This is a genomic window from Escherichia sp. MOD1-EC6021 (assembly GCF_002965245.1).
Taxonomy (GTDB): domain Bacteria; phylum Pseudomonadota; class Gammaproteobacteria; order Enterobacterales; family Enterobacteriaceae; genus Escherichia; species Escherichia coli_F.
The window spans coordinates 57,672-114,762 of the sequence record NZ_PTRU01000015.1 but is presented as its reverse complement, the minus strand read 5'-3'; the positions used below and the strand labels follow the sequence as shown (position 1 = coordinate 114,762).

General features: G+C 52.9%; 57 protein-coding genes, 2 pseudogenes and 1 CRISPR repeat array (2 of these 60 only partly in view). Of the genes and pseudogenes, 16 read left to right on the top strand and 43 right to left on the bottom strand.

What is annotated here, in order from left to right:
- Positions 1-317, top strand: the 3' end of a protein-coding gene (gene norW, locus BEB54_RS17650; protein WP_032184986.1) for an NADH:flavorubredoxin reductase NorW. Its footprint begins 817 nt before the window's first position; only the last 317 of its 1,134 coding nucleotides appear in the window; the start codon falls outside the window, past its left edge; its stop codon occupies positions 315-317.
- A 126-nt stretch (positions 318-443) separates the two neighbouring features.
- On the opposite strand, the gene hypF is transcribed toward norW, so the two are convergent.
- The 3 genes from hypF to ascG form a co-directional block, all read right to left on the bottom strand.
- Positions 444-2,696 (bottom strand): carbamoyltransferase HypF, encoded by a 2,253-nt coding sequence (hypF, locus tag BEB54_RS17645; RefSeq protein WP_032185106.1) that lies wholly within the window; start codon positions 2,694-2,696, stop codon positions 444-446.
- Between the two features lie 152 nt (positions 2,697-2,848).
- Positions 2,849-3,376, bottom strand: coding sequence for an electron transport protein HydN (gene hydN, locus BEB54_RS17640; protein WP_001078777.1), 528 nt, complete (start codon positions 3,374-3,376; stop codon positions 2,849-2,851).
- 148 nt (positions 3,377-3,524) lie between these two features.
- Positions 3,525-4,535: a DNA-binding transcriptional regulator AscG gene (gene ascG / locus BEB54_RS17635; protein WP_105276819.1), complete on the bottom strand. Its 1,011-nt coding sequence runs from the start codon at positions 4,533-4,535 to the stop codon at positions 3,525-3,527.
- A gap of 259 nt (positions 4,536-4,794) precedes the next feature.
- Between ascG and ascF the strand changes: the two are divergent.
- Positions 4,795-6,252, top strand: a pseudogene (gene ascF, locus BEB54_RS17630) (PTS cellobiose/arbutin/salicin transporter subunit IIBC).
- Positions 6,253-6,260: 8 nt separating this feature from the next.
- Positions 6,261-7,685, top strand: a complete 1,425-nt coding sequence (gene ascB, locus BEB54_RS17625; protein WP_105276820.1) for a 6-phospho-beta-glucosidase AscB — start codon at positions 6,261-6,263, stop codon at positions 7,683-7,685.
- 114 nt (positions 7,686-7,799) lie between these two features.
- On the opposite strand, the gene BEB54_RS17620 is transcribed toward ascB, so the two are convergent.
- From BEB54_RS17620 to hycA, 11 genes are all read right to left on the bottom strand, one after another.
- A complete protein-coding gene (locus BEB54_RS17620; RefSeq protein ID WP_000126291.1) occupies positions 7,800-8,219 on the bottom strand; it encodes a helix-turn-helix domain-containing protein in 420 nt (139 codons plus the stop codon).
- 70 nt (positions 8,220-8,289) lie between these two features.
- Positions 8,290-9,045 carry a hypothetical protein gene (locus BEB54_RS17615; RefSeq protein WP_105276642.1) on the bottom strand — a complete coding sequence of 252 codons (756 nt, stop codon included), beginning with the start codon at positions 9,043-9,045 and terminating at the stop codon, positions 8,290-8,292.
- A 42-nt stretch (positions 9,046-9,087) separates the two neighbouring features.
- Entirely contained in the window at positions 9,088-9,558 is a 471-nt protein-coding gene (gene hycI / locus BEB54_RS17610; protein WP_000132961.1) for a hydrogenase maturation peptidase HycI, read from the bottom strand.
- Positions 9,551-9,961 carry a formate hydrogenlyase assembly protein HycH gene (gene hycH, locus BEB54_RS17605; RefSeq protein ID WP_105276643.1) on the bottom strand — a complete coding sequence of 137 codons (411 nt, stop codon included), beginning with the start codon at positions 9,959-9,961 and terminating at the stop codon, positions 9,551-9,553. The genes hycI and hycH overlap by 8 nt, the downstream gene beginning before the upstream one ends.
- The gene (hycG, locus tag BEB54_RS17600) at positions 9,958-10,725 is read right to left on the bottom strand and encodes a formate hydrogenlyase subunit HycG (protein WP_000067390.1); all 768 of its coding nucleotides are present in this window, start codon (positions 10,723-10,725) and stop codon (positions 9,958-9,960) included. Before hycG ends, hycH begins: the two co-directional genes overlap by 4 nt.
- The gene (gene hycF / locus BEB54_RS17595) at positions 10,725-11,267 is read right to left on the bottom strand and encodes a formate hydrogenlyase subunit HycF (RefSeq protein WP_105276644.1); all 543 of its coding nucleotides are present in this window, start codon (positions 11,265-11,267) and stop codon (positions 10,725-10,727) included. The genes hycG and hycF overlap by 1 nt, the downstream gene beginning before the upstream one ends.
- Before the next feature lie 9 nt (positions 11,268-11,276).
- On the bottom strand, positions 11,277-12,986 hold the full coding sequence (gene hycE / locus BEB54_RS17590) for a formate hydrogenlyase subunit HycE (protein WP_105276645.1): 1,710 nt from the start codon (positions 12,984-12,986) through the stop codon (positions 11,277-11,279).
- Positions 12,987-13,003: 17 nt separating this feature from the next.
- Complete coding sequence (gene hycD / locus BEB54_RS17585) at positions 13,004-13,927, bottom strand: formate hydrogenlyase subunit HycD (RefSeq protein WP_000115224.1); 924 nt, start codon at positions 13,925-13,927, stop codon at positions 13,004-13,006.
- A gap of 2 nt (positions 13,928-13,929) precedes the next feature.
- Complete coding sequence (gene hycC, locus BEB54_RS17580; protein WP_001274427.1) at positions 13,930-15,756, bottom strand: formate hydrogenlyase subunit 3; 1,827 nt, start codon at positions 15,754-15,756, stop codon at positions 13,930-13,932.
- Complete coding sequence (gene hycB, locus BEB54_RS17575; RefSeq protein WP_001079186.1) at positions 15,753-16,364, bottom strand: formate hydrogenlyase subunit HycB; 612 nt, start codon at positions 16,362-16,364, stop codon at positions 15,753-15,755. The genes hycC and hycB overlap by 4 nt, the downstream gene beginning before the upstream one ends.
- A 124-nt stretch (positions 16,365-16,488) precedes the next feature.
- Complete coding sequence (gene hycA / locus BEB54_RS17570; RefSeq protein WP_000158081.1) at positions 16,489-16,950, bottom strand: formate hydrogenlyase regulator HycA; 462 nt, start codon at positions 16,948-16,950, stop codon at positions 16,489-16,491.
- 211 nt (positions 16,951-17,161) lie between these two features.
- On the opposite strand from hycA, the gene hypA reads away from it, so the two are divergent.
- From hypA to flhA, 6 genes are all read left to right on the top strand, one after another.
- Entirely contained in the window at positions 17,162-17,512 is a 351-nt protein-coding gene (gene hypA / locus BEB54_RS17565; RefSeq protein ID WP_001299100.1) for a hydrogenase maturation nickel metallochaperone HypA, read from the top strand.
- 3 nt (positions 17,513-17,515) lie between these two features.
- Positions 17,516-18,388, top strand: a complete 873-nt coding sequence (gene hypB / locus BEB54_RS17560; protein WP_000337678.1) for a hydrogenase nickel incorporation protein HypB — start codon at positions 17,516-17,518, stop codon at positions 18,386-18,388.
- A complete protein-coding gene (gene hypC, locus BEB54_RS17555; RefSeq protein ID WP_000334881.1) occupies positions 18,379-18,651 on the top strand; it encodes a hydrogenase 3 maturation protein HypC in 273 nt (90 codons plus the stop codon). The genes hypB and hypC overlap by 10 nt, the downstream gene beginning before the upstream one ends.
- The gene (gene hypD, locus BEB54_RS17550; protein WP_001212982.1) at positions 18,651-19,772 is read left to right on the top strand and encodes a hydrogenase formation protein HypD; all 1,122 of its coding nucleotides are present in this window, start codon (positions 18,651-18,653) and stop codon (positions 19,770-19,772) included. The genes hypC and hypD overlap by 1 nt, the downstream gene beginning before the upstream one ends.
- Positions 19,769-20,779: a hydrogenase maturation carbamoyl dehydratase HypE gene (gene hypE, locus BEB54_RS17545; protein ID WP_001059968.1), complete on the top strand. Its 1,011-nt coding sequence runs from the start codon at positions 19,769-19,771 to the stop codon at positions 20,777-20,779. The genes hypD and hypE overlap by 4 nt, the downstream gene beginning before the upstream one ends.
- Before the next feature lie 73 nt (positions 20,780-20,852).
- Positions 20,853-22,931, top strand: coding sequence for a formate hydrogenlyase transcriptional activator FlhA (gene flhA, locus BEB54_RS17540; RefSeq protein WP_105276646.1), 2,079 nt, complete (start codon positions 20,853-20,855; stop codon positions 22,929-22,931).
- 39 nt (positions 22,932-22,970) lie between these two features.
- On the opposite strand, the gene BEB54_RS17535 is transcribed toward flhA, so the two are convergent.
- Positions 22,971-23,324, bottom strand: a complete 354-nt coding sequence (locus BEB54_RS17535) for a nitrous oxide-stimulated promoter family protein (protein ID WP_105272169.1) — start codon at positions 23,322-23,324, stop codon at positions 22,971-22,973.
- 31 nt (positions 23,325-23,355) lie between these two features.
- Positions 23,356-23,535, bottom strand: coding sequence for a hypothetical protein (locus BEB54_RS17530; RefSeq protein ID WP_032303651.1), 180 nt, complete (start codon positions 23,533-23,535; stop codon positions 23,356-23,358).
- Between the two features lie 75 nt (positions 23,536-23,610).
- On the opposite strand from BEB54_RS17530, the gene mutS reads away from it, so the two are divergent.
- The 4 genes from mutS to pphB all read left to right on the top strand — a co-directional run bounded on the left by mutS (position 23,611) and on the right by pphB (position 27,813).
- Positions 23,611-26,172, top strand: coding sequence for a DNA mismatch repair protein MutS (gene mutS, locus BEB54_RS17525; protein ID WP_105276647.1), 2,562 nt, complete (start codon positions 23,611-23,613; stop codon positions 26,170-26,172).
- A gap of 108 nt (positions 26,173-26,280) precedes the next feature.
- Entirely contained in the window at positions 26,281-26,793 is a 513-nt protein-coding gene (locus tag BEB54_RS29380) for a tetratricopeptide repeat protein (RefSeq protein WP_236474844.1), read from the top strand.
- Positions 26,775-27,134: a tetratricopeptide repeat protein gene (locus tag BEB54_RS29795; RefSeq protein WP_335124170.1), complete on the top strand. Its 360-nt coding sequence runs from the start codon at positions 26,775-26,777 to the stop codon at positions 27,132-27,134. The genes BEB54_RS29380 and BEB54_RS29795 overlap by 19 nt, the downstream gene beginning before the upstream one ends.
- Positions 27,135-27,156: 22 nt before the next feature.
- Positions 27,157-27,813 (top strand): protein-serine/threonine phosphatase, encoded by a 657-nt coding sequence (gene pphB, locus BEB54_RS17515; RefSeq protein WP_105276648.1) that lies wholly within the window; start codon positions 27,157-27,159, stop codon positions 27,811-27,813.
- A 41-nt stretch (positions 27,814-27,854) separates the two neighbouring features.
- On the opposite strand, the gene BEB54_RS17510 is transcribed toward pphB, so the two are convergent.
- The 3 genes from BEB54_RS17510 to BEB54_RS17500 are packed head-to-tail and all read right to left on the bottom strand — an operon-like array spanning position 27,855 to position 30,122.
- Entirely contained in the window at positions 27,855-28,091 is a 237-nt protein-coding gene (locus BEB54_RS17510; protein ID WP_000562982.1) for a non-oxidative hydroxyarylic acid decarboxylases subunit D, read from the bottom strand.
- A gap of 10 nt (positions 28,092-28,101) precedes the next feature.
- The gene (locus tag BEB54_RS17505) at positions 28,102-29,529 is read right to left on the bottom strand and encodes a non-oxidative hydroxyarylic acid decarboxylases subunit C (protein ID WP_105276649.1); all 1,428 of its coding nucleotides are present in this window, start codon (positions 29,527-29,529) and stop codon (positions 28,102-28,104) included.
- Positions 29,529-30,122, bottom strand: coding sequence for a non-oxidative hydroxyarylic acid decarboxylases subunit B (locus tag BEB54_RS17500; RefSeq protein WP_000767723.1), 594 nt, complete (start codon positions 30,120-30,122; stop codon positions 29,529-29,531). The genes BEB54_RS17505 and BEB54_RS17500 overlap by 1 nt, the downstream gene beginning before the upstream one ends.
- Positions 30,123-30,268: 146 nt before the next feature.
- Between BEB54_RS17500 and BEB54_RS17495 the strand changes: the two genes are divergently transcribed.
- Entirely contained in the window at positions 30,269-30,676 is a 408-nt protein-coding gene (locus BEB54_RS17495; protein WP_001208080.1) for a MarR family winged helix-turn-helix transcriptional regulator, read from the top strand.
- A gap of 120 nt (positions 30,677-30,796) precedes the next feature.
- Here BEB54_RS17495 and rpoS read toward each other — a convergent pair whose 3' ends face one another.
- The 12 genes from rpoS to cysD all read right to left on the bottom strand — a co-directional run bounded on the left by rpoS (position 30,797) and on the right by cysD (position 40,567).
- Entirely contained in the window at positions 30,797-31,789 is a 993-nt protein-coding gene (gene rpoS, locus BEB54_RS17490; protein WP_000081550.1) for an RNA polymerase sigma factor RpoS, read from the bottom strand.
- Between the two features lie 62 nt (positions 31,790-31,851).
- Positions 31,852-32,946: a murein hydrolase activator NlpD gene (gene nlpD, locus BEB54_RS17485; RefSeq protein WP_311396150.1), complete on the bottom strand. Its 1,095-nt coding sequence runs from the start codon at positions 32,944-32,946 to the stop codon at positions 31,852-31,854.
- Positions 32,947-33,130: 184 nt separating this feature from the next.
- Positions 33,131-33,757, bottom strand: coding sequence for a protein-L-isoaspartate O-methyltransferase (pcm, locus tag BEB54_RS17480; protein WP_000254708.1), 627 nt, complete (start codon positions 33,755-33,757; stop codon positions 33,131-33,133).
- On the bottom strand, positions 33,751-34,512 hold the full coding sequence (gene surE, locus BEB54_RS17475; RefSeq protein WP_001295182.1) for a 5'/3'-nucleotidase SurE: 762 nt from the start codon (positions 34,510-34,512) through the stop codon (positions 33,751-33,753). Before surE ends, pcm begins: the two co-directional genes overlap by 7 nt.
- Complete coding sequence (gene truD, locus BEB54_RS17470) at positions 34,493-35,542, bottom strand: tRNA pseudouridine(13) synthase TruD (RefSeq protein WP_105276650.1); 1,050 nt, start codon at positions 35,540-35,542, stop codon at positions 34,493-34,495. The genes surE and truD overlap by 20 nt, the downstream gene beginning before the upstream one ends.
- Positions 35,539-36,018, bottom strand: coding sequence for a 2-C-methyl-D-erythritol 2,4-cyclodiphosphate synthase (gene ispF, locus BEB54_RS17465; RefSeq protein ID WP_001219246.1), 480 nt, complete (start codon positions 36,016-36,018; stop codon positions 35,539-35,541). Before ispF ends, truD begins: the two co-directional genes overlap by 4 nt.
- Positions 36,018-36,728, bottom strand: coding sequence for a 2-C-methyl-D-erythritol 4-phosphate cytidylyltransferase (ispD, locus tag BEB54_RS17460; RefSeq protein ID WP_032303660.1), 711 nt, complete (start codon positions 36,726-36,728; stop codon positions 36,018-36,020). Before ispD ends, ispF begins: the two co-directional genes overlap by 1 nt.
- Before the next feature lie 18 nt (positions 36,729-36,746).
- Positions 36,747-37,058 (bottom strand): cell division protein FtsB, encoded by a 312-nt coding sequence (gene ftsB / locus BEB54_RS17455; RefSeq protein WP_000517477.1) that lies wholly within the window; start codon positions 37,056-37,058, stop codon positions 36,747-36,749.
- A 193-nt stretch (positions 37,059-37,251) separates the two neighbouring features.
- Positions 37,252-37,575, bottom strand: coding sequence for a DUF3561 family protein (locus BEB54_RS17450; protein WP_001246111.1), 324 nt, complete (start codon positions 37,573-37,575; stop codon positions 37,252-37,254).
- A 49-nt stretch (positions 37,576-37,624) separates the two neighbouring features.
- Entirely contained in the window at positions 37,625-38,230 is a 606-nt protein-coding gene (gene cysC / locus BEB54_RS17445; protein ID WP_039021008.1) for an adenylyl-sulfate kinase, read from the bottom strand.
- On the bottom strand, positions 38,230-39,657 hold the full coding sequence (cysN, locus tag BEB54_RS17440) for a sulfate adenylyltransferase subunit CysN (protein WP_105276651.1): 1,428 nt from the start codon (positions 39,655-39,657) through the stop codon (positions 38,230-38,232). Before cysN ends, cysC begins: the two co-directional genes overlap by 1 nt.
- A 1-nt stretch (position 39,658) precedes the next feature.
- Positions 39,659-40,567: a sulfate adenylyltransferase subunit CysD gene (cysD, locus tag BEB54_RS17435; RefSeq protein WP_000372392.1), complete on the bottom strand. Its 909-nt coding sequence runs from the start codon at positions 40,565-40,567 to the stop codon at positions 39,659-39,661.
- 251 nt (positions 40,568-40,818) lie between these two features.
- On the opposite strand from cysD, the gene iap reads away from it, so the two are divergent.
- On the top strand, positions 40,819-41,856 hold the full coding sequence (gene iap, locus BEB54_RS17430) for an alkaline phosphatase isozyme conversion aminopeptidase (RefSeq protein WP_105276652.1): 1,038 nt from the start codon (positions 40,819-40,821) through the stop codon (positions 41,854-41,856).
- A gap of 82 nt (positions 41,857-41,938) precedes the next feature.
- Positions 41,939-42,882: a CRISPR direct-repeat array (repeat unit 29 nt; unit sequence CGGTTTATCCCCGCTGGCGCGGGGAACAC).
- Positions 42,883-42,978: 96 nt separating this feature from the next.
- Here the strand turns inward: iap and cas2e are convergent.
- The 12 genes and pseudogenes from cas2e to cysJ all read right to left on the bottom strand — a co-directional run bounded on the left by cas2e (position 42,979) and on the right by cysJ (position 56,541).
- Positions 42,979-43,272, bottom strand: coding sequence for a type I-E CRISPR-associated endoribonuclease Cas2e (cas2e, locus tag BEB54_RS17425; RefSeq protein WP_105276653.1), 294 nt, complete (start codon positions 43,270-43,272; stop codon positions 42,979-42,981).
- Positions 43,269-44,192 carry a type I-E CRISPR-associated endonuclease Cas1e gene (gene cas1e / locus BEB54_RS17420; RefSeq protein WP_105276654.1) on the bottom strand — a complete coding sequence of 308 codons (924 nt, stop codon included), beginning with the start codon at positions 44,190-44,192 and terminating at the stop codon, positions 43,269-43,271. Before cas1e ends, cas2e begins: the two co-directional genes overlap by 4 nt.
- Positions 44,189-44,839 (bottom strand): type I-E CRISPR-associated protein Cas6/Cse3/CasE, encoded by a 651-nt coding sequence (gene cas6e, locus BEB54_RS17415; protein ID WP_105276655.1) that lies wholly within the window; start codon positions 44,837-44,839, stop codon positions 44,189-44,191. The genes cas1e and cas6e overlap by 4 nt, the downstream gene beginning before the upstream one ends.
- Positions 44,821-45,567, bottom strand: coding sequence for a type I-E CRISPR-associated protein Cas5/CasD (cas5e, locus tag BEB54_RS17410; protein WP_105276656.1), 747 nt, complete (start codon positions 45,565-45,567; stop codon positions 44,821-44,823). Before cas5e ends, cas6e begins: the two co-directional genes overlap by 19 nt.
- Before the next feature lie 10 nt (positions 45,568-45,577).
- Positions 45,578-46,633 (bottom strand): type I-E CRISPR-associated protein Cas7/Cse4/CasC, encoded by a 1,056-nt coding sequence (gene cas7e / locus BEB54_RS17405; RefSeq protein ID WP_105282242.1) that lies wholly within the window; start codon positions 46,631-46,633, stop codon positions 45,578-45,580.
- 14 nt (positions 46,634-46,647) lie between these two features.
- Positions 46,648-47,184, bottom strand: coding sequence for a type I-E CRISPR-associated protein Cse2/CasB (gene casB / locus BEB54_RS17400; RefSeq protein WP_000029337.1), 537 nt, complete (start codon positions 47,182-47,184; stop codon positions 46,648-46,650).
- Positions 47,181-48,743, bottom strand: coding sequence for a type I-E CRISPR-associated protein Cse1/CasA (gene casA, locus BEB54_RS17395; protein ID WP_105276658.1), 1,563 nt, complete (start codon positions 48,741-48,743; stop codon positions 47,181-47,183). The genes casB and casA overlap by 4 nt, the downstream gene beginning before the upstream one ends.
- 97 nt (positions 48,744-48,840) lie before the next feature.
- Positions 48,841-51,541: pseudogene (gene cas3, locus BEB54_RS17390) on the bottom strand (CRISPR-associated helicase Cas3').
- A 195-nt stretch (positions 51,542-51,736) separates the two neighbouring features.
- Entirely contained in the window at positions 51,737-51,889 is a 153-nt protein-coding gene (locus BEB54_RS17385; RefSeq protein WP_000956457.1) for a Hok/Gef family protein, read from the bottom strand.
- Positions 51,890-52,152: 263 nt separating this feature from the next.
- Positions 52,153-52,887, bottom strand: coding sequence for a phosphoadenosine phosphosulfate reductase (gene cysH / locus BEB54_RS17375; RefSeq protein ID WP_000039850.1), 735 nt, complete (start codon positions 52,885-52,887; stop codon positions 52,153-52,155).
- A gap of 136 nt (positions 52,888-53,023) precedes the next feature.
- A complete protein-coding gene (gene cysI / locus BEB54_RS17370; RefSeq protein ID WP_105276660.1) occupies positions 53,024-54,736 on the bottom strand; it encodes an assimilatory sulfite reductase (NADPH) hemoprotein subunit in 1,713 nt (570 codons plus the stop codon).
- Positions 54,736-56,541 (bottom strand): NADPH-dependent assimilatory sulfite reductase flavoprotein subunit, encoded by a 1,806-nt coding sequence (cysJ, locus tag BEB54_RS17365; protein ID WP_105276661.1) that lies wholly within the window; start codon positions 56,539-56,541, stop codon positions 54,736-54,738. The genes cysI and cysJ overlap by 1 nt, the downstream gene beginning before the upstream one ends.
- Positions 56,542-56,859: 318 nt before the next feature.
- On the opposite strand from cysJ, the gene queD reads away from it, so the two are divergent.
- A protein-coding gene (queD, locus tag BEB54_RS17360; RefSeq protein ID WP_000108294.1) for a 6-carboxytetrahydropterin synthase QueD crosses the window boundary here: on the top strand, positions 56,860-57,091 show its 5' portion. 131 nt of this gene lie beyond the right edge of the window; only the first 232 of its 363 coding nucleotides appear in the window; the start codon lies at positions 56,860-56,862; its stop codon lies beyond the right edge, outside the window.

The following is a 57,091-nucleotide window of genomic DNA, read 5'->3' as shown; positions in this document are numbered from 1 at the left end:
ATTGCGCAGAAATTAACGGTCAGGTATTGCCGTTCCTGCAGCCGATTCAACTTAGCGCGATGGTGCTGGCGAAGAACTTGCTCGGTGGAAACGCACCGCTGAAACTTCCCGCCATGCTGGTAAAAATCAAAACGCCGGAATTACCGCTGCATCTGGCAGGGGAAACCCAGCGTCGGGATTTGCGCTGGCAGATTTGTACCGAAAGCCAGGGAATGGTGGCGCGCGGCGTTGACGATGCTGACCAGCTTCGCGCTTTTGTGGTCAGTGAGGATCGGATGAAAGAGGCGTTTGGATTGTTGAAAACCTTGCCGATGTAGGCAGGCTAGTGTGCCCAAAATGTCGGATGCGACGCTGGCGCGTCTTATCCGACCTACGGGGAGCGCATGTGTAGGCCGGATAAGGCGTTCACGCCGCATCCGGCACTGCGCCCAAATGCAACACGTTTATCCGTTCTGGGCTTCACCCGCCACCCAACGGGCCGCAGCAATAACCCCCTGCCCCAGAGACAACCCGCCATCCCCCGCAGGTAAACTCTGCGGGAAGAGCAACGTAAAATCAGCAAGATAATGCGCCAGACGTGCACGCAGCAAACGGTTATGAATAACCCCGCCGCTAAATACCAGCGTAGTGATACCACGCATCGTGGCCTGCTCACGCATCAACGCGGCAAAACCCTGCGCCAGCGCATCATGAAATGCCCACGCGCGTTGATTAACCGGTGCCTGCCAGTTCAGCCACTGCTGCCAGAAAGTGGCGAGATCCAGCTGATTGTCCACCAGCGGCATCGTCACCGGATGCGTCACTCCCTGGCATGAAGCCGCCAGCGCCTCGAGGGCGCAAGCCGCTTCACCTTCATAACTTAACGTGGCTGGCGCACAGCCCAGTGCCGCCGCCACAGCATCGAACAAACGCCCGCACGATGACGCCAGCGGCGCGTTAATTCCACGCTCAATGGCCCGCGCCAGCACGCTCCAGTTTTGCTGTTGCACACTTGCCGCTTCAGGGTAATTCTGCCACTCCGGCACAAAGCGCAGGCACTGCGCCAGCAGGTTTCGCCACGGCTGCTTTGCCGCAAGATCGCCCCCCGGAAGCGCCACCGCAGGCAAGCCACCCAGGTGCTGGCATTCGCGATAGTTCACCCGCAAGCACTCGCCGCCCCATAAAGCGCCGTTTTCGCCCATACCAATACCGTCGAGCGTCAAAGCAATGACATCACTGCCATCCAGCGGCCAGTGATGTTCTGCCAGACACGCCGCCGCATGAGCATGATGATGCAGCACCGTTTGCGTCGGCAGATTCATTTCGCGCGCCCACTGGCTGGAGACATAGCCCGGATGCGCGTCATGCACAACGTATTGCGGGGTAAAATCGTAGATGTTTTGCATCAGACGCAACGCTTCGCGCCACTGCATCTGAATGCCATCGTCACTTAAATCGCCCAAATGTTGACTCAACACCGCCTGTTCACCACGCACCAGACAGAAGGTATTTTTCAGATCCGCACCGAGACACAGCACAGGAGGAATATTTTTAAAGCCCGGAGGCAAAGCCAGCGCATCCGGTACATACCCCCGCGAGCGGCGCAACATTTCGCCACTTTCGCGCACCACTGAATCATCCATCCGCTGCACGATGTCGCGGTTATGAATCAAGAATCCGTCGGCAATGTCCTGCAAGTCCTCCAGCGCCTGTTCGTTGCTGATAGCCGGTGGTTTACCGCTCAGGTTGCCGGAGGTCATCACCAGCGGGCATTGCAGTTCCTGTAACAGCAAATGCTGGAGCGGATTCGCAGGCAACATCACCCCGACTTCGTTAAGGCCAGGGGCGATATCGTCACAAAGTTCCGGAACATATATTTTATCCACCAGTACAATCGGCGCGGCGGGCGTGGTGAGCAACTGACGGGCAGCGTCGGGCAAACCTTCTGCCGTTGGCAACATAACCGCCAGCGGTTTCGCCGGGCGATGTTTGCGCGCCCGTAGTGTCGCCACCGCGTTACTGTTAAGCGCATCGCAGGCGAGATGAAATCCGCCAATCCCTTTGATAGCGACAATGTTGCCCATTTTTAACTGAGCGATAGCCGCCTGTAATGCCGCCTCTTGTTTCGCATGTTCACCATGACTTAGCCATTCAAGATGTGGGCCACACTCCGGGCAGGCCACCGGCTGGGCGTGGAAGCGACGATCGAGCGGGTCGCGATATTCTTTATCGCAGGCCGGACATAGCGGAAACGCCGCCATCACGGTAAATGGACGGTCGTAAGGCATCGCGCGAATAATGGTGAAACGCGGGCCGCAATGGGTACAGTTGATAAACGGATAACGATAACGCCGTTCGCCTGGGGTATTCATTTCGGCAAGACAGGCAGGACAAGTAGCGGCATCGGGAACAATTTGCGTATTCATGACGCCGCCCGCACTCTGGCGGATGATGAACTCAGTGGGCGGCTGCATCCAGATAAACGGCTCACATTCGACGCTATCAATACGCGCCAGCGGCGGACAATCCTGATGCAATTGAACAAGAAACGTTTCCGGGTCTTCCAGCAGCCGGACTTCTACGCCATCGCCGTCATTACAGACATCGCCGTGAAGATTTAATTGCTGTGCCAGTTGCCAGACAAAGGGACGAAAACCGACGCCCTGCACTTTGCCACGAATACGCAGTTGGACACCGCAAGATGTGTTTTTTGCCATTGAGTTATTCCCGCCATCATGAATTGCGTAACCCGCCCAGCCGGACACGACCGCGTCGCATCCGGTAGTCACAGGTTGGCGATACCGCCTGCTCCGTATTCTACGAATATTTCCGGGAATTCCTTTGATGCCAGAACAGTTCTGTAAGATTTTTAGAACATCAGCGCCGTGCGGCGGCGTTTTTCTGCGCTCAGTTGTTCAAGTTTATTACGATCGACACAAATCAGCGCATGGGTCGGGCAAGCAGCCATACAGGCCGGGCCGTCTTCACGATGGTTACAGAGGTCGCATTTATTAGCTTCGGCTTTGTCAGCGCGTACGTTAAGCCCTGCGCCGCTGTTGCGAATCACCGGACGCACTACCACTTCCATCGCACCATACGGGCAAGCCACAACGCAGGTTTTGCAACCAATGCAACGTTCCTGCATGACATGAACAAACCCTTTATCACGGCTGATAGCACCATTCGGGCAGACATTAGCGCACGGTGCATCTTCACACTGACGGCAGACTGTCGCCGTGGAAATGTTCACACCTTTAATGACATGGATTCGCGGTAAAAAAGTTTCCGGGGTCAGCGATGCACAGTCCTGATTCTCCTGATGAGAAACCACGCACGCCACTTCACAGGTACGACAACCAATACATTTACTTGCGTCAGCAATGATGAAACGGTTCATCAAATTCTCCAGCAATGACAGTTAATGCGCCGATACATTCACAAATCATGCCAACTTTTAATTGATTGTTATTTAAAGAAATTAAATTCTGCAGTGCAGAAAAAACGATGTCATCGACACTAGTGACGATGACATGTGATGACAATGTTTATCGCGAAAGAGCAATGAGTGAGTCGCGGCGGATTAGTTTTCCGCTGAAGGTTTTCGGCGGTGTGTAAGCACCACCATCGAGCATAAATATCAGCCGCCCAATTATTTCCTGAATCATCTCAGTCACCGGAATTTTTACGCTGGAGAGCGCCGGAACGGTGTAGGGGGCAATTGCGATATCATCAAATCCAATAACCGATACTTGCTCCGGCACCGCTACACCACGGTAATGCAACGCTTTCATCGCACCTATCGCCATATCGTCGTTACTGGCAACTAACGCGCTAAATTTAGCCCCACGTTCGAGCAACGTTTCTACCCCTTCGGCCCCGCTGGCAGGCGTCCATTTACCGTTAGCGATAAGTTTTTCATTGAGTGCAATACCATGCTGCGCCAGCGCGTCTTTATATCCGGCAAGGCGTTCAATGCTGGTGGGGGAATCCATCGAACCGGTAAGGAAAGCAATCTCCTGATGTCCGGCGTTTATCAACTCTGCCACGGCGTTAAAGCTGGTCTGTTTATGATCGCACCAGACGCTATGGCTACTGTTTTTGCGCAGGCGGCGATTGAGCACCATTATCGGCTGATTGTGTGCATCAATGATGTCATCAATCTCATCCACGCTTAAAAAGCGCGGGTAAATCATAATGGCGTCGCAGCGCAGATCCAGTAGATACTGAATCGCCTGGCGTTCTTCTTCGGCGCTATGTTTGCCATCTGCCAATAGCAGCTGACGCCCTTTCTCTTCCGCCATTCTCGCGGTATGAAACAGTAATTCACTAAAATAAATGCCGTGGTAAAGCGTGTTGGTCACTACCAGCCCCAGCGTCTGGGTACTCTTCGCTGACAGATTGCGCGCCAGCAAATTTGGGCGGTAGCCGCTCTCTTCCACCGCCTGAAACACGCGATCTTTAGTTTCCTGGCTGACGTAGCCATTACCTGAAAGCACGCGGGAAACGGTCGCTTTTGAAACCCCGGCGCGCTTCGCCACTTCCAGCATCGTCGTCATCATTTTCATCCCTTTACACGCAATCAACGCAGTGTACTGCACCGTTGGCTGATTGTCCTTGCGCAAGCAGCGGGAAAAATATTCAGGTGACCGGTTTCACAAATATAAAAAATGAGCAATTAACTCTCTTGCTTAATCAGTATCAACTATTCATGATTTTGTGAAACCGGTTTCTTAATTCCGTTTCAGCATCGGCAATTTCCCGTCACGTCGACTGATAACAACTACCTCTACCCTACTGATAACAGGATAAAATCCGATGGCCAAAAATTATGCGGCGCTGGCACGCTCGGTGATAGCGGCACTGGGCGGCGTTGATAACATCTCGGCAGTCACGCACTGTATGACGCGTTTGCGCTTTGTTATCAAAGATGATGCACTGATCGACAGCCCAACGTTAAAAACTATCTCCGGCGTGCTCGGTGTGGTACGTAGTGACAACCAGTGTCAGGTGATTATAGGTAATACGGTTTCGCAGGCTTTTCAGGAAGTTGTCAGCTTGTTACCTGGAGATATGCAGCCCACGCAGCCCGTGGGGAAACCCAAACTCACGCTACGTCGCATTGGTGCGGGGATCCTGGATGCGCTGATCGGCACCATGTCACCGCTGATCCCGGCGATCATCGGCGGATCGATGGTCAAACTGCTGGCGATGATCCTCGAGATGAGCGGCGTGCTGACAAAAGGATCGCCGACCTTAACCATTCTCAATGTGATTGGTGATGGTGCTTTCTTCTTCCTGCCGCTGATGGTCGCTGCTTCTGCCGCCATTAAATTTAAAACCAATATGTCGCTGGCGATTGCCATTGCGGGTGTGCTGGTACATCCGAGTTTTATTGAGCTGATGGCGAAAGCAGCCCAGGGTGAACATGTTGAATTTGCCCTGATTCCGGTCACCGCGGTGAAATACACCTACACAGTGATCCCGGCGCTAGTGATGACCTAGTGCCTGTCATATATCGAACGCTGGGTGGACAGCATTACGCCAGCGGTGACGAAAAACTTCCTCAAGCCGATGCTGATTGTGTTGATTGCCGCACCGCTGGCAATCCTGCTGATTGGCCCGATTGGTATCTGGATCGGTAGCGCCATTTCGGCGCTGGTTTACACCATTCATGGTTATCTGGGCTGGCTTTCAGTCGCCATTATGGGCGCACTGTGGCCTCTGCTGGTAATGACTGGAATGCACCGCGTCTTTACGCCAACCATCATTCAAACTATTGCCGAAACCGGCAAAGAAGGGATGGTCATGCCGTCAGAAATCGGCGCTAACCTGTCGCTGGGTGGTTCATCGCTGGCGGTGGCGTGGAAAACGAAAAACCCGGAACTGCGCCAGACGGCGCTGGCTGCGGCGGCATCAGCCATTATGGCGGGGATTTCCGAACCCGCGTTATACGGCGTGGCGATCCGCCTGAAACGTCCGCTTATCGCCAGTCTTATCAGCGGTTTTATTTGCGGCGCGGTTGCCGGTATGGCGGGGCTTGCCAGCCACTCAATGGCAGCGCCGGGATTATTTACCAGCGTGCAGTTCTTCGATCCGGCGAATCCAATGAGCATCGTCTGGGTGTTCGCCGTCATGGCGCTGGCGATCGTGCTGTCGTTTATCCTCACACTGTTGCTCGGCTTTGAGGATATTCCTGTTGAGGAAGCGGCTGCCCAGGCGCGAAAGCATCAGAGCGTACAACCGACCGTCGCCAAAGAAGTAAGTCTTAATTGAGGATGAAAATGTCAGTATTTCCGCAAGGTTTTTTATGGGGCGGCGCGCTTGCCGCCAACCAATCTGAAGGCGCGTACCGTGAAGGCGGCAAAGGGCTGACCACGGTCGATATGATCCCGCACGGCGAACATCGAATGGCGGTGAAACTGGGGCTGGAAAAACGTTTTCAGTTGCGCGATGACGAGTTTTATCCCAGCCATGAGGCAACGGATTTTTATCATCGTTATAAAGAAGATATCGCCCTGATGGCAGAGATGGGATTCAAGGTTTTTCGCACCTCGATTGCCTGGAGCCGCCTCTTTCCGCAGGGCAATGAACTGACGCCCAACCAGCAGGGCATTGCTTTTTACCGCACGGTTTTTGAAGAGTGTAAAAAGTACGGTATCGAACCGCTGGTCACGTTGTGTCACTTCGACGTGCCGATGCATCTGGTCACTGAATATGGCTCCTGGCGTAACCGCAAGCTGGTGGAGTTTTTCAGCCGCTACGCCCGGACCTGCTTTGAAGCATTTGATGGCCTGGTGAAATACTGGCTCACCTTCAATGAAATCAACATTATGTTGCATAGCCCGTTCTCCGGCGCGGGTCTGGTGTTTGAAGAAGGGGAAAATCAGGATCAGGTGAAATATCAGGCTGCGCACCACCAGCTGGTTGCCAGTGCGTTAGCTACCAAAATCGCCCATGAGGTTAACCCGCAAAATCAGGTGGGCTGTATGCTGGCGGGCGGCAACTTCTACCCTTACAGCTGCAAGCCGGAAGATGTCTGGGCGGCGCTGGAGAAAGATCGGGAAAACCTGTTTTTTATCGATGTGCAGGCGCGGGGGGCGTATCCGGCTTACTCTGCCCGCGTATTCCGCGAAAAAGGGGTAACCATCGACAAAGTACCGGGCGATGATGAAATCCTGAAAAACACCGTCGATTTTGTCTCTTTCAGCTATTACGCCTCGCGCTGCGCCTCGGCGGAGATGAACGCCAACAACAGCAGTGCGGCGAACGTGGTGAAATCGCTGCGTAACCCGTATCTACAGGTGAGCGACTGGGGCTGGGGTATTGATCCACTCGGTCTGCGTATCACTATGAACATGATGTATGACCGTTATCAGAAGCCGCTGTTTCTGGTGGAAAACGGCCTGGGCGCAAAAGATGAATTTGCTGCCAACGGTGAGATTAACGACGACTATCGCATCAGCTATTTACGCGAACATATCCGCGCAATGGGCGAAGCGATTGCAGACGGCATTCCGCTGATGGGCTACACCACCTGGGGCTGTATTGATTTAGTTTCCGCGTCAACGGGTGAAATGAGCAAACGCTACGGTTTTGTCTATGTAGACCGTGACGATGCAGGCAACGGCACGCTGGCGCGCACGCGTAAGAAATCATTCTGGTGGTATAAAAAAGTGATTGCCAGTAATGGTGAAGATTTAGAGTAAGTAACCGTGCCGGATGCGGCGTGAACGCCTTATCCGGCCTACATAGTTCGTGCGACATGTAGGCCCGATAAGCGCAGCGCATCGGGCAATCTGGCGTTTGGCATCTGTCAAAAATCAAAGAAACCATTCCGGCTTAACGCCAAATCGGGCTGAAAGTGCCTTAATGTGGGATATCGTCAAGGATCGTTGTCCAGACAAAATCTGACTGACCAGGGATTTAGAGCCGATTTCGTTCTTCAAATCCGCATAGGTCAGATTATGTTGATCAATCAACGTGCGAAGTAACGCCACGCCAACCGGCATTGCAGCAACGGCTTTGTCGAACTCTGCAAACTTTTCGTGGTTGTTTTCATACTCTGCAATGCGGCTCGCCAGAAAGTCGATAAGTGGATTGGTGTCATCTTCTTCAATCAAATATTCGACCAGTTCCAGTGCTTCACGATAATCATCTTCTGAGTCACTGCCTCCCAGAAAGGGGACTGCATTGACCAGTTCTCTTGTTGCTTTAACAGCGCGTGCAGCATTAGCAGTCATTCTTTGTTCTCTCTGTATTGACGTGACGTCTGTCTGCACGTAATCGCCCACATAGACACTCTGCAAAAAGTCAGTTCTGATTCACCCCATCAAGCACATCCCCTGTTATCAAACAACGCTGCGTCAGCGCTAAATCTTCCGTTTGCGGGTCACGCCCGGCAATGGGTTTGAGGACGAGTTTACGGTTGGGGGTATAAGTGAAACGCGTGAGCGCGGGATAGCTTAACTTGCCAAACCAGCCGTGAACACGTTGCCATTTGGCGTCTTTTACCTGATACAGACTGGTTATCCAGTAACCAGAATTAAACTGCATATCCAGCAATTGTGTGTGGCCATTGCCTTGCAAATCCAGCAAATCATCTACGCCAGTTTTGCTTGCGGTGTAGAATCCCCAGGGTTCAAAGACACAGGGACGACCATCGCGCGTGAACGTCATAAGGATTAAATGTGCATAAGGAGCCAGACCATTACCAGCACTTGGTAACCAGATAACCAGATCCTGAATGCCGTTACGATCCAGATCGGCGCGATAGAGTTGCCCTTTGCCCGCCATATTTGCCAGCATACCCACAGGCACCTTCCAGGATTTCCCGGCGCGGTCTTTAGCAGTTAATTGCCAGTAATCCTCTTCATTTGGCATCTTCTCAAGCTTCACGCCAGCAACGCCCACTTTTCTAAAATGCCAGGTTTGCTCGGTATAATAAGGCATAGTCAGGAGAGGTTTCAGCGCCCGCTTTTGCGCGTATTCGCTGTCACTCATTGGCAGATATTCGGTAAAGCTGGTAGCCTGCGCAGGAAGCACTAAGCAAAATAAAAAAGCGCACATCCCTGTTCTGATTTTCAATTCCCTGAATTCCTTACTGAAAAACTACTCTTCTTCCACCGCTAACTGAGCAAATCCGCCATTCCCTTCCCAGCCTTCCAGTCGTTGATAAACGGTTTCTACGGCGTCTTTAATCGGCTGGGTCATCGGGTAGTAAAAACCGACGATATCCGGCTGGATACCGAGGAAAATCACTTCACCAATATCTTCTTTCAACTGGTCGATAAGGTAGTTCAGCGGCATGTTATGGGTAGTCATCATAAACATCTCGGCGATGTCATCCGGATCGATGATGCGGATCTCGCCGGGGTTTAGCCCCATATCCGTGGCGTCGACAATCAGCAGTCGTGTCGGGCGCAGTTCGCGGATGGCGACAATGTCGTTTTCCGGTGCGCTACCGCCGTCAATCACCACCCAGTTACCTTTCGGCGCGGCGGCGCACTTTTCCGCCAGCAGCGGACCTGCGCCATCATCGCCCATCATGCTATTGCCAACACAGAGTAAAACGTCAGTCACGCAGTCTCCTCACCATCAAATAGATGGCATTTTCCTGATAAATATCATGCAGCATACTTAACAGCATGGTACTCCATTCTTTCTGCTGCGAAGTTTGCGTTGCCCGGGCTTTATCGAATGCGTTGGCCAGCATCGGCACATGGTTAATGTCGATAACGATCTCACCATATTTCGGCACGCCTTCCATTTTGCGGCGGGCTTTGCTGCCCGCCTCCAGAGTGGCAATCCATGCCAGATATTCATCCCACGGGCAGGTGAGCGCGGCTTCCAGGCAATCGATAACCCCAAGGTGGTGACCAATCGCCAGGCTGTAATAGACCACCTGCTGCGCCTCGGCGGGCGTGGCATCGTTCTCATCAATAAATTTACGGCTCAGTTGACTGAACACCACCTTTTCACTCATCGAATACGCGCCTCTTCAACAACATGATTCAGATGGCTGACAATCTCGTTCAGACGCGGATCGTTTTCCGCTTCCAGCCAGCGTGCAACCTGCTCTTCACCCTGCCCTAACTGCGTCAGGAAATCATCGGCAATCTGGCGACCGTAACGATAACCCGCCAGGCGGCGTGCTTCGCGATCTACTTTTACACGCAGCGGCTGCACCATATCGCCATGCAGGATCTCTGCCGGTTGTTCATCCAGTTCACCCGGCCCACGGGCGTGAATTTTCTGCTCCAGCAGGCCGAGCGCCATTGCAAAGCCGTACAGCGTGGCGGCTGGCGTTGGCGGGCACCCCGGAATGTAGACATCCACCGGGACGATTTTATCCGTACCCCCCCACACGCAGTAGAGATCGTGGAAGATCCCGCCGCTGTTACCGCAGGCACCGTAGGAGATACAGATTTTCGGGTCCGGCGCGGACTGCCACGCACGCAGCGCAGGGGATCGCATTGCACGGGTGACCGCGCCGGTAAACAGTAAAATATCCGCATGACGCGGAGACGGAACGACTTTAATGCCGAAGCGTTCTGCATCGAACAGCGGCGATAAGGTTGCGAAAATTTCAATTTCGCAGCCGTTGCAGCCGCCGCAGTCCACGCGGTAAACGTAGGCAGAACGTTTGATTTTTTTCAGTAACGACGCCTTCATACTGGCGATGGATTCATCCACCGTCATCGGGACCGGAATGCCGTTGGCGTCACGGGGGCCTAATAAATTGCTCATCAGATGGCCTCTTTCATATGGCGAGTCAGTTCAATACGGTCGGACGGCACCAGGCATTTCTGGCGCTTACATTCCGGGCAAGTCTCAAAGCTTTCGCGGTGGTTTTCCGCGCGGCTGTCGCCATTGTGCTTAAGCAGCGCAATGGCGTAATCGATCTCTTTCTGGACGGCGAAAGGACGATTACAGACGCGGCAGTTGCACAGCGCGAAGCGAGACTGTTGCAGGAAATCTTCTTTCTTCCACACCGCCAGTTCGTACTCTTGCGACAGTTTGATCGCCGCCGTCGGGCAGACTTCTTCGCAGCGTCCACAGAAGATGCAGCGACCGAGATTGAACTGCCATGCCAGCTCACCGGTGGCGAGATCAGTTTCAACCGTTAAGGCGTTTGACGGGCAGGCATTGACGCAGGCTGCACAGCCGATGCACTGTTGCGGGCTCTGCTCTGGCTTACCACGGAAGTTTTTATCAACCGCAATCGGCTCCAGCGGGTAAGACGAGGTCGCCGTGCCGGTTTTGATGACTTTTTTGATAAAGGTAAACATGGCGATTCCTTATTTCAGCGGCGAGTTTTTACGCTCAATGCTGTAGCGCTCAAGTTCTTTGTACGGCACCACTTTGCTCTTCTTCTTACGCACATCGACCACGGTCATGCGGTCGGTACAGGAGTAGCAAGGGTCCAGGCTACCAATAATCAGCGGCGCATCAGAAACGGTGTTGCCGCGCAGCATGTAGCGCAGGGTCGGCCAGTTCGCGTAGGTCGCGGCACGGCAGCGCCAGCGGTACAGCTTCTGGTTGTCGCCGGTCATGCTCCAGTGGATATCATCGCCACGCGGCGCTTCGGCAAAGCCCAGCGCAAAACGGTGTGGAATGTAGGTAAAGCCTTCCACCATCAGTGGGCCGCCCGGCAGGTTATCCAGACCGTAGTCGATCATGTTCAGCGCGGTATAGACTTCGTTGATACGCACTTTCAGACGGGAAATCACGTCGCAGCCCTGCTCGCTGTGGACTTCCATTGGCAGCAGGCCATAACCAACAAACGGGTGATCGGCACGGGTATCGCGGGCGTGACCGCTGGCGCGGACCATCGGGCCGACGTTACTGAAGTCGCGGGCAATTTCCGGGTCCAGACGACCAATGCCGACAGTGCGCTGTTCCATGTTCGGTGTGCTCAGCAGCACATCCACCAGCTCCTGCACTTCACGACGCATCTGCTGCGCCAGTTGACGGGTCTGGATCATGTCATCTTTCAGCAGATCGCGACGAATCCCGCCGATCAGGTTCAGGCCGTAAGTTTTACGCGCACCGGTAAGGATCTCCGCCATTTTCATGGAGGTTTCACGCACGCGGAAGAACTGCATAAAACCGGAGTCAAAGCCAGTGAAGTGGCAGGCAAGTCCAAGGTTGAGCAGATGCGAGTGCAGGCGTTCCACTTCCAGCAAAATGGCGCGAATCATCTGCGCACGTTCTGGCACCTGAATACCCATCGCGTTTTCCACCGACGTGGTGTAAGCGGTGCTGTGGGCGAAGCCGCAGATCCCGCACACACGGTCGGAGAGGAAGGTCACTTCGTTGTAACCCATGCGGGTTTCCGCCAGTTTTTCCATGCCGCGATGGACATAGAACAGGCGGTAGTCGGCGTCGATAATGTTTTCGCCATCGACGAACAGACGGAAGTGGCCCGGTTCGTCAGAAGTGACGTGCAGTGGACCAATCGGCACGACGTTGTTTTTCTTGTCGCCCAGTTCGTTGATGAACTCGTAGGTTTCAGCATCAGTAGTTGGTGCCGGACGTTGACGATAATCCATGCTGTCTTTACGCAGCGGGTAGAGTTCATCCGGCCAGTCATCCGGCAGCACCAGACGGCGTTCATCCGGAAGCCCTACCGGAATCAAACCGTACATATCGCGCACTTCACGCTCGCCCCACACCGCCGCCGGAACGCGCGGCGTCACGGACGGATATTCTGGTTTGTTGGCGTCAACTTCGACGCGAACAGTTACCCAACACTTGGTGCCCTTCTCCATCGACAGCACGTAGTAAACGGCGTAATGACCATTCAGTTTGCGTTCGTCGTTACCAAACAGCACCGACAGCCAGCCCCCCTGCTTGTAGTAGAGGAACTCCACCACTTCCGGCAGATAGTTCATCTTCACGGTGACAGTCAGCTGATCTTTGGTCTGCCAGGCGTGGTCCAGCACGACGCCCGGAAATGCCTCATTCAGCGCGGCGAGATAATGTTGACCTAATTTTTCTTCAGACATGCTCAAACTCTCTTTAATCACGCCGCCAGCAAGGAGACGAACGCTAAAAATGCAAAGCCAAAACCAGCCCAGGTAATGCGTGGAGTAATATCAAGACGCAGACGGGCCATGCTGTTTTCGAACAGCGCGATAACCAGTACGCCGACCACCAGTTTGACGATGGCAATCACCAGCGCCAGCAGCAGCCCACCGGCAGTGAAGGTTTCCATTTGTCCCCACGGAATAAACACCCCGACGAACATCTGTAACACCACCAGCTGTTTCAGGCTGATACCCCATTTCATGACGCCAAAGCCGCTGCCGCTGTACTCAGAGAGCGGACCTTCCTGCAGCTCCTGCTCGGCTTCCGCCAGGTCGAACGGCAGTTTGCCCATTTCGATAAAGGTGGCGAATGCGCAGGCACAGAGCGCCAGCACCAGCGGAATGCTCTGGCTCAGCGGCCAGTGATAAACGGTGTCGGTGATGTTGCTGATGTTGGTGGAACCGGCCACCTGCGCGGCGACCCACAGACCAAGCAGCAGCATCGGTTCAACCAGCACGCCCAGCATCGCTTCACGGCTCGCGCCAATAGCAGTAAACGGACTACCGGTATCCAGACCAGAAATGGCAAAGAAGAAACGCGCAATGGCGAAAAGATACAGTAAAGTGATCAAATCCCCCAGTTGAGGCAGCGGAGAACCGACAGTCACTACCGGCAGCGCGGTAGCGATAGTCAACATGACGCCAACCATTACGTACGGTGTCAGGCGGAACACCCAGCCGGAGGCATCGGGACCAACGCTCTGACGACCCAGCAGTTTGATAATGTCGCGATACTCCTGCAACACGCCCGGCCCGCGACGGTTATGCAAGCGGGCGCGCGCCACGCGGGTAATACCGGAGAGCAGCGGCGCAACGGCAAATAACACCAGCGCCTGAATTAACGGATATAAAACACTCATTCTCAGGCTCCTCGTGAAACAATAATCACCACCAGCACCGCCAGTTCAACCAGCGCCATCCGGCGGAACAGCAACGCACTCCCCTCGCACTGCCAGCCTGGTACCAGCGACACCGGATTCAGCCATTTGCGCAGTTTCAGCACCGGCGCAAACGCCTGTTTCACCGGCATGGCAAAACCGTGAGCAGTAATCACCATTGATTTTTCATGGTCGTAGCCGCACACCCAGGCCGCGCCGCGGGAACGCGACGGCAAACGATCGCCTTTGCAAATCGCCATAATGATGAATGGCAGCAGCGGGCAGGCAATCAGCAGCAACGTGATCATTGGTTGAGAAACGGTTGTATTAGCAGGCTCCAGCGGCAGAGGTACGGCAGCAGACAACATCGGCAGCAGCCACGGCGCAGCAACACCGCCAATCACGCAGCAAATCGCCAGTGCCACTACGCTTACGCTCATCAGGAGCGGCGCACAGGTGGCGTTTTCGGCTTCTTTGGTACGCGGCGCGCCGAGGAACGTGACGCCATAAACTTTCGCCATACACATCACTGCCAGCGCACCGGTAATTGCCAGCCCCACGGCGAGCAGCGGCCCGAGAAGACGGGCAACAAACGCGCCACTATTGCTCAGTTTGAAGAAGGATTGATAGATAACCCATTCCCCGGCAAAACCGTTCAGCGGTGGCAGCGCAGCCATTGCCATCAGACCGACCAACATGGCGATGGAGATAACCGGCATTTTTTTGCCAATACCGCCGAGTTTTTCGATATCGCGATGACCGGTACGGAACCAGACGCTCCCAGCCCCGAGGAACAGTACGCTCTTGAACAGGCTATGGTTAAGCAGATGGTACAGACCACCGACCAGGCCAAGGGCAATCAGCGCCGGTTGTTCAAGCGCGATACCCGTTACGCCAGCGCCCAGCCCCAGCAGGATGATGCCGATATTTTCCAGAGTGTGGTAAGCCAGCAGACGCTGAATGTTGTGCTCCATCAGCGCATACAAACCGCCGACGAACGCGGTGATCATGCCGAGTACCAGAAGTGCAATTCCCCACCACAGCGGCGCATTACCGCCCAGCAGAGACAGGGTTAAAATACCCAGCAGGCCAATTTTCATCACCACCGTGGAAAACAGCGCGGCAGCTGGCGCAGAGGCGTTAGCATGAGCCTGTGGCACCCAGCCGTGCAGCGGGATAATCCCGGCCAGCAGGCCAAAACCAATCACACCGAGCAGCCAGATATCGGAACCAAGCGGCAGCTGTTGCATGCGCATATCCAGCAGGCGCAGATCCAGCGTGCCGTAACGTTGCCACAGCAGCCAGCAAGCAATCGCCAGCAGCAAAGTGCCAAGACGCCCCAGCGCAAACCACAGTTTGCCCTCTTTGCTGTTGCTGGTGAGGAACACCGCACACAGGGCCATGATTTCTGCCATTACTACGAACATGCCCAGATTGCTGGCAATGACGGCACAGACGGCAGCAGCCATCAACATATTGATTTGCAAACCGTTGCATTTCACCTGCGCATGGCGATGCCAGTCAATGTTGTAAAGGCTGACAAACAGACCGCACAGGCCGAGGGTTATCAGCCAAATCGCATTAAGCGGAGAGATTTGCACATTGTAGCTTACCAGCGACAACGCGCCGCTCACGCCAACCGCGCCAGTCAGCACAGTGAAGCCTGCGGCTGCCGTATACAGGCTACCCACCGCGCCGCCAATTCCGGCAATCCAGCCGCTTAACGCCTTTTGAAAAGAAAAGAGAAATGCCAGAACAGCGGCGGCAACAAACCACGCCACGCCGCTATTGATCAGGGAAATTGCGCTCATTTAGCCTCTCCACTTTGAGCCTGCTGAAACAAGGTGAGATCGCCAAAGTCCGTGTTAAAGGTCAGCTCACGCTTACGCTTGCTGACGCGGGCGATATCGGTGTTATCCACCAGATGCAGGGCTTTGGTTGGGCACATCCGCACGCAGGCCGGACCTTGTTCATCAAAGCTACAGAGGTCACATTTGACGGCGATCGCGCGAATACCCGGCACCCAGTCAAGCAACGTGCTGACACGCGCCGGAGCAGGCGGTGCCGGTGGTGCTTTCGGAGTATTGGCGTTTGCCGGAATATCCAGCGGACGGCTGCCGGAAAATTCGATTGCGCCAAACGGGCAGGCGATGCCGCACAGTTTGCAGCTTACGCACAGGCTTTCATTCAGCTGCACTGCCCCATCAACGCGGGTGATAGCGTTAACCGGGCAGACCACCGCACAAGGTGCATCTTCACAGTGGTGACAGAGCTGCGGCGCAGATTCTTTTTCATTTAGCATCACTCGCAGGCGCGGCATTGATTGCAGGCCGTGCTGGCGATGCGTCTCTGAACAGGCGGCCTCACAGGTGTGGCAGCCGATACAGAGCGTGGAGTCAGCAATTACAAAACGATTCACCAGGCATTCCTCAGGTGATTGTCATTTTTGACGAAAACATGCCGATGAAATGTCATTTTCGACACTCATCGACACGCCCATCCCCAAACAGGCGTAACGCCTGCAAAACGGGCAAAGCCTCAGCTCATGCCGCCGGGCTTTGTCCCTTTACCAGTTGGCTTAAATTCACCGGTACATTGTTTTCAATGGCGGTGTATAAGCTGTCGTAAACGCCAGCGATTTTTTCGAGATAGTGTTCCAGTACCTGTTCGCGATCGCGGATGTTGACCTTGCCATCTATCATTCCGTCAATGCTCAATTGTGCCTGCGCAATCCGCTGTTTTTCTTCACCCTCTTTCGTTTCGACGTAATACTCGATGGTGTGGCTGTTAAAGCCATCCGCCAGGGTGACGTAAATGCGAAAATGTTCAAAAAGGACGAAACAGAGTTCTTTGTCTGGCGCACAGCTCATGGCGTGATGCAGGCGCGCTTTCGATAACGTGATCCCCTGAACCAGCGAATTGCAGTAGAGATGCCACTGGTCCTGTAGGCGACGATGCCGCTGTGCGATGTAATCGGCTTTCTCGCTTATTTCCCAAATAGTCATTGTCAGGTTACCCGTTTAACAGAGATGCCAGCTTTAAGCATTTTTTGTGCCAACTTTTAATTTATTGTTATAAAAGAGATTTTTAGGATTCTGGTGAATTTCGTCGCCGTGTCGACGTGTCATTTCGACATCATCGACATTATTCACTTTAGGGATAATCAACACTGGCACAATTATTGCTTGTAGCTGGCCATAGTTAATGGGAGGCGATATGCACGAAATAACCCTCTGCCAACGGGCACTGGAATTGATCGAACAGCAGGCCGCAAAACACGGTGCAAAACGCGTAACTGGGGTCTGGCTCAAAATTGGCGCATTTTCTTGTGTCGAAACCAGCTCTCTTGCCTTTTGTTTTGATCTGGTTTGCCGCGGCAGCGTGGCGGAAGGTTGTAAACTGCACCTCGAAGAACAAGAGGCCGAATGCTGGTGCGAAACATGCCAACAATATGTGACGCTATTAACCCAGCGCGTCCGACGCTGTCCACAGTGTCATGGCGACATGCTACAAATTGTGGCAGACGACGGTTTACAGATTCGGCGGATAGAAATAGACCAGGAGTGAGCGATGTGTACAACATGCGGTTGCGGTGAAGGCAACCTGTATATCGAGGGTGATGAACATAACCCTCATTCCGCGTTTCGTAGCGCGCCATTTGCCCCGGCGGCACGCCCGAAGATGAAAATCACCGGCATTAAAGCGCCTGAATTTACCCCCAGCCAGACTGAAGAAGGCGACCTGCATTACGGTCATGGCGAAGCGGGCACTCACGCGCCGGGCATGAGCCAGCGTCGGATGCTGGAAGTCGAAATTGACGTGCTGGACAAAAACAACCGTCTGGCTGAACGCAACCGAGCGCGCTTTGCTGCCCGCAATCAGTTGGTACTCAACCTGGTTTCCAGCCCTGGTTCCGGTAAAACCACCCTGCTGACGGAAACCTTGATGCGCCTGAAAGACAGCGTTCCGTGCGCAGTTATTGAAGGTGACCAGCAAACCGTGAACGATGCCGCGCGCATTCGCGCTACCGGCACGCCAGCGATTCAGGTGAATACCGGTAAAGGTTGCCATCTTGACGCACAGATGATTGCCGACGCCGCGCCGCGCCTGCCACTGGACGATAACGGTATTCTGTTTATCGAAAACGTTGGCAACCTGGTATGCCCGGCCAGCTTCGATCTCGGTGAAAAACACAAAGTGGCGGTGCTTTCCGTTACCGAAGGTGAAGACAAACCGCTGAAATATCCCCATATGTTTGCCGCCGCCTCGCTGATGCTGCTCAACAAAGTTGACCTGCTGCCGTATCTCAATTTCGACGTTGAGAAGTGCATCGCCTGCGCCCGCGAAGTCAATCCAGAAATTGAAATCATCCTTATTTCCGCCACCAGCGGCGAAGGGATGGACCAGTGGCTGAACTGGCTGGAGACACAGCGATGTGCATAGGCGTTCCCGGCCAGATCCGCACCATTGACGGCAACCAGGCGAAAGTCGACGTCTGCGGTATTCAGCGCGACGTCGATCTAACGTTAGTCGGCAGCTGCGATGAAAACGGTCAGCCACGCGTGGGCCAGTGGGTACTGGTTCACGTTGGCTTTGCCATGAGCGTAATTAATGAAGCCGAAGCGCGCGACACCCTCGACGCCTTACAAAACATGTTTGACGTTGAGCCGGATGTCGGCGCGCTGTTGTATGGCGAGGAAAAATAATGCGTTTTGTTGATGAATATCGCGCGCCGGAACAGGTGATGCAGTTAATTGAGCATCTACGCGAACGTGCTTCACATCTCTCTTACACCGCTGAACGCCCTCTGCGGATTATGGAAGTGTGCGGCGGTCATACCCACGCCATTTTTAAATTCGGCCTCGACCAGTTACTGCCGGAAAACGTTGAGTTTATCCACGGTCCGGGTTGCCCGGTATGTGTACTGCCGATGGGAAGAATCGACACCTGCGTGGAGATTGCCAGCCATCCGGAAGTCATCTTCTGTACCTTTGGCGACGCCATGCGCGTGCCGGGGAAACAGGGGTCGCTGTTACAGGCAAAAGCGCGCGGTGCCGATGTTCGCATCGTTTACTCGCCAATGGATGCGTTAAAACTGGCGCAGGAGAATCCAACTCGTAAAGTGGTGTTCTTCGGCTTAGGGTTTGAAACCACCATGCCGACGACGGCCATCACTCTGCAACAGGCGAAAGCCCGCGATGTGCAAAATTTTTACTTTTTCTGCCAGCATATTACGCTGATCCCAACGCTACGCAGTTTGCTGGAACAGCCGGATAACGGTATCGATGCGTTCCTCGCGCCGGGCCACGTCAGTATGGTTATCGGCACCGACGCCTATAATTTTATCGCCAGTGATTTTCATCGTCCTCTGGTGGTTGCTGGATTCGAACCGCTTGATCTACTACAAGGCGTGGTCATGCTGGTGGAGCAGAAAATAGCGGCCCACAGCAAGGTGGAGAATCAGTATCGTCGGGTGGTGCCGGATGCCGGTAACCTGCTGGCGCAACAGGCGATTGCGGATGTCTTCTGCGTCAACGGCGACAGCGAATGGCGCGGCTTAGGCGTGATTGAATCTTCTGGTGTACACCTGACGCCAGACTATCAACGATTTGACGCCGAAGCGCATTTCCGCCCGGCACCGCAGCAGGTTTGCGATGACCCGCGCGCACGTTGTGGCGAAGTATTGACGGGCAAATGTAAGCCGCATCAATGCCCGCTGTTTGGTAACACCTGTAATCCTCAAACCGCGTTTGGCGCGCTGATGGTTTCCTCCGAAGGAGCATGCGCCGCGTGGTATCAGTATCGTCAGCAGGAGAGTGAAGCGTGAATAATATCCAACTCGCCCACGGCAGCGGCGGCCAGGCGATGCAGCAATTAATCAACAGCCTGTTTATGGAAGCTTTTGCCAATCCGTGGCTGGCAGAACAGGAAGACCAGGCGCGCCTTGAGCTGGCGCAGCTGGTGGCAGAAGGCGACCGTCTGGCGTTCTCCACCGACAGCTACGTCATCGACCCGCTGTTCTTTCCTGGTGGCAATATTGGCAAGCTGGCGATTTGTGGCACCGCGAATGACGTTGCGGTCAGTGGCGCTATTCCGCGCTATCTCTCTTGTGGCTTTATCCTCGAAGAGGGATTGCCGATGGAGACGCTAAAAGCCGTGGTGACCAGCATGGCAGAAACCGCCCGCGCGGCAGGCATTGCCATCGTTACTGGCGACACTAAAGTGGTGCAACGCGGCGCGGCAGATAAACTGTTTATCAACACCGCTGGCATGGGCGCGATCCCGGCGAATATTCACTGGGGCGCACAGACGCTAACCGCAGGCGATGTTCTGCTGGTGAGTGGAACTCTCGGCGACCACGGAGCAACTATTCTTAATCTGCGCGAGCAACTGGGGCTGGATGGCGAACTGGTCAGCGACTGCGCAGTGCTGACGCCGCTCATCCAGACGCTGCGTGATATTCCCGGTGTGAAGGCACTGCGTGACGCCACCCGTGGTGGAGTGAACGCGGTAGTTCATGAGTTCGCGGCAGCCTGCGGTTGTGGTATTGAAATTTCAGAAGCGGCACTGCCGGTTAAACCTGCCGTGCGCGGCGTTTGCGAACTGCTGGGGCTGGACGCCCTTAACTTTGCCAACGAAGGCAAACTGGTGATCGCCGTTGAACGCAACGCAGCAGAGCAAGTGCTGGCGGCGTTACATTCCCATCCACTGGGGAAAGACGCGGCGCTGATTGGTGAAGTGGTGGAACGTAAAGGTGTTCGTCTTGCCGGTCTGTATGGCGTGAAACGAACCCTCGATTTACCACACGCCGAACCGCTTCCGCGTATATGCTAATAAAATTCTAAATCTCCTATAGTTAGTCAATGACCTTTTGCACCGCTTTGCGGTGCTTTCCTGGAAGAACAAAATGTCATATACACCGATGAGTGATCTCGGACAACAAGGGTTGTTCGACATCACTCGGACACTATTGCAGCAGCCCGATCTGGCCTCGCTGTGTGAGGCTCTTTCGCAATTGGTAAAGCGTTCTGCGCTCGCCGACAATGCAGCTATTGTGTTGTGGCAAGCGCAGACTCAACGTGCGTCTTATTACGCGTCGCGTGAAAAAGACACCCCCATAAATTATGAAGACGAAACTGTTCTGGCACACGGTCCGGTGCGCAGCATTTTGTCGCGCCCTGATACACTGCATTGCAGTTACGAAGAATTTTGTGAAACCTGGCCGCAGCTGGCCGCTGGTGGGCTATACCCCAAATTTGGTCACTATTGCCTGATGCCACTGGCGGCGGAAGGGCATATTTTTGGTGGCTGTGAATTTATTCGTTATGACGATCGCCCGTGGAGTGAAAAAGAGTTCAATCGCCTGCAAACTTTTACGCAGATCATTTCTGTCGTCACCGAACAAATCCAGAGCCGCGTCGTCAATAATGTCGACTATGAGTTGTTATGCCGGGAACGCGATAACTTCCGCATCCTGGTTGCCATCACCAACGCGGTGCTTTCTCGTCTGGATATGGACGAACTGGTCAGCGAAGTCGCCAAAGAAATCCATTACTATTTCGACATTGACGATATCAGCATCGTCTTACGCAGCCACCGTAAAAACAAACTCAACATCTACTCCACTCACTATCTTGATAAACAGCATCCCGCTCACGAACAGAGCGAAGTCGATGAAGCAGGAACCCTCACCGAACGCGTGTTTAAAAGCAAAGAGATGCTGCTGATTAATCTCCACGAGCGAGATAATTTAGCCCCCTACGAACGCATGTTGTTCGACACCTGGGGCAACCAGATTCAAACCTTGTGCCTGTTACCGCTGATGTCTGGCGACACCATGCTGGGCGTGCTGAAACTGGCGCAATGCGAAGAGAAAGTGTTTACCACGACCAATCTGAATTTACTGCGCCAGATTGCCGAACGTGTGGCAATCGCTGTCGATAACGCCCTTGCCTATCAGGAAATTCATCGTCTGAAAGAACGACTGGTTGATGAAAATCTCGCCCTGACCGAGCAGCTCAACAATGTTGATAGTGAATTTGGCGAGATTATTGGTCGCAGTGAAGCCATGTACAGCGTGCTTAAACAAGTTGAAATGGTGGCACAAAGTGACAGTACAGTTCTGATCCTCGGTGAAACTGGCACCGGTAAAGAGCTGATTGCCCGCGCGATCCATAATCTCAGTGGGCGTAATAATCGCCGCATGGTAAAAATGAACTGCGCGGCGATGCCTGCCGGATTGTTAGAAAGCGATCTGTTTGGTCATGAGCGTGGTGCGTTTACCGGAGCCAGCGCCCAGCGTATCGGTCGTTTTGAACTGGCGGATAAAAGCTCCCTGTTCCTCGATGAAGTGGGTGATATGCCGCTGGAGTTACAACCGAAGTTGCTGCGTGTATTACAGGAACAGGAGTTTGAACGTCTCGGCAGTAATAAAATTATACAGACGGACGTGCGTTTAATTGCCGCGACTAACCGCGATCTGAAAAAAATGGTTGCCGACCGCGAGTTCCGTAGCGATCTCTATTACCGCCTGAACGTATTCCCGATTCACCTGCCGCCACTACGCGAGCGTCCGGAAGATATTCCGCTGCTGGCGAAAGCCTTTACTTTTAAAATTGCCCGCCGTCTGGGGCGTAATATCGACAGCATTCCTGCCGAAACATTGCGCGCGTTGAGCAATATGGAGTGGCCAGGTAACGTACGCGAGCTGGAAAACGTCATTGAGCGCGCGGTATTGCTGACACGTGGCAACGTGCTGCAGCTGTCATTGCCTGATATTGCTTTACCGGAACCTAAAATGCCGCCGACTGCAACGGTCGTCGCTCAGGAGGGCGAAGATGAATATCAGCTAATTGTGCGTGTATTAAAAGAGACTAACGGCGTGGTTGCCGGGCCGAAAGGCGCGGCGCAACGTCTGGGACTAAAACGCACCACACTGCTATCACGGATGAAACGACTGGGGATTGATAAATCGGCATTGGTTTAACTGCATTGAGGTGCCGGACAGATCTGCCTGTCCGGTATACTATTCACGAGGTTTTTTCGGGCGATATTTTTCTGGCAACTCCGGCACCGGACGCTTGTCATCAATGAGATGGCGTACGGTTAGGATCGGATGACGCCACAGCATGCGCGGCCCGGCCCAACGCATAATCTGTTTCATCTCTTCACGCTTTGCAGACTGGTAACAGTGCACCGGACACTGCTTACAGGCGGGTTTGTCTTCGCCGAACACACATTTATCCAGCCGTTTTTGCGCATAAGCAAACAATGCCTCGTAATGCGCCGGCTCCGCTGACGCCTGCGGGCATTTCGCTTGATAAAGATCGATCATTTTTTTAATCGTCAATTTTTCACGAGAGATACGCTTGCCGGACATGCTGCCTCCACCTCATTAAGATGTATTTATATTACAACTTAATTTGAAAGGGGACTATGGCTCTGAAGAAGAAGGGTTCGCCAACTGATACAATTTTGCGTACTTGCTTCATAAGCATCACGCAAAAGCTGCAAAACAGCATCTTTCCCGGAATCACCATCAAGAACTCGCCGTTCGCTTCTTCCCCTGAAATGATTAACTCCGGTATCATGTGCGCCTTATGTGATTACAACGAAAATAAAAACCATCACACCCCATTTAATATCAGGGAACCGGACATAACCCCATGAGTGCAATAGAAAATTTTGACGCCCATACGCCAATGATGCAGCAGTATCTCAAGCTGAAAGCCCAGCATCCCGAGATCCTGCTGTTCTACCGGATGGGTGACTTTTACGAACTGTTTTATGACGACGCAAAACGTGCGTCACAACTGCTGGATATTTCACTGACCAAACGCGGCGCTTCAGCGGGAGAGCCGATCCCGATGGCGGGGATTCCCTACCATGCGGTGGAAAACTATCTCGCCAAACTGGTGAATCAGGGCGAGTCCGTTGCTATTTGTGAACAGATTGGCGATCCGGCGACCAGCAAAGGGCCGGTCGAGCGCAAAGTTGTGCGTATCGTTACGCCGGGCACCATCAGCGATGAAGCGCTATTGCAGGAACGTCAGGACAACCTGCTGGCTGCTATCTGGCAGGACAGCAAAGGATTCGGCTATGCGACGCTGGATATCAGTTCTGGTCGTTTTCGCCTGAGTGAACCGGCTGACCGCGAAACGATGGCGGCAGAACTGCAACGCACTAATCCGGCGGAACTGCTGTATGCAGAAGATTTTGCTGAAATGTCGCTGATTGAAGGTCGTCGCGGCTTGCGCCGTCGTCCGCTGTGGGAGTTTGAAATCGACACCGCGCGCCAGCAGTTGAATCTACAATTTGGCACTCGCGATCTGGTCGGTTTTGGCGTCGAGAACGCGCCGCGCGGACTTTGTGCCGCCGGTTGTCTGTTGCAGTATGCGAAAGATACGCAACGTACGACACTGCCGCATATTCGTTCTATCACTATGGAACGTGAGCAGGACAGCATCATTATGGATGCCGCGACGCGTCGTAACCTGGAAATTACCCAGAACCTGGCGGGCGGTGCGGAAAACACGCTGGCTTCCGTGCTCGACTGCACTGTAACGCCGATGGGGAGTCGAATGCTGAAACGCTGGCTGCATATGCCAGTGCGCGATACCCGCGTGTTGCTTGAGCGCCAGCAAACTATTGGCGCATTGCAGGATTTCACCGCTGAGCTGCAGCCGGTACTGCGTCAGGTCGGCGACCTGGAACGTATTCTGGCACGTCTGGCTTTACGGACTGCTCGCCCACGCGATCTGGCCCGTATGCGTCACGCTTTCCAGCAACTGCCAGAACTACGCGCGCAGTTAGAAAGTGTCGATAGTGCACCGGTACAGGCGCTGCGTGAGAAAATGGGCGAGTTTGCCGAGCTGCGCGATCTGCTGGAGCGAGCAATCATCGACACACCGCCGGTGCTGGTACGCGACGGTGGTGTTATCGCATCAGGCTATAACGAAGAGCTGGATGAGTGGCGAGCGCTGGCTGACGGCGCGACAGATTATCTGGAGCGTCTGGAAGTTCGCGAGCGTGAACGTACCGGCCTGGACACGCTGAAAGTCGGCTTTAACGCGGTGCATGGTTATTACATTCAGATCAGCCGTGGACAAAGCCATCTGGCACCCATCAACTATATGCGTCGTCAGACGCTGAAAAACGCCGAACGCTACATTATTCCAGAGCTAAAAGAGTATGAAGACAAAGTACTCACCTCGAAAGGTAAAGCACTGGCACTCGAAAAACAGCTTTATGAAGAGTTGTTCGACCTGCTGTTGCCGCATCTGGAGGCGTTGCAACAGAGCGCGAGCGCACTGGCAGAACTCGACGTACTGGTGAACCTGGCGGAACGGGCCTATACCCTGAACTACACCTGCCCGACCTTCATTGATAAACCGGGCATTCGCATTACCGAAGGTCGCCATCCGGTGGTTGAACAGGTACTGAATGAGCCGTTTATCGCTAACCCGCTGAACCTGTCGCCGCAGCGTCGCATGTTGATCATCACCGGTCCGAACATGGGCGGTAAAAGTACCTATATGCGCCAGACTGCACTGATTGCGCTGATGGCCTATATCGGCAGCTACGTACCGGCGCAAAAAGTCGAGATTGGCCCGATTGACCGTATCTTTACCCGTGTGGGCGCGGCTGACGATCTGGCATCCGGGCGTTCAACCTTTATGGTGGAGATGACCGAAACCGCTAATATTCTGCATAACGCCACGGAGTACAGCCTGGTGTTGATGGATGAGATTGGGCGCGGAACGTCCACTTACGATGGTCTGTCGCTGGCATGGGCGTGCGCTGAAAATCTGGCGAATAAGATTAAAGCGTTGACGTTGTTTGCTACCCACTACTTTGAACTGACTCAACTGCCGGAGAAAATGGAAGGCGTCGCCAACGTGCATCTTGATGCGCTGGAGCACGGCGATACCATTGCCTTTATGCACAGTGTGCAGGATGGCGCGGCGAGCAAAAGCTACGGCCTGGCGGTTGCTGCTCTGGCGGGCGTGCCAAAAGAGGTGATTAAGCGCGCACGGCAAAAACTGCGTGAACTGGAAAGCATTTCGCCGAACGCCGCCGCTACGCAAGTGGATGGTACGCAAATGTCTTTGCTGTCAGTACCGGAAGAAACCTCGCCAGCGGTCGAAGCACTGGAAAATCTCGACCCGGATTCACTGACTCCGCGTCAGGCGCTGGAGTGGATTTACCGCTTGAAGAGTTTGCTGTAATGGCATAATCCCCGATGGCCTTCCCATCGGGGATTATTAATTATTATTGGCTCAATAACAGATGGAGTATAATTAAAATCAGGACTCAACAATTAATTCATGGAATGTATGAAAAAGTTAATTTTATTTACTCTACTAATTTTGCATTTTCCTCTTACAGGTTATTGTGCCAAAGAACCCTCGCTTGATGATCTTATCCAGGCTGAACAACGTTATTCTAAAAACAAACAGGAAAACCTGAAAAATATCATCGCAAGGGCACAAGGCGGCGATAAATCTGCGCAAAAAGGATTGGGAATTGTTTACCAGGAAGGGGTAACGGGGGTTAAAAACCGCGATAAAGCATTTTACTGGTTTAATCTGGCAGCCAGTCAGGGAGATGACATTGCGCAATTTTATGTCGGGCTTTTATATCATCAGGGAGATGAAGACACACCGCCGGATTACCAGAATGCCATTCACTGGTATGAGAAATCAGCCAGACAGGGGAATCTTCAGGCACAGATAAACTGTGCCAATATCTATCAGTTTGGTCCAGAGAAGTTCCATGATATCGATAAAGCAAATCCTGGCTCGTTAAAGCGGCGCAAAAGGGAAACCCCATTGCACATGCTAATTTAGGGCTCCTCGCAGCCGAGGAAAAGAATTATCTCCAGGCTGCGACATATCTTAAGTTTGCCGCAGAAAAAGGCGACAAAATTGGTCAGTATAATTATGGTACGCTCTTTTTAACGGGCGATGGTGTACCCGCTGATATTAAACAGGCTAAATACTGGTTTGAAAAAGCTGCCGCACAAGATTTACCTCATGCCCAAATATCCTTAGGCCGCATTTACGCCTGGGGCATTGATGAGAACGGTGTGGGTAAAGACAAAGCGCTATACTGGTTACATAAAGCAGAAGCAGCTGGCGCAATCACTGATGTCGAGATTAACACCATTCTGTTTCAGAAGCCGGAATAATTCTTTTTACGGAGCGCGATCAATGCCAGATATTCGTTATCGTAAAATTGAAACCGCTCATTATCGCCATATCTGGGTGGTAGGTGATATTCATGGTGACTATCAATTATTACAATCCCGCTTACATCAACTCTCTTTTTGCCCTGAAACCGACTTACTTATTTCTGTCGGCGATAATATTGATCGTGGGCCGGAGAGTCTTAACGTGCTGCGCCTGCTAAACCAGCCCTGGTTTACATCGGTTAAAGGCAACCATGAAGCGATGGCATTGGATGCGTTCGCGACCGGCGATGGCAATATGTGGCTTGCCAGCGGTGGCGACTGGTTCTTTGAGTTAAGTGATACGGAACAAAAAGAAGCAATAGACCTGTTGCTACGTTTTCATAATCTTCCGCATATTGTTGAAATCACTAACGACATAATAAAATATGTCATCGCGCATGCAGATTATCCGGGGAATGAATATCTCTTTGGCAAAGAAATAGCGGAGAGAGAATTGCTCTGGCCTGTTGATCGCGTACTGAAATCGCTCAAAGGCGAGTTACAGGAAATAAACGGCGCCGACTGCTTTATCTTCGGTCATATGATGTTTGATAACATCCAGACGTTCGCAAACCAGGTATATATTGATACCGGATCGCCGGAAAGCGGGCGGCTGTCGTTTTATAAAATCAAATAACGTGGCCGGGTAAAGCAAAGCCTCTACCCGGCCCTTTTTTATTAGCGCTTACCTTCCGCCAGCAGCGGCGGGATGCTCGGCACCATCGGAGCGTCATCAATATCTTTCTGCGTCATGCGGAACGCTTCGGGATAATGTTCGCGGCTGGTGCGGCGCAGCGGTTCGGTATCGCGCCAGGTATAGAGGCAATGCTGGCACTGGTAGACCGTCCAGACATCTTTTACCGGCGATTTCGCCATCACTTCAATCTGTTCATCGGCACAACGTGGACAAATCATCTTGTTCTCCTTATTTACGTGCGGCCAGCATAGCGGTCAGTTTTTCAGCCCAGGCTTTGGTTTCCGGTAAGTCCACCACCGGCTGGCTGTAGTGACCACGGTTGTCCGGGGCGACAGGCGTGGTGGCGTCGATAATCAGCTTGTCGGTGATCCCCGCCGGGCTTGAGCCAGGGTCGAGTTCCAGTACTGACATATTCGGCAACTGCACCAGATCCCCTGCCGGGTTCACTTTCGACGAGAGCGCCCACATCACCTGCGGCAGGTTGAACGGGTCAACGTCTTCATCGACCATAATCACCATCTTCACATAACCCAGACCGTGCGGCGTGGTCATCGCACGCAGGCCCACTGCGCGGGCAAAGCCGCCATAGCGTTTTTTGGTGGAGATAATCGCCAGCAGGCCGTGGGTGTACATAGCGTTCACCGCCTGCACTTCCGGGAACTCGGCTTTCAACTGCTGGTAAAGCGGCACGCAGGTGGCAGGCCCCATCAGGTAGTCAATTTCGGTCCACGGCATGCCGAGATAGAGCGATTCAAAAATCGGTTTGGTGCGGTAAGAGACTTTATCGATGCGCACTACGGTCATGTTGCGCCCGCCGGAGTAGTGGCCGGTAAATTCACCGAACGGCCCTTCAATCTCGCGTTTACGGCTTTCGATCACCCCTTCGAGGATCACTTCCGAGCCCCACGGCACATCAAAACCGGTCAGCGGGGCGGTGGCGATCGGGTACGGGCTTTCGCGTAGCGCGCCCGCCATTTCGTACTCCGATTGTTCATATTTCAGCGGGGTGGCGCCCATCAGGGTGATGATCGGATCGTTACCCAGCGTGATGGCAATTGGCAAATCTTCACCACGTTCTTCCGCTTTATGCAGATGCAGGGCGATATCGTGCATCGGCACCGGTTGCAGGCCGAGCTTACGCTTACCCTTCACTTCCATACGGTAGATGCCGACGTTCTGCTTGCCGAAGTTATCCGGATCAAGCGGATCGCGGGAAACCACGCACGCTTTGTCGAGATAGAAACCGCCATCGCCATCGTTTAAACGAAACAGTGGCAGAATATCGAACAGGTTGATCTCGTCGCCATCGACGGTGTTCTGCGCCCAGGCAGGATTGGCGCGGCGTTCCGGGGCTATCGGGAAGTTATCCCAGCGGCGGATAAACTCATCAATCTGTTTTTTAACCGGGGTGTTTGGCGGCAGACCGAGAGAAATTGCGTGGTTCTGCCAGGAACCGATGGTGTTCATTGCAACGCGGGCATCGATAAAGCCGCGAATATTATCAAACCACAGCGCGGGCGCGCCGTCGCCGATACGCCCGGTGGCGTTGGGAGCGGCTGCCAGATCCGGTTCCGCGTTCACCTCTTCGCTGATTTTCAGTAACTGGCCGTGGTCATCAAGCGCCTGTAAGAAGCTGCGTAAATCATCAAATGCCATTATTCATTCTCCTGAGAAAAATTCCGGGCCTGCGGCAACCCTTGCCAGCGCCTGGCGTGAGGATGTTCGAGGCCAAATTGATCCAGCACGCGGGCTACCACGTGGTGGACAATGTCATCTACCGTTTCGGGATGGTTATAAAAGGCAGGCATCGGCGGCACCATCGCCACGCCCATGCGCGAAAGTGCGAGCATATTTTCGAGATGGATGGTGCTAAGCGGCATTTCACGCGGCACCAGCACCAGTTTGCGGCCTTCTTTGAGCACGACGTCCGCCGCGCGCCCTACGAGACCATCGGCGTAACCAGCGCGGATACCGGCGAGCGTTTTCATACTGCATGGAATAACGATCATGCCGTCGGTACGAAAGGAGCCGGAAGAGATGGTCGCAGCCTGATCCGCCGGGTTATGGCTGAAGTCAGCGAGGGCGGCAACATCGCGAGCGCTGTAAGGCGTTTCCAGTTCAATAGTGGTTTTCGCCCACTTCGACATCACCAGATGAGTCTCGACATTCGGCATCTCCCGCAGCGCTTGCAGTAATGCCACACCAAGAGGCGCACCGGTAGCCCCTGTCATCCCGACGATCAGTTTCATTGCTTACTCTCTTAATTGTTCGTATACGAACGTTATTATTAGCATACTCCTTCATTTCCACAGCGGCAAGGATTGAAAAGTAACAACATCTTCTTCGTCACTGAAAAACCGCTATGATAGCGACAGAGAATTAGCCCGGAGTTTACATGGCGTTACGAAATAAAGCGTTCCATCAGTTACGACAGCTTTTTCAGCAGCATACGGCCCGCTGGCAGCACGAGTTACCTGACCTGACCAAACCACAGTACGCGGTGATGCGCGCCATTGCTGATAAACCTGGTATCGAACAGGTGGCACTGATGGAAGCAGCCGTCAGCACCAAAGCAACGCTGGCAGAAATGTTGGCAAGAATGGAAAATCGTGGCTTAGTCAGACGTGAACATGACACCGCTGATAAGCGGCGACGCTTTGTCTGGCTGACTGCCGAAGGAGAAAAGGTACTTGCTGCGGCGATACCGATTGGCGACAGTGTGGATGAGGAATTTTTGGGGCGTTTGAGTGGAGAAGAGCAGGAGCTGTTTATGCAGCTGGTGCGCAAGATGATGAGCAAATAGGATGTTGATTGCCGGATGGGACGCTGACGTGTCTTATCCAGGCGACGAAACACACCAACTCCCCATACAAAAGAAAAAGGCCAGCCTCATAAGAGACTGGCCTTTCTGACAGATGCTTACTTATTCGCGGAACAGTGCTTCGATATTCAGCCCCTGCGTTTGCAGGATTTCGCGCAAACGGCGCAGGCCTTCAACCTGAATCTGGCGAACACGTTCACGGGTGAGGCCAATTTCACGACCGACATCTTCCAGTGTTGCCGCTTCGTACCCCAGCAAACCGAATCGACGTGCCAGTACTTCACGCTGTTTGGCGTTCAGTTCGAACAGCCATTTGACGATGCTTTGTTTCATATCGTCATCTTGCGTGGTATCTTCCGGGCCGTTTTCTTTTTCATCGGCCAGGATGTCCAGCAACGCTTTTTCGGAATCTCCACCCAGCGGGGTGTCTACCGAGGTAATGCGCTCGTTAAGACGAAGCATACGGCTGACGTCATCAACTGGCTTATCCAGCTGCTCTGCGATCTCTTCCGCACTTGGTTCGTGGTCCAGCTTATGGGACAACTCACGTGCGGTTCGCAGGTAAACGTTCAGCTCCTTTACGATGTGAATCGGCAAACGAATAGTACGGGTTTGGTTCATAATCGCCCGTTCGATCGTCTGGCGAATCCACCAGGTTGCGTATGTTGAGAAGCGGAAACCACGTTCCGGGTCAAACTTCTCTACCGCGCGGATCAGCCCCAGGTTGCCCTCTTCGATAAGATCCAGCAAAGCCAGACCACGATTGCCATAACGGCGGGCAATTTTTACCACCAGACGCAAGTTACTCTCGATCATCCGGCGGCGGGAGGCAACATCTCCTCGCAGTGCGCGACGCGCAAAATAAACTTCTTCTTCGGCCGTTAACAGTGGTGAATAACCAATCTCACCAAGGTAAAGCTGAGTCGCGTCCAACACACGCTGTGTGGCCCCTTGCGATAACAGTTCCTCTTCGGCCAAATCGTTATCACTGGGTTCCTCTTCTACTAAGGCCTTTTCGTCAAAAACCTCAACTCCGTTCTCATCAAATTCCGCATCTTCATTTAAATCATGAACTTTCAGCGTATTCTGACTCATAAGGTGGCTCCTACCCGTGATCCCTTGACGGAACATTCAAGCAAAAGCCTGGTTCCGCCGATTTATCGCTGCGGCAAATAGCGCAGCGGGTTTACGGATTTCCCCTTGTAACGAATTTCAAAATGCAAGCGTGTTGAACTGGTTCCGGTGCTACCCATAGTCGCTATTTTTTGCCCCGCCTTCACTTCTTGTTGTTCCCGGACCAGCATTGTGTCGTTATGGGCGTAGGCACTCAGGTAATCATCATTATGTTTGATGATAATCAGATTACCGTAGCCGCGCAGCGCGTTACCGGCATAAACAACGCGGCCATCTGCGGTCGCGATAATTGCCTGTCCTTTGCTGCCTGCGATATCAATCCCCTTGTTGCCCCCCTCAGAAGCACCAAAGGTTTCGATCACTTTGCCCTCAGTCGGCCAGCGCCAGGTGGAGATAGGCGCACTGGTTGATGTACTGCTGACAGTCGGCTCGGTTGTGCTTGCTGTTGGTACCGTTACAGGCGCTGTGACCGTGGTCCCAGTTGGCTTGTTGTTCGGCAACATTTTGTTAGCACTCTGTTCACCCGAAGACTCAGAATACGTAATTGTCGGTTGCGACGCAACAGCAACGGTGGAATTTTGTGCAGGCTTGATCACAACTCCTTGCTCTGCTGCATCGGCCTGGGTAATGGCATTTCCACCAGTGATTGGCGTACCGGAAGCATTACCCACCTGTAAGGTCTGACCTACATTCAGCGCGTATGGTGCCTGAATATTGTTGCGCTGAGCAAGGTCACGGAAATCATTGCCAGTAATCCAGGCGATATAGAAAAGCGTGTCGCCTTTTTTCACGGTGTATGTACTGCCGCTATAACTGCCTTTCGGAATGTTCCCATACTGACGGTTGTAGACGATTCGTCCGTTTTCCATCTGTACCGGCTGCTGAGCTACTGGCTGCACAGGCTGGATTTGCGGTTGTTGTGCAGATTGAATTTGTGGCTGCTGTACCGGCTGAATTTGCGGTTGCTGCGCTGTAGACGTCGTCCCCATTTTCGGCGGCGGCGTAATCAACATACCAGAATTGGTATTTGCAGGCGCATTGCCATTAACGGAGCTGACCGGTGCCGGTGGATTTGAAGTGTCAGAACAGCCTGCCAGCCATAGCGAAACCAGTGACAAAGCCGCAATGCGGCGAACGGTGAATTTTGGGCTTCCCGCGCTCATTTATCCCCCAAGAAAAATTGGTTAATAACCAGTGACATAATTACCGTGCAAGGCACCATACTGAACACTGGAAAAGATGTTCACGATACGCTGACCTGCGGCAAAATAACCAGGAAAAATCCAGGTATTTCCTCACGTTTTAAGCCAGCTCACCCTTCACTAAAGGGACAAAGCGCACGGCCTCCACGGTATCGATAATAAATTCGCCTCCCCGACGACGCACCCGTTTCAAATACTGGTGCTCCTCCCCTACGGGTAAGACGAGAATCCCGCCTTCGTCCAGCTGCGTCATTAGCGCAGTTGGAATTTCCGGCGGTGCCGCCGTAACAATGATAGCGTCAAACGGCGCACGTGCCTGCCAACCTTGCCATCCATCGCCATGACGGGTTGAAACATTATGTAAATCAAGGTTTTTCAGGCGGCGACGCGCCTGCCACTGCAAGCCTTTAATACGTTCAACCGAGCAAACATGCTGAACAAGATGCGCCAGAATTGCCGTTTGATATCCCGAACCGGTGCCAATTTCCAGCACCCGCGACTGCGGCGTCAGCTCGAGTAATTCGGTCATTCGCGCCACCATATACGGCTGCGAAATTGTCTGCCCCTGACCTATCGGCAAGGCGATATTGTCCCAGGCCTTTTGTTCAAACGCTTCATCAACGAATTTTTCACGTGGCACGGCGGCAAGTGCATTCAGCACCTGCTCATCCTGAATACCTTGCGCACGTAATTGATCCAGAAGTGCTTGTACGCGTCTGCTTACCATTGCGTGCCAACTCCCACGCTGTTTAACCAGTCTGAAACCACATCTTGCGCGCTATGCGCAGTTAAATCCACATGCAGCGGCGTGATAGAGACATAGCCCTCATCTACCGCAGCAAAATCGGTCCCCGGACCGGCATCGCACTTACCACCCGGCGGGCCAATCCAGTACAGCGTATTGCCGCGCGGATCTTGCTGCGGGATCACCTGATCTGCCGGATGTCGGGTACCGCAGCGCGTCACGCGAATACCTTTGATTTGATCCAACGGTAAATCCGGTACGTTAATATTGAGAATACGCCCGGTGCGCAACGGCTCTTTACACAGAGCTCGCAAAATGGAACAGGTTACCGCCGCGGCAGTGTCGTAATGTTTATGCCCGTCAAGCGAGACAGCAAGCGCCGGAAAGCCTAAATGACGGCCCTCCATCGCGGCGGCTACCGTACCGGAATAGATAACATCATCCCCCAGATTCGGCCCGGCGTTAATCCCCGACACAACAATGTCCGGGCGCGGACGCATCAGAGCATTCACGCCAAGATAGACGCAATCGGTCGGGGTTCCCATTTGCACAGCAATATCACCATTTTCAAAGGTAAACGTGCGCAAGGAGGATTCCAGTGTCAGAGAATTTGAAGCGCCGCTGCGGTTACGATCGGGGGCGACCACCTGAACGTCAGCAAACTCACGCAAGGCTTTCGCCAGCGTTTGTATACCGGGTGCATGTACCCCGTCATCATTACTCAGCAATATGCGCATAATCACCTGTTGTGTTGATAAGTTCCCTGACAACGCTGGTCGCAAAACTGCCTGCCGGAAGCCAGAAACGGATTTCTACGGTGACGTCATCCCACCAGTTCCAGCTTAATTGTTGCGGATACAGCAGCATCGCTCTGCGCGCGGCTTCAACTTTTTCGCGCACCAGTAAGGCTTGCAATTCAGTTTCTTCGGCGACAGCTGCTTGTTCGAATGCCAGCGCTTCACGCTGAGTTCCCCATTCGCCACTGCCCGGCAATGCAGCAGTAATCATCAGCTCTTTATCGTTGACGCGACGCTGTAATTCCGCCAGTTCTTCATGGGAGGCAACAAACCAGCTGCCACGTCCGGCTAATTGTAGCGCATCGCCGTCAACAACTTGATTAACGTCTGCTTTTTTGAGGCGCTCAGCAACAATCTGATTAAACAACGCACTGCGGGCTGCCGACAACCAAAAACTCCGTTTATTGCGATCACGCACCGGAGTATTGGTTTGCGCCCAGCGCAGCGCACCCTGCAAGTTGCTGCCGCTAATACCAAAACGCTGGGCACCAAAGTAGTTCGGTACACCTTTTACGCAAATATCGATCAGACGTTGTTCAACGTCATCACGATTGCTCACTTCGCGGAGTACCAGGGTAAAAGCGTTACCTTTCAGCGCCCCTAAACGCAGCTTACGCTTGTGCCGCGCATACTCCAGCACCTGACAACCTTCCAGTTGAAAAGCACTGAGATCGGGCATCTCTTTGCCTGGCACGCGAGCGCATAACCACTGTTCCGTAACAGCATGTTTGTCTTTTTGCCCAGCGAAGCTGACTTCACGGGCATGAATTTTCAGGAATTTCGCCAGTGCATCCGCCACAAAACGGGTATTACAGCCGTTTTTGAGGATTCTAACCAGAATATGCTCACCTTCACCATCAGGCTCAAAGCCCAAATCTTCCACCACCACAAAGTCTTCCGGATTAGCTTTCAGCAGCCCGGTACCTTGCGGTTTACCGTGGAGGTAAGTGAGATTATCAAACTCAATCATTTTGTTGCCTTAATGAGTAGCGCCACCGCTTCACAGGCAATCCCTTCCCCACGCCCGGTAAATCCTAATTTTTCCGTAGTAGTGGCTTTCACGTTAACATCATCCATATGGCAGCCGAGATCTTCGGCAATAAACACGCGCATTTGTGGAATATGCGGCAACATCTTCGGTGCCTGAGCGATGATAGTGACATCGACGTTACCGAGGGTATACCCCTTCGCCTGAATACGACGCCAGGCTTCGCGCAGCAATTCGCGGCTGTCGGCCCCTTTAAATGATGGATCGGTATCCGGGAACAGCTTGCCGATATCCCCCAACGCCGCTGCACCAAGCAATGCATCGGTCAGTGCATGTAACGCCACGTCGCCATCAGAATGCGCCAGCAACCCTTTTTCGTAAGGAATGCGTACGCCACCAATGATAATTGGGCCTTCACCGCCAAAGGCGTGTACGTCAAAACCGTGTCCAATTCGCATTATGTATTCTCCTGATGGATGGTTCGGGTGAGGTAAAACTCGGCCAGTGCCAAATCTTCCGGACGCGTGACTTTAATGTTATCCGCGCGGCCTTCGACCAACTGCGGATGGAATCCGCAATATTCCAGCGCCGAGGCTTCGTCGGTAATAGTCGCACCTTCATTTAAAGCGCGCGTCAGACAGTCATGTAACAGCTCACGAGGGAAAAATTGCGGCGTCAGCGCGTGCCATAAGCCGTTGCGATCAACGGTATGAGCAATGGCATTTTTGCCAGGTTCGGCACGTTTCATGGTATCGCGCACCGGTGCGGCGAGGATCCCCCCTGTGCGACTGGTTTCGCTCAACGCCAACAATCGCGCAAGGTCATCCTGATGCAGACAAGGACGAGCGGCGTCATGCACCAGCACCCACTGCGCGCCGTCAGCGGCTTTCAGACCTGCCAGCACGGAATCGGCACGCTCATTACCGCCATCTACAACGGTGATTTGCGGATGATTCGCCAGAGGAAGTTGTGCAAAGCGGCTATCGCCAGGACTTATGGCAATGACGACACGAGTCACCCGGGGATGCGCCAGCAGCGCATGCACCGAGTGTTCAAGAATGGTTTGATTACCGATTGAGAGATATTGCTTAGGACATTCCGTTTGCATTCGACGGCCAAATCCGGCCGCCGGAACCACGGCGCAAACATCCAAATGAGTGGTTGCCATGTTAATTCCCGGGCTGATTTATCGAGTGTTTTGCCCCGCAGACTGTGCGCGTTTCGACGCGTCAGGCACCAGACGATAAAAAGTTTCGCCCGGCCTGGTCATGCTGAGTTCATTACGCGCACGCTCTTCGAGCGCCTCCTGGCCGCCATTGAGATCGTCAATTTCGGCAAAAAGTTGATCGTTTCGCGCTTTAAGTTTCGCGTTTGTAGCTTGCTGTGCCGCCACATCATCATTGACGCGGGTATAGTCATGTATACCGTTCTTACCGAACCACAGCGAATACTGTAGCCAGACCAGAATAGCCAGCAACAGCAGCGTTAGTTTACCCATCCTGCCCCCTGAAAAACGGCATCATCATCCCATGCATCCGAAGACGACTCTACATCCTCTGTTGGGGATACCGCGACAACGCGGGCAAATGTACCACATTTGTCCATTGTTACGTATACCCAGGGCGTGCAGAACATAATCTCATTATTCGTTACGGTTTGAATTATGAACAGAGGAGACGGGAAAGTACAAATTAGCCCAGTAGCCACATAAACAGTGCGCCAAACATAATGCCGACTGTCACCAGGGTGAAAACAATACTGTAGCGTAGCTTTCCGTCCATCAATGAATGCAGTGCAATCCCCACCACCACCGCGACAGGCATCAGTGCCAGAAAGAAAGGCCAGGTGTAGATAAAGAAGAACAGCGTGTTAGAGCCATAAATCAACATCGGCATCGCCAGCGCAAATAACCAGGAGACAAAACCGACCACAGCACCTGGCAGTGACCATGTGGTTTCTTCATCCTCAGTAAGGCTGTCGTTATTTGTTAGTGTAATGTTATGGCTATTACGCATATTTGATCCTGTAACTTTGACGGACCGGGCATGGAAACCCGGTGGTGTCTCAGGATCTGATAATATCGTTCTGTCTCAACAGATCTAATAATTGCTGTACCAAATTTGTTACTAATTGTTCACCATTGAGATGAATTTCTGCCGATTCAGGTGCTTCGTAAACGGAATCTATTCCCGTAAAGTTACGCAGTTCACCGGCACGTGCTTTCTTATATAAGCCTTTTGGATCGCGGGCCTCGCAAATCGCCAGCGGCGTATCGACAAACACTTCGATAAAACGCCCTTCTCCTACGCGTTCGCGAACCATCTGGCGTTCGGCGCGGTGTGGCGAGATAAAAGCGGTCAGCACCACCAGTCCAGCTTCAACCATTAAATTCGCCACTTCACCGACGCGACGGATATTCTCTTTACGATCGGCATCGCTAAAACCGAGATCGCTGCATAAGCCGTGGCGGACGTTGTCGCCATCAAGCAAATACGTACTGACACCAAGGTTATGTAACGCCTCCTCCAGCGCCCCGGCGACCGTGGATTTACCGGACCCGGATAGGCCGGTAAACCACAACACAACACCACGATGACCGTGGTGTTGCTCGCGTTGTTGCACTGTGACCGGATGGCTATGCCAGACGACGTTTTCGTCATGCAGCGCCATTATTTATCTCCCCGTAAATCGCGAGCGCCCCAGTGCGGGAAATGACGACGGACCAGGGCATTCAATTCCAGTTCGAATGCACTGAATTCAGATGCCGCAGCAGTAGCCTGGCTAACTGGCTCGTGCACCATACCGGCACCCACGGTCACATTGCTCAGGCGATCGATAAAAATCAGACCACCAGTAACCGGGTTTTGCTGATAACGATCTAACACCAGCGGCTCGTCAAAAGTGAGATCCACCAAACCAATGCCGTTTAGCGGCAGATTTTCAACTTCGCGTTGAGTAAGGTTATTAATATCAACCTGATAGCGAATGCCATCAACACGAGCACGCGTCTTCTTACCGGCAATTTTGATGTCGTAACTCTGGCCCGGGGAAAGCGGCTGTTCCGCCATCCATACCACATCCACCGACGCACTCTGCACAGCCGGTAACACTTCGTCTGCCGCCAGCAGCAGATCGCCACGGCTAATGTCGATCTCATCCGTCAGCACCAGGGTGATCGCTTCTCCGGCAAAGGCTTCTTCGCGATCGCCATCAAAAGTCACGATCCGCGCGACGTTTGATTCCACACCAGAGGGCAGCACTTTGACACGTTGCCCGACTTCCACGCGACCGGATGCCAGCGTTCCGGCGTAGCCACGAAAATCAAGATTCGGGCGGTTAACGTACTGCACCGGAAAGCGCATTGGCTGGGCATCCACCACTCGCTGTATCTCCACGGTTTCCAGTACTTCGAGTAGTGTCGGACCGCTGTACCACGGCATGCTTTCACTTTGCGCAGCCACGTTGTCGCCTTCCAGCGCGGAGAGCGGCACAAAGCGAATATCCAGATTACCCGGCAACTGCTCGGCAAAAGTCAGATAATCTTCACGAATACGGGTGAACGTCTCTTCACTGTAATCCACCAGATCCATTTTGTTGATCGCCACGACCAGATGTTTGATCCCCAACAGTGTGGAGATAAAACTGTGACGACGGGTTTGATCGAGCACGCCTTTACGGGCATCGATCAGTAAGATCGCCAGTTCACATGTCGATGCGCCAGTCGCCATATTGCGGGTGTACTGCTCGTGCCCTGGGGTGTCGGCGATAATAAATTTACGCTTCTCGGTAGAGAAATAGCGGTAGGCCACATCAATAGTGATGCCCTGTTCGCGCTCAGCTTGCAGGCCGTCCACCAGCAGTGCCAGATCCAGCTTTTCGCCCTGGGTGCCGTGACGCTTACTGTCGTTATGCAGCGATGAGAGCTGATCTTCGTAGATTTGGCGGGTATCGTGTAGCAGGCGACCAATCAGGGTACTTTTGCCGTCATCGACGCTACCACAGGTCAGAAAACGCAACAGGCTTTTATGTTGTTGCGCAATCATCCAGGCTTCGACGCCGCCTTCATTGGCGATTTGTTGTGCAAGTGCGGTGTTCATCTTAAAAATACCCCTGACGTTTTTTCAGCTCCATAGACCCCGCCTGGTCGCGGTCAATTACGCGGCCCTGACGTTCACTGGTGGTGGAAACCAGCATCTCTTCAATGATCTCCGGCAGTGTTTGCGCATTTGACTCCACCGCGCCGGTCAGCGGCCAGCAGCCCAGCGTACGGAAACGCACCATCCGTTTTTTAATCACTTCGCCTGGTTGCAGGTCGATACGGTTGTCATCAATCATCATCAACATACCGTCGCGTTCCAGAACCGGACGTTCCGCAGCAAGATACAGCGGAACAATGTCGATATTTTCCAGCCAGATGTATTGCCAGATATCCTGCTCGGTCCAGTTAGAGAGCGGGAAGACGCGGATGCTTTCGCCTTTGTTAATTTGCCCGTTGTAGTTGTGCCACAGCTCCGGGCGCTGATTTTTCGGGTCCCAGCGATGGAAGCGGTCACGGAAAGAGTAGATTCGCTCCTTAGCGCGGGATTTCTCTTCGTCACGACGTGCGCCACCGAAGGCGGCATCAAAACCGTACTTGTTCAACGCCTGCTTCAAACCTTCGGTTTTCATAATATCGGTATGTTTTGCGCTGCCGTGTACGAATGGATTAATCCCCATCGCCACGCCTTCCGGGTTTTTATGCACCAGCAACTCGCAGCCATAGGCTTTAGCCGTACGATCGCGAAACTCATACATCTCGCGGAATTTCCAGCCAGTATCAACATGCAGCAGAGGGAAAGGCAGCGTACCCGGATAAAACGCCTTGCGCGCCAGATGCAGCATGACGCTGGAATCTTTACCGATAGAGTAGAGCATCACCGGATTTGAGAATTCTGCCGCCACCTCGCGAATAATGTGGATGCTTTCCGCCTCCAGTTGCCGCAGGTGAGTAAGTCGTTTTTGATCCATAACCGTTCCTTTGCAATACCGCTATTTTCTTGCCATCAGATGTTTCGACTATAGGGAGCGTAAGAGAACGAATGAAATTACCAATTAGAATGAGTAGTTCCTTAACGGAATAACGATTTGGCAAAGCTAATATCAAAAAGTGCTTAAGGCACCGGATTTCGGGCGTTTAGGAAGATTTGAAATTGTTTTAGCGCAGCGGCAGTTTCATACTATGGCGGTAAAAAAATTTGCATGGTATTTAAGGACTCACTATGTTTTCCGCATTGCGCCACCGTACCGCTGCCCTGGCGCTCGGCGTATGCTTTATTCTCCCCGTACACGCCTCGTCACCTAAACCTGGTGATTTTGCTAATACACAGGCACGACATATTGCTACTTTCTTTCCGGGACGCATGACCGGAACTCCTGCAGAAATGTTATCTGCCGATTATATTCGCCAACAGTTTCAACAGATGGGTTATCGCAGTGATATTCGGACATTTAATAGCCGATATATTTACACCGCCCGCGATAACCGCAAAAACTGGCACAACGTGACGGGAAGTACGGTGATTGCCGCTCATGAAGGCAAAGCGCCGCAGCAGATCATTATTATGGCGCATCTTGATACGTACGCTCCACTGAGCGATGCCGACGCCGATGCCAATCTCGGCGGGCTGACATTACAAGGAATGGATGATAACGCCGCAGGTTTAGGTGTCATGCTGGAACTGGCTGAACGTCTGAAAAATACGCCTACCGAGTATGGTATTCGTTTTGTGGCAACCAGTGGAGAAGAAGAAGGGAAATTAGGCGCTGAGAATTTACTCAAGCGCATGAGCGATACTGAAAAGAAAAATACGCTGCTGGTGATTAATCTCGATAACTTAATTGTTGGCGATAAATTGTATTTTAATAGTGGTGTAAATACACCAGAGGCTGTCAGGAAATTAACCCGTGATCGAGCGCTGGCAATTGCGCATAATCATGGGATTGCAGCGACAACAAATCCAGGTTTGAATAAAAACTATCCGAAAGGCACTGGGTGTTGTAACGATGCAGAAGTTTTCGACAAAGCCGGTATTGCGGTACTTTCGGTGGAGGCGACCAACTGGAATCTTGGAAATAAGGATGGTTATCAGCAACGCGCAAAAACACCGGCCTTCCCGGCGGGAAATAGCTGGCATGATGTAAGGCTTGATAATCAACAGCATATTGATAAGGCGCTTCCTGGAAGAATAGAACGTCGCTGCCGTGACGTTATGCGGATAATGCTACCGCTGGTGAAGGAGCTGGTGAAGGCGTCATGAGGCGTTTGAAAATGGGAGCTGGGAGTTCCCCCGCTGACGCGGGGGAGCTCAGTTATGGGTAACAGTACCCCAGAACCGAGAGCGGTTTATCCCCGCTGGCGCGGGGAACACTTCTGCAATGTGGAAAGCACCTATTGGTTTTGCGGTTTATCCCCGCTGGCGCGGGGAACACATTACAGCTACATCCACGATACTTACCGAACTCGGTTTATCCCCGCTGGCGCGGGGAACACATTGCGCGGCATGTTGCCAGTTATTAATCCGGCGGTTTATCCCCGCTGGCGCGGGGAACACAGGAAAAAAATCATTAATATCGCCAGTTTGTCCGGTTTATCCCCGCTGGCGCGGGGAACACTGTTGCTAACTGGCGCGAAGAGCGCGCGCGGGCGGTTTATCCCCGCTGGCGCGGGGAACACCGGGGTAAAAAAATTAGCGACCCGCGCGATATCGGTTTATCCCCGCTGGCGCGGGGAACACGTTTCATTCAGGTCTTTAATAACCCAATAGCCCGGTTTATCCCCGCTGGCGCGGGGAACACGAGGTGGCAATACGCGTAGATCATTTGGTCGTCGGTTTATCCCCGCTGGCGCGGGGAACACGAGTCTGCGAGCGACGTCAGGCGCATGATCGACGGTTTATCCCCGCTGGCGCGGGGAACACACTCACTCAGTATATTTTTTGTGGTACTCGATCGGTTTATCCCCGCTGGCGCGGGGAACACCAGTTGTCTGACGTGTCGCAAGCCTGGCGGCACGGTTTATCCCCGCTGGCGCGGGGAACACCGTTCAGGTTTGCCGTAATGGTGGCGCGCCGCCGGTTTATCCCCGCTGGCGCGGGGAACACTAATCCGGCTGAATCGCTACTATGTGAATTGTCGGTTTATCCCCGCTGGCGCGGGGAACACCGCAGGTGAGGAAAACGCAATAACCATTGTTTCGGTTTATCCCCGCTGGCGCGGGGAACACATGTTTGGTACCTCAGGGATCACCGCCGCTGACGGTTTATCCCCGCTGGCGCGGGGAACACACTAAGCATACGTATCTGTTTTTAAACAATTTTATTCCACATCAACAATCTACCAACTAAATTCAAACATTTCCTTATTTTTAAAGAACGGGTAACTTATTGATTCTCAACAGGAAGAAACGAAACCAACCGTAACCCATCCAAATCCACCGGAATACGTCTGTTTTCACCCCAGGTCTGAAATTCAAAACCCGACTCGGTATTGGTCGTCCAGGCCATGACCACATTTCCGCAACCTGCCAGTTGGGAGATTTGCTGCCAGATCATCTCCCGAATACGTTTTGATGTATCACCAACATAAACACCGGCACGTACTTCCAGGAGCCAGATTGCAAGCCGTCCACGTAAGCGCGGAGGGACATTTTCTGTAACAACCACGACCATGCTCATCCGCTGCGCCCCCGGTGACCACTATCACCTAGCAATTCAGGTTCCGGGATAGCTGGCGGTAACATATCCGGCGCGGGTTGTGGTGGTTCAATTTCACCGGCGGCAAGGACTTCCTCAATTAACGGGATTAATTTGCCCGTTAACTTAGTGCTACGGAAAATATCGCGACAGGCCAACCTGACTTCTTTATCTGGTTCTGCGGGTTGCCTCGCCGCTATTTCAAATGCCTTTGGCACAACCGTATCAAATTTAATGATATCGGCTATGTCATAAACAAATGAAAGCGGTTTGCCACCATGGATAAAACCAATAGCGGGCGCATATCCCGCGGCTAATACCGCCGCTTCAGATATACCGTACAGGCATGATGTGGCAGCACTGATGCAGCGATTCACAACATCGCCTTTTTCCCAGTCTTTAGGATCGTAGTTGCGACCATTCCATTTCACACCATATTGCTTCGCCAGTAATGCATAGGTCTGGCGTACTCGGGCTCCCTCAATTCCCCGTAGCTGCTCCACTGAACGGCGAGCTGGCGGTGGTTCACGAAAACGTAATTCATACATTTTGCGCACCACCTTCAACCGTAGATCTTCCGTTAAAGCCAGCTTTGCCTGGTAGAGTAATTTATCTGCCCGCGCCCCTCCGGGTTGTCCGGAGGAGTAAACGCGAACGCCCGCTTCACCAACCCAGACCAGCAGTGTCCCCACCGTGGCGGCCAGATGCACCGCCGCGTGGGAAACTCTCGTTCCTGGTTCGAGCATTATGCAAGCGACCGATCCCACCGGAATATGCGTGCGGATCCCTGTTTTGTCGATCAGCACGAAAGCGCCGTCCAGTACGTCGATCTGACCGTACTGGAGGAAGATCATGGAGGTGCGATCTTTTAACGGGATCGGACTCAGTGGTACAAACGTCACGCCTCTGCTCCGGGTTTGATTAACATCAGACCACAGCCGAACGCCCGGCTTTTGCCATACCCCAGGCAGAGACGTTGCAGAAATAACCCTGGCTCGGTGACCGTCAGCATCCCCGTATAATCCACGCTACTGAACTGGATCAGTTGCCGGGCATTTTCCCGCCGCAGTTGCTGTTGTCGGTAGGCATCGACCGAGGTATCCAGCAGTGTAAAACCACTTCTCTCTCCCTGCGCAGCCAGCCAGCCCAGCGCCGCCTGTTGTTGATGCAACCAGACATCACTTCCTTCCGCCTGCCCCCTCACCTGCCGTTTCGCCTCCATCAGCAGATCGTGGCGCTTACCCGCTTTACAGACTGTTGGATTCGCTCGCAGGTTGAAAAAAAGGGATTGTCCGGTACGCAGCTCCGGCGCAAGTGACCGGCATTCGATGGTGAACGTTTCACTTTCCGCCGGGCGTTCCTGCGACAGGACAAAAAAGCGAAACGCGCCCTGGAGTTCTTCCCGACGATAAAGAAATTGCCTTTCTTTGCCGCCAGGGAAAAGATCCCACAGCCACTGATGCATCACATATTCACCGCGATCCACCAGATGCAGCAACTGCGCTGGGGAAAGCTGGCCGGTATGTAAGGTTATTCTTGAGAGGTACATGGTTCCTCCTTGCTGAGCCACGGCCCCTGATTGACAGTGCGTTCCCCAAACAGCCACTGCTGACGATTTAAAGGAACATCCCGGCGGCGTAATATTTTGCTCGCGACCAGGCCGTCGTGTTCCCCTTCCCACCAGCATTCATCCTGAAGTTTCGGGAGTGAGACTTTCAGTTTGCGGAAATGATCCTGATACTGTTGGTATACGTTACGTAAGGTATCCGACGCGTTGCCTTCGAGTAGTAACGGCGCAAGGGGTAATGCCAGCGGATGGCTTTTTCGCCCCAGATAAAGCGGAAAAACCGGATGGCGTAAACCTTCCTGCAACTGTTCGAGGCTGTAAGGCGCATCAGCTGTTGTTGCCACGGCCACCATCCACCAGGCATCGGTGTAGTAGTCGCGCCGGGAGATAATCGCGCTTAGAAGATCAGGGGCGCTCAACTCTTCGCGACGGCTGAAATAACGCGCTTTACGCACCTCTTTTGGCATCTGGACCGTGTGATAATCCCGTGCCCAGCGCGGGTTACGGCTGGCGCAAACCACCAGTGAATAGTGGCGATTAAACGCGTTTAAGCATTCGGTGTCATCACGCCGTATCCCTACCCCGGCAGCCAGCAGCCCCAGCAATGCTGAACGCGAAGGCAGTTCATGGGTATGACGCACCTCACCGGGTGCATCAACGCCCCAGGATGCCATTGGCCCATGAAGCTGAAAAATCAGATATTGGCTCATAAGCCGCCCCTTACGCGCAGATAAAGTCCAGCACGTCCTTCATGCTTCCCTGTTTGTTCATCACGTCAAGACTTGCGCATTCGGTCTTCTGTTCGTAAACCGTATTCATGTTTTCGCGAAGCGTTGTAATACGCTGCACTGCCACATCTAACTGACGTGTGCCATTAATGGGTTCATAGAAAGCCGCCGCCAGAGAACGCGGTTGTTCGGTGCCTTTTTCTGCCAGCGCCCAGGAGGCGTAGGCACGGCTGGCAAAGCTGTTTTGTTTACCGGTTGGGGAAACTTTAAACGCTGCTTCCGTAAAGGCGCGCAGGGTCTGATTAGCTAATGCTTCGTCACCGCCGAGGTTTTCGACCAGCAGATCTTTATCAATGCAGATATAGGTGTAGAACAGCGCAGAACCAAATCCAGTTTCACCAAGATGCCCTGCACCAGCATCTTCAGAGGCCTGGCGCAAATCATCAACGGCGGTGAAAAAATCATCTTCGACAATCGTTTCACTGACACCAAACGCGTGCGCGACCTGACAGGCGGCTTCAACATTAAACTCGGGTTTATTCGCCAGCATACGACCAAACATGGCGATATCTACCGCCATACGATCTTTACGTAACAAAGCGAGATCGTCCTCTTTTGGCGCGCGCTTTTCTTCTGCCAGTTGATGGGCCAGCGCTTTTACGGCGTCAAATTCTGCCGGGCTGATATGGACGAGCTGTTCAGTTTCAGCGTTAGTGAGCGGATCTTTTGGTTTTTTGTCTTTTTTGGCTTTACCAAGATAATCGGCAATATCTGCCGCCCATTCGATGGCTTTTTTTTCTTCGATTCCTTTCTCAATCATGATAGTTGCTGCCTCGCGCGCGATACGCCCACTACGAATACCAATATGGCCCGCCAGCGCCTGTTCAAAAAGTGCAGAAGTGCGCCACGCACGTTTCAGACTTTGCGAGGAAACGCGCAGACGCGTTGCTCCACCCAGCACCACGGTTTTCGGCGCACCGGTGTCATCACGGTTAAGGTTGGCTGCAGGGTAAGCGGTTAACAAATGGAGCTGAATAAATGTCGTCATGAGATAGTCCTTTATTAATTTTGTTCGTTATCGGCGTCGCCAGCCTGGTAATATTCCAGCGCCCAGCGGATACGGATAAATTCTGTTGGCCGCTGCTGACGGCGGTGATGGTTGAGCAGGTCGTCACTCTCCTGGCACCAGCGGAAAATATCGTCTGCCAAAGAGATAAGATTGACGGAACCGTTTAATAATTTGACCGCGCGACGTAACTGGCGCAGTAAATCATCCGGCGTTTTTACTGCCGACAGGCGCGAAAACCGCCCTTCTGACATTACTGCCGCCAGCTGCGCGGCAAAAGGCTGCCGTTCATCAATGGCTTTTACATTGGCGCTAACTGCAGCGACCAGTGCCAGTGCGGTAAAACGCCACTCTTGCGCTTCAACTTTCCACAACGTGTGGGTCTGCATCAGCAGAGAACGAAACCCTTCTGACAAACAAACATCATTAACCGTCGTACTACGCCGCAGACTGGCACGATTGCCGCGTTTTTCCTGCAATTCCTCGTGCCATTTGCGCAGCGTGGCTTTGTGCTCCTCTTTTACAATACTCATTCAGCAGCCTCCTGCTTTTTCTCCCTGGCGGCTTTAGCACTTTGCTTCTCCGCCGATGTTGTAAAATATTTCTTGCGCGCGGTCATGACGCGTTTCAAATCAACGGGCTCATAAGGATTAGTGAATACCCGCTCGTCAAAATCCTGACGCGCGAATAACCACATTTCCTTTTGCCATTTGCTGAGTAATTCATCCGGCTCCTGACCTTCTTCAATTTGACGCACTAACCTCAGGAAGCGATGCTGAGTTTTGTTCCAGAAGTCGATATCCACAAAACTGAAATCACCCCGTGCACCTTTTGGATCGGAGAACCATGCTTCTTTCAATGCACTCCGTAACAGACTTAGAATCCGTGAAGCCGTTTGCGCAGCCAGCCGCAGCTTTGGTATCTGGCCTTCTTTTTTATTGAGCAGTAGCGGGAAATGGTGTTCGTACCAACAGCGCGCTTTCATGTTGTCGAAATCATAGCCAAATCCCCACAGGCCCACTTTTGCCTGTTTCAGACTGCTGGCATTAAAGAGTTTCACCACCAGCGCGGGAAGTTCCGTATTGTTTTCTGACTTACCCGTTTCGATAAGACCTAACCAGTCGCGCCAGATTAAACCGCCCGGTTGTGGCTTGACCGAGTAAAGCTCGCCGCCCTCTTTAAGTGGTACACGGTAGGGCGTTAAGGGATGCTGCCACATGGCATAATTCGCACCGTAATTTTTGGTCGTCATCAGGCTCAGGAGCGCATCGCTCTGCTCACCGCAAATATCGCAGTTGCCGACTGTCGTGGTATTAAAATCAACACGTATGCGCCGAGGCATTCCCCAGTACGCCTGGAGTTTGTTGACCTGATCATCAGTTACCACCGCACCGGCCAGTTCACTGGTACGCGTCGGGCCAAGCCAGGGGAAAACCAGATCGTCAAATTTTTTGGGTAGCGGTAAGTCAGATTCATCCTGCGGCATCACGTTGAGCCACAGTTTGCGCCACAAGGGTGTTTGTTGATTGCCCTGATATTCCTGTAATTCAATCAGCGTCGTCATCGGCCCACCGCCGCGCAAACCGGTGCGATAGCCTTTGCCGCCCGCTGGTGCATTCAACTGTAAAGAGAACAAGGCCAATGCTAAGCAATGGGGGCACAGGTGTTCCGTTACACCACGCTTGATAAAGTGGTCTTTATTAAACTTCGTCGTTTGAGAGCCGGGAATTTCAGGCAGTAATGAAGCTACCGGAACTTTATCTCCCGTAAGCGCCTCGAAATCCTGCATAAATGAAGGGGAATCTGGGCCAAACTGGAAAGCGTGTTCTAAAGACAGCAATGCTTCCCGTAGCTTTTCAACCTCCAGCCCGTCTTCCCAGATATCATCCCAACGACCGTAATTTTTGGGCGCGAAGCTGGTTTGTAGTAGTCCCAGCAAAAACTGCCATGCCGCCCCCTGGAGATCTGCCCGCGGCGCAGCAATATCGACAACATTTTCATCCGCCAGATCGACTGGCGCCAGTTTGCCTGTCGTTCCGTCTTTATAACGAACGGGCAACCACGGGGTTGTCAGAAGTGAAAACGAGTTCATACGCATCCTCTCGTAAAAAAGACCATCCCAGGTCGGTTATCCATCCTTCCATCCTTTTTTGTGTATCAACTATTCAGAGAATCCTGTCGCAGGCATCTCAACCAACCTTGCCAATCAATCCCTCCGTAGCCGAATATCCACAACTTTCGTCATCGTTGACTAAAATCACGTTTGCCATCTCCGGATCTTGCCGCTGTTCAACGCACCACTGCCTGAACGCATCCCCTTCCAGTAAAGAAAACTCATCCCGATGTTTTTTCCACCAGCTTCGGCGCACTCTGACAACGCTCATTTCCCATGCGTGAGCGCCAGTGGCATAAGGCTTCACCACACCGTCAATACAGGTAGCCAACCACAAGGAAACAGACTCCTCAGCCAGACGTGTCGACAGTTTTTCCGGAAGGTAATCGTTGATATTGGCGGCATAGCCGGGCCTGAAGTTCAGCACAAACTTATTAGCCATTGAACGATCGCAGTAGTATTTGCCCACTTGCTCCTGCTCGCTGCGGGCAAACCCTTCCGGCATTACCACGTCCTCACCGTAGACTGATTCAATCAGAAGCCGGGCTGAGTGTGGCATCTGAATCGCGCCTTGTTCACGCAGCACACGCTGCGTCAACCAGATTCGCCCATGATCGGGATAGACAAATGCACTGTTACGCATGGCACTGCCAAACCATTCTTCACCCGGAGAGTCGTTCCAGACGGGGGCCAGAATCAGCAATACAGGAGGGTGACGCTCGTCTTTACCGTCACGCTTTAACTGACCATTAATATCGCGGATATGTCGCTGTAATCGCCCTGCTCGCTGGTTCAGCAAATCAACAGGGGCAAGGTCGGAAATCATTTCGTCCAGGTCGCAGTCAACGCTCTGCTCCAGGACTTGAGTACAAATGAGGACTTTTCCGGCACGCTGTGAACAGTCTTCTTTACCAAAGCGTGCCAGCGTCTCCGTTTCAATTCGCTGGCGATCGCTAAAAGCAAAGCGGCTATGAAAAAGTGAAAGGCTGGAAGCAGGAATGACGCCGCGGGCAAGTAACTGACGATGAACCTGGATGGCGTCATCGACAGAATTCCGAATCCAGGCGATGCATTTCCCCTGGCTTACCGCCGATTCGATACGCGCAATACACTCTTGTTCGCTATGAAGCCAACCCACACTCACGCTGCGCTCAACGTCTTTGCGCGTCGCAACCCGGTGCGAATGCACATCGGATTTCGTGACATGCGTCAGCCAGGGATAATCATCTTTTTCCAGCAACGGAGCTTCTTGCTGGCCCTCTGCACCACGCGCAAAGGCGGCGACGAGTTTGTCACGCTGCTGTTGAGACAACGTAGCAGAAAGCAAAATAACGCTGTTTCCGCCACGCGCCTGCCGCTCGATCAGCCCTTCAAGAATGCACGACATATAAGCGTCACAGGCGTGGATCTCATCGGCTAGCAGGATTTTGTTACTCAGCCCCAGAAGCCGCAGATTATTATGTTTGAACGGCATCACCGCCATCATCGCCTGATCCAGCGTGCCGACGCCAATTTCAGCCAGCAACGCCTTCTTGTTACTGTCAGCAAACCAGGCCGCACATCCCTGACTGAACGCTTGTTCATCCGGTTCTTCTGACCCCACAAAATCACCAGACCACAGCGATGCGTTAAAGCGATCCATTAGCGAACGAGCGCTGTGTGCCAGCACCAGGCTGGGGCGGGATTGTGGCGAATAGAAAGCAAGCCAGGTTTTTACCAGCCTATCGTACATGGCATTGGCCGTTGCCATTGTCGGCAAACCAAAAAACAGCCCCTGAGCGTTACCCGCAGACATCAACCTGTGCGCCAGGATAAGCGCCGCTTCTGTTTTACCTGCGCCAGTCACATCTTCCAGAATAAACAACTGTGGTCCTGGCTGGCTGATATCCAGATCCAGCACCTTTTGCTGTAACGGTGTTGGGTTCTCAATAAAAGGAAACAGCGTGTTAATTCCAGTGAAAGGTGCGGTTTCTGCTTTTGGAGGAAAGACGGTTAATGCGTTTTGAGCCTGAACTAAAGCCTTCTGCCAGTACTCTTTAATATCCATTACATGTGCGACGCGTGGAAAAAACCGCGTTGACGATCCCGTCCAGTCTGCGAGTACGACGGTTGCAGATATATACCAGGAAAGATGTTTTATAAGTTCAACGCCCTCGTCATCATCCCAGAATGTAGGGATCTCGATGAGCGGAAACAGTACCTTGATTTCAAGGAGAAAATCTCGTGCGGCAGCTTTGTCTTCAGGCAGAAAGTTGACCAGTTCATCGATACGGTCAGGAGGCCGACCATGATGCCCGGTCGTCACGGGCATCCACATATCTATTACCCGTTTAAGTTTGCGCAAAGAGAGTGAAGATGAAGGAAGCAACTCTTCACATTCAATTAAATAATGATGCCACAACCAGTAACCCAGCGTTGAATGAGAGATCTTTTCGTAATTCTTTCTTGCGCCTTCCGGAACCTTGAGTTGTGGGTGCAGGTAAAGTTGCTGAAATGAGCGGGCAAATTTTCCAGTATCGTGCCAGCACAACAACCAGGCGAAAAATTGTGCTGCCTGATCCGTGTCAGCGAAACCTAATTGACGAAAATAGTCAACCAGCCCGAAACAGTTGTTTTTGACCATTAAATAGCCTATCGCGGCTACATCCAGCGAATGCCAGCAAAGAAGGTGATAATCGTCGCCACCCTCTTTCTCGCCACGTCGGGTTTTTCCCCAGAAATCAAAGAAAGTCACAATGTTTTTATCCTTCAGTAAAACTTAAAGGATATTTACGCATATATTAAAAATTATCTGTGATATATATCGTTCAATAAAATATTTACATTATGAATAATTCAATGATTTTCATCTGTGATATATATAAATAATAAACACAGGCATAATATTCACAAAAACAATATAAATGAAAAAAAGGGTGCAGGAGACCAAACCATCACAATTCAATACGCGGGGTTTTACCCCCGCGTGGTGGCTACTTCTTCGGTTCGTAAGCGAGAACTGCCTTAAACTCCATACCACGTTCTCTGATACTCAACTCACACAACGAGTCGCCTACCATCAGCGTGAATCCCAGTACTGTACAACACAGTACGATGATTGCCACAAGGGCATATTTTGTCAGCATGTCTTGCCTCCCTGCAAAGAAGAGACTAACATTCGAATTGCTACGTTCGAACGCGAGCCTCAGGTTGATAGAAATATCGCCTGGGGCTTTTGTCCATCTGGAACCTCGCGAATGCTCAACGCCAGACAGCCTCAAGCACCCGACGCCATTCTATAACTGTTGATTTCCCCTGCTATATTCATGTTTAAATGCCGGAATGCGGCTCGCAAAATAAAAACGCCCCCATCATTTCTGACAGAGGCGTTTATTTTATCCGGCAATATTTACCCTTCGTGCAGCCCACATTCCCTTTTTAAGCCAAAGAAACGCGTTTCTTCTTCCGCCATACCAGGTTCCCATTTACGGGTTGTATGGGTATCACCAACCGATAAATATCCTTCGTCCCATAATGGGTGATATTTCAGGCCATGTTTTTGCAGATACTGATAAATAGTTCGGTTATCCCAGTCGATAATCGGCAGCACTTTAAATACGCCACGCTGAATTGCCAACACCGGTAAATTAGCGCGGCTGCCGGATTGTTCACGGCGCAGGCCAGCAAACCACGTTTGTGCGTTCAGTTCTTTCAGCGCCCGGTTCATCGGTTCGACTTTGTTGATATCGTTGTACTTTTCAATGCCTTCAACGCCCTGCTCCCACAGTTTGCCGTAGCGTGCTTCCTGCCAGGCGGCGCTTTCGGTAGCGCGGTACACTTTCAGGTTGAGCTTGAGTTTGTCCGTTAACTCGTCAATAAAGCGGTAGGTTTCCGGAAACAGATAACCGGTATCGGTGAGGATCACCGGAATATCCGGGCGAATCTGATTCACCAGATGCAGGCTAACCGCCGCCTGGATACCGAAGCTGGAAGAAAGCACATATTCACCGGGCAGATTATCCAGCGCCCAGGCAACACGGCCTTCAGCATCCAGTTTTTCAAGCTCGGCGTTAGTTTCCGCCAGCGCCAGAATGCGATCTACCTTCGGCAGTTCGTTCAGGGCATTTAGATCGAGTTTGGACATAGATTCCTCACTGTTTGCCTTGCGGGTTAAGTAGGCTGGATAAGGCATTTACGCCGCATCCGGCAAAAGATGCCACCGTGCCTGATGGCGCTTCGCTTATCAGGCCTACAAAACCGGGCAGGAGCGGTAATTCAAGTTAATCCCACAAATCGCGCGCCGGATCGAGCACCGGGCGAATAATGCCCGCTCGCACCGTAAAGTCACCGAAGCCTTCACCCGCTTCGCGCTCTTTCGCCCAGCGCCCAATCAGTTCATCTATCACCGCAAGAATTTCAGTGTCGGTGATGTTCTCTTTGTACATACGCGGGATACGCGTTCCCATGCGGTTGCCGCCAAGATGCAGGTTGTAGCGCCCAGGCGCTTTACCCACCAGGCCAACTTCCGCCAGCATCGCGCGACCACAACCGTTCGGGCAGCCTGTTACACGCATCACGATGTGCTCATCGCTGACACCATGTTTCGCCATTAAATTATCGATGTTATCGATAAACGACGGCAGGAAACGCTCCGCTTCCGCCATCGCCAACGGGCAAGTCGGGAATGACACGCAGGCCATTGAGTTTTCGCGCTGCGGCGTGACGGCATTCATCAATCCGCTCTCTTTGGCGATCTTCTCAATCTTCGCTTTCTCGCTTTCCGGTACACCAGCGATGATCAGATTCTGGTTCGCCGTAATGCGGAAATCACCTTTGTGGATCTTTGCGATCTCCAGCAGGCCGGTTTTCAGCGGACGTCCCGGATAATCAAGAATTCGACCATTTTCGATAAACAGCGTCAGGTGCCATTTGTCGTCGATTCCTTTTACCCAGCCGATACGATCGCCGCGCCCGGTAAATTCATATGGACGGATCGGCTCAAATTTGATCCCCGCGCGACGTTCCACTTCTGCTTTAAACGTCTCAACCCCCACGCGCTCCAGCGTGTATTTGGTTTTGGCGTTTTTACGGTCAGTACGATTACCCCAGTCACGCTGAGTGGTAACGACCGCTTCCGCCACCGCCAGCGTATGCTCCAGTGGCAGATAGCCAAACTCGCTCGCCGTGCGGGCGTAGGTTTTCTTGTTGCCGTGTTCGATAGAAAGCCCACCGCCCACCAGCAGGTTGAAGCCCACCAGCTTGCCGTTTTCCGCGATCGCCACAAAGTTCATGTCGTTGGCGTGCAGATCGATATCGTTCTGCGGTGGGATCACTACCGTGGTTTTGAATTTACGCGGCAGGTAGGTCTGACCGAGGATCGGTTCTTCATCGGTGGTGGCGACTTTCTCCTGATCGAGCCAGATCTCCGCGTAGGCGCGGGTACGCGGCAGCAGATGTTCAGAGATTTTCTTCGCCCACTCATACGCTTCCGCGTGCAACTGAGATTCAAATGGGTTCGAGGTGCAGAGTACATTACGGTTCATGTCGTTGGCGGTCGCCAGCGCATCAAGACCGACCGAATGCAGCATCTGGTGCACCGGTTTGACGTTCTTTTTCAGAATGCCGTGGAACTGGAACGTCTGGCGGTTGGTCAGGCGAATGCTGCCATAAATGGTGTTTTCACCGGCGAATTTATCAATTGCCTGCCACTGTTTAGTGGTGATCACCCCACCCGGCAGACGGCAGCGCAGCAGCATCGCATGACGCGGTTCCAGCTTCTGTTCAGCACGTTCGGCGCGAATGTCGCGGTCATCCTGCTGATACATACCGTGGAAACGGATCAGCAGGAAGTTGTCGCCCTTAAAGCCGCCGGTCAGACCGTCGTTTAAATCTTCCGCAATGGTCCCGCGCAGGTAGTTGCTCTCAAGCTTCATGCGCTCGGCGTCTGTCAGTTTTCCTTCGACCACTAAAGGCCCTGGATGTTTTTCGTTCATTAGTAGACATCTCGCTGATAACGGCGCTCTACGCGCAGCTCACTTAAAAATTCATCCGCCGCTTCGGTGTCCATGCCACCAAATTCGGCAATCACTTCCAGAAGTGCCTGTTCAACGTCTTTCGCCATGCGATTAGCGTCGCCGCAGACATAAATGTGGGCTCCGTCATTGATCCAGCGCCACAGCTCTGCGCCCTGTTCGCGCAGTTTGTCTTGTACGTAAATTTTTTCTTTTTGATCGCGCGACCAGGCAAGATCGATACGTGTCAGCACGCCCTCTTTGACGTAGCGCTGCCACTCCACCTGATAGAGGAAATCTTCCGTAAAGTGTGGGTTGCCAAAGAACAGCCAGTTTTTACCCGGCGCTTCGTCAGCAGCACGTTGCTGCATAAAGGCGCGGAACGGCGCGATGCCGGTGCCTGGACCAATCATAATCACCGGCGTTTCCGGGTTGGCTGGCAGACGGAAGTTGTCGTTATGTTCGATAAAGACGCGGACTTCGCCCTCTTCTTCCACACGATCCGCGAGGAAACTAGAGGCACCACCGGCACGGGCGCGGCCTTCAATGTCATAACGAACGACACCAACGGTGACGTGTACTTCGTTCTCGACTTCCGCCTGCGAGGAGGCGATGGAATACAGGCGCGGCGTCAGCGGGCGCAGCAAGTTAATGAGGGCTTCAGCGTCAAGCTGTGCCGGAGAGAAACGCACCATATCGACAATCGGCGTCGTCGCGGCGTAATGCTGTAACTTCGCTTTATCGCCCACCAGCGGCAGCAGCGTTTCACTGCGGGTAAGCGTGGCGTAGTTCTCAACGATGTTGGCGGTGTTGACGGTCAGTTCGAAGTGCCACTGTAGGGCCTCGTTCAGAGGTAACGTTTTGCCCTCGACGGTGACAGGTTCATCGCCTTTCAGCCACAGCAGTTCGACAAGTTCTTTCACCAGTGCCGGATCGTTCTGATACCAGACGCCCAGCGCGTCACCCGGCTGGTAACGCAGGCCCGAGTCACCTAAGTCAATTTCGATATGGCGAACGTCTTTTTCAGAGTTACGCCCGGTAATTTTCTGGTTAACAGAGAGGCTCGCCACCAGCGGCGCGTCTTTGCTGTACGGGCTGGTGTGGATTTCATTTACCGCGCCAGTAGCGACGGATTGCGAAGGTGCCGCGACAGGCGTACGGGACTTCAGAACATCAACCACGCGGGCGCGCCACTCGATGGCAGCAGCCTGGTATTCAACATCGGCATCGACACGGTCGAGCAGGCGTTCACCGCCCAGTTCCGCCAGCTTGCTGTCAAAATCTTTCCCGGACTGGCAGAAAAATTCATAAGAGCTATCGCCGAGACTAAACACGGCAAACGCGGTGTTTTCCAGCTTCGGCGCTTTTTTGGAGAACAGGAACTTATGCAGCGCGACGGCCTCCTCCGGCGGTTCCCCTTCACCTTGCGTTGACGTCACCACGATGAGCAGTTTTTCGCTGGCGATTTGTTTGAATTTATAGTCGCCCGCGTTCACCAGCTTAACGTTCAGTTTTGCCGCTAATAAATCATCGCGTAATGCTTCAGCAACCCGGCGCGCATTGCCGGTTTGCGAAGCGGAGATAATAGTTATACCCGGCATTTCTGCGGCGGGGGCGGGCGCTGGCGTCGCTGTAAGCGCAGCAGGCTGTTGGTTGAGCACGCCCCAGAAATAGCCAGAAACCCAGGCAAGCTGGGTGGGAGTTAAATCGGTCGTGGCCGCCTGAAGGCGTGCCAGTTGCTCCGGGTTCAACGGAAGCAACGCGGAAGGTGGGACCTGTGTCGTCATGCGTCGTTATGTTCCAGTAAGCAAAGCTGTTTCTGCGCCCTGTCAGCGCCCATAAAACAGAAGAGAAGGTAAGGTTAACGGGGTGAACGGTGTGGATTAAAGACGGGATAGCGATAACTAATAACCAAATCGACTAACCTGTTTTAGCAATAGTCTTTAACAACAAAATAGATTAATCAACCCAATGAAAAACAAATGAATTTAGCCAATCATTAAGATAAATCAGCGATTTTGCGCAACAAAGTCGTTTTAGATAATGCGAAAAAACAGCCTTTCCGGTACTCTACGGCGGTTTTATCGTCCTGTAGAGAAATTATGATGTCCACCACGTTATTTAAAGATTTCACCTTCGAAGCCGCTCACCGCTTACCACACGTCCCGGAAGGGCATAAATGTGGTCGCCTGCACGGGCATTCCTTTATGGTGCGACTGGAAATTACCGGGGAAGTCGATCCGCATACGGGCTGGATTATCGATTTCGCTGAACTGAAAGCAGCGTTTAAGCCAACTTATGAGCGCCTCGATCACCATTATCTCAATGATATTCCAG

What these genes read in the sequence shown, in the direction of transcription:
- hypF (WP_032185106.1), bottom strand. Translation starts at nt 2,696, where the DNA reads ATGGCAAAAAACACATCTTGCGGTGTCCAACTGCGTATTCGTGGCAAA.
- hydN (WP_001078777.1), bottom strand. Translation starts at nt 3,376, where the DNA reads ATGAACCGTTTCATCATTGCTGACGCAAGTAAATGTATTGGTTGTCGT.
- ascG (WP_105276819.1), bottom strand. Translation starts at nt 4,535, where the DNA reads ATGACGACGATGCTGGAAGTGGCGAAGCGCGCCGGGGTTTCAAAAGCG.
- ascB (WP_105276820.1), top strand. Translation starts at nt 6,261, where the DNA reads ATGTCAGTATTTCCGCAAGGTTTTTTATGGGGCGGCGCGCTTGCCGCC.
- BEB54_RS17620 (WP_000126291.1), bottom strand. Translation starts at nt 8,219, where the DNA reads ATGACTGCTAATGCTGCACGCGCTGTTAAAGCAACAAGAGAACTGGTC.
- BEB54_RS17615 (WP_105276642.1), bottom strand. Translation starts at nt 9,045, where the DNA reads ATGTGCGCTTTTTTATTTTGCTTAGTGCTTCCTGCGCAGGCTACCAGC.
- hycH (WP_105276643.1), bottom strand. Translation starts at nt 9,961, where the DNA reads ATGAGTGAAAAGGTGGTGTTCAGTCAACTGAGCCGTAAATTTATTGAT.
- hycG (WP_000067390.1), bottom strand. Translation starts at nt 10,725, where the DNA reads ATGAGCAATTTATTAGGCCCCCGTGACGCCAACGGCATTCCGGTCCCG.
- hycF (WP_105276644.1), bottom strand. Translation starts at nt 11,267, where the DNA reads ATGTTTACCTTTATCAAAAAAGTCATCAAAACCGGCACGGCGACCTCG.
- hycE (WP_105276645.1), bottom strand. Translation starts at nt 12,986, where the DNA reads ATGTCTGAAGAAAAATTAGGTCAACATTATCTCGCCGCGCTGAATGAG.
- hycD (WP_000115224.1), bottom strand. Translation starts at nt 13,927, where the DNA reads ATGAGTGTTTTATATCCGTTAATTCAGGCGCTGGTGTTATTTGCCGTT.
- hycC (WP_001274427.1), bottom strand. Translation starts at nt 15,756, where the DNA reads ATGAGCGCAATTTCCCTGATCAATAGCGGCGTGGCGTGGTTTGTTGCC.
- hycA (WP_000158081.1), bottom strand. Translation starts at nt 16,950, where the DNA reads ATGACTATTTGGGAAATAAGCGAGAAAGCCGATTACATCGCACAGCGG.
- hypA (WP_001299100.1), top strand. Translation starts at nt 17,162, where the DNA reads ATGCACGAAATAACCCTCTGCCAACGGGCACTGGAATTGATCGAACAG.
- hypB (WP_000337678.1), top strand. Translation starts at nt 17,516, where the DNA reads ATGTGTACAACATGCGGTTGCGGTGAAGGCAACCTGTATATCGAGGGT.
- hypC (WP_000334881.1), top strand. Translation starts at nt 18,379, where the DNA reads ATGTGCATAGGCGTTCCCGGCCAGATCCGCACCATTGACGGCAACCAG.
- hypD (WP_001212982.1), top strand. Translation starts at nt 18,651, where the DNA reads ATGCGTTTTGTTGATGAATATCGCGCGCCGGAACAGGTGATGCAGTTA.
- flhA (WP_105276646.1), top strand. Translation starts at nt 20,853, where the DNA reads ATGTCATATACACCGATGAGTGATCTCGGACAACAAGGGTTGTTCGAC.
- BEB54_RS17535 (WP_105272169.1), bottom strand. Translation starts at nt 23,324, where the DNA reads ATGTCCGGCAAGCGTATCTCTCGTGAAAAATTGACGATTAAAAAAATG.
- BEB54_RS17530 (WP_032303651.1), bottom strand. Translation starts at nt 23,535, where the DNA reads ATGATACCGGAGTTAATCATTTCAGGGGAAGAAGCGAACGGCGAGTTC.
- mutS (WP_105276647.1), top strand. Translation starts at nt 23,611, where the DNA reads ATGAGTGCAATAGAAAATTTTGACGCCCATACGCCAATGATGCAGCAG.
- BEB54_RS29380 (WP_236474844.1), top strand. Translation starts at nt 26,281, where the DNA reads ATGAAAAAGTTAATTTTATTTACTCTACTAATTTTGCATTTTCCTCTT.
- pphB (WP_105276648.1), top strand. Translation starts at nt 27,157, where the DNA reads ATGCCAGATATTCGTTATCGTAAAATTGAAACCGCTCATTATCGCCAT.
- BEB54_RS17510 (WP_000562982.1), bottom strand. Translation starts at nt 28,091, where the DNA reads ATGATTTGTCCACGTTGTGCCGATGAACAGATTGAAGTGATGGCGAAA.
- BEB54_RS17505 (WP_105276649.1), bottom strand. Translation starts at nt 29,529, where the DNA reads ATGGCATTTGATGATTTACGCAGCTTCTTACAGGCGCTTGATGACCAC.
- BEB54_RS17500 (WP_000767723.1), bottom strand. Translation starts at nt 30,122, where the DNA reads ATGAAACTGATCGTCGGGATGACAGGGGCTACCGGTGCGCCTCTTGGT.
- BEB54_RS17495 (WP_001208080.1), top strand. Translation starts at nt 30,269, where the DNA reads ATGGCGTTACGAAATAAAGCGTTCCATCAGTTACGACAGCTTTTTCAG.
- rpoS (WP_000081550.1), bottom strand. Translation starts at nt 31,789, where the DNA reads ATGAGTCAGAATACGCTGAAAGTTCATGATTTAAATGAAGATGCGGAA.
- pcm (WP_000254708.1), bottom strand. Translation starts at nt 33,757, where the DNA reads ATGGTAAGCAGACGCGTACAAGCACTTCTGGATCAATTACGTGCGCAA.
- surE (WP_001295182.1), bottom strand. Translation starts at nt 34,512, where the DNA reads ATGCGCATATTGCTGAGTAATGATGACGGGGTACATGCACCCGGTATA.
- truD (WP_105276650.1), bottom strand. Translation starts at nt 35,542, where the DNA reads ATGATTGAGTTTGATAATCTCACTTACCTCCACGGTAAACCGCAAGGT.
- ispF (WP_001219246.1), bottom strand. Translation starts at nt 36,018, where the DNA reads ATGCGAATTGGACACGGTTTTGACGTACACGCCTTTGGCGGTGAAGGC.
- ispD (WP_032303660.1), bottom strand. Translation starts at nt 36,728, where the DNA reads ATGGCAACCACTCATTTGGATGTTTGCGCCGTGGTTCCGGCGGCCGGA.
- ftsB (WP_000517477.1), bottom strand. Translation starts at nt 37,058, where the DNA reads ATGGGTAAACTAACGCTGCTGTTGCTGGCTATTCTGGTCTGGCTACAG.
- BEB54_RS17450 (WP_001246111.1), bottom strand. Translation starts at nt 37,575, where the DNA reads ATGCGTAATAGCCATAACATTACACTAACAAATAACGACAGCCTTACT.
- cysC (WP_039021008.1), bottom strand. Translation starts at nt 38,230, where the DNA reads ATGGCGCTGCATGACGAAAACGTCGTCTGGCATAGCCATCCGGTCACA.
- cysN (WP_105276651.1), bottom strand. Translation starts at nt 39,657, where the DNA reads ATGAACACCGCACTTGCACAACAAATCGCCAATGAAGGCGGCGTCGAA.
- cysD (WP_000372392.1), bottom strand. Translation starts at nt 40,567, where the DNA reads ATGGATCAAAAACGACTTACTCACCTGCGGCAACTGGAGGCGGAAAGC.
- iap (WP_105276652.1), top strand. Translation starts at nt 40,819, where the DNA reads ATGTTTTCCGCATTGCGCCACCGTACCGCTGCCCTGGCGCTCGGCGTA.
- cas2e (WP_105276653.1), bottom strand. Translation starts at nt 43,272, where the DNA reads ATGAGCATGGTCGTGGTTGTTACAGAAAATGTCCCTCCGCGCTTACGT.
- cas6e (WP_105276655.1), bottom strand. Translation starts at nt 44,839, where the DNA reads ATGTACCTCTCAAGAATAACCTTACATACCGGCCAGCTTTCCCCAGCG.
- cas5e (WP_105276656.1), bottom strand. Translation starts at nt 45,567, where the DNA reads ATGAGCCAATATCTGATTTTTCAGCTTCATGGGCCAATGGCATCCTGG.
- cas7e (WP_105282242.1), bottom strand. Translation starts at nt 46,633, where the DNA reads ATGACGACATTTATTCAGCTCCATTTGTTAACCGCTTACCCTGCAGCC.
- casB (WP_000029337.1), bottom strand. Translation starts at nt 47,184, where the DNA reads ATGAGTATTGTAAAAGAGGAGCACAAAGCCACGCTGCGCAAATGGCAC.
- casA (WP_105276658.1), bottom strand. Translation starts at nt 48,743, where the DNA reads ATGAACTCGTTTTCACTTCTGACAACCCCGTGGTTGCCCGTTCGTTAT.
- BEB54_RS17385 (WP_000956457.1), bottom strand. Translation starts at nt 51,889, where the DNA reads ATGCTGACAAAATATGCCCTTGTGGCAATCATCGTACTGTGTTGTACA.
- cysH (WP_000039850.1), bottom strand. Translation starts at nt 52,887, where the DNA reads ATGTCCAAACTCGATCTAAATGCCCTGAACGAACTGCCGAAGGTAGAT.
- cysI (WP_105276660.1), bottom strand. Translation starts at nt 54,736, where the DNA reads ATGAACGAAAAACATCCAGGGCCTTTAGTGGTCGAAGGAAAACTGACA.
- cysJ (WP_105276661.1), bottom strand. Translation starts at nt 56,541, where the DNA reads ATGACGACACAGGTCCCACCTTCCGCGTTGCTTCCGTTGAACCCGGAG.